General features: G+C 62.0%; 50 protein-coding genes and 2 riboswitches (2 of these 52 only partly in view). Of the genes, 25 read left to right on the forward strand and 25 right to left on the reverse strand.

Features of this window, described 5'->3' with window-relative positions; translation table 11 throughout:
* On the forward strand, positions 1–14 hold the final stretch of the coding sequence (locus tag G7025_RS05425) for an NADPH-dependent FMN reductase (protein ID WP_181077202.1). Its footprint begins 544 nt before the window's first position; 14 of the gene's 558 nt are visible here — the last part of the coding sequence; its start codon lies beyond the left edge, outside the window; its stop codon occupies positions 12–14.
* A 54-nt stretch (positions 15–68) separates the two neighbouring features.
* Here the strand turns inward: G7025_RS05425 and poxB are convergent, their stop codons facing one another.
* Both poxB and G7025_RS05435 read right to left on the reverse strand, forming a co-directional pair.
* Positions 69–1,793 (reverse strand): ubiquinone-dependent pyruvate dehydrogenase, encoded by a 1,725-nt coding sequence (gene poxB, locus G7025_RS05430; RefSeq protein ID WP_181077204.1) that lies wholly within the window; start codon positions 1,791–1,793, stop codon positions 69–71.
* A gap of 77 nt (positions 1,794–1,870) precedes the next feature.
* Complete coding sequence (locus tag G7025_RS05435) at positions 1,871–3,103, reverse strand: NADH:flavin oxidoreductase/NADH oxidase family protein (protein WP_181077206.1); 1,233 nt, start codon at positions 3,101–3,103, stop codon at positions 1,871–1,873.
* A 71-nt stretch (positions 3,104–3,174) separates the two neighbouring features.
* Between G7025_RS05435 and G7025_RS05440 the strand changes: the two genes are divergently transcribed.
* Positions 3,175–3,579, forward strand: a complete 405-nt coding sequence (locus G7025_RS05440) for a MerR family transcriptional regulator (RefSeq protein ID WP_181077208.1) — start codon at positions 3,175–3,177, stop codon at positions 3,577–3,579.
* 40 nt (positions 3,580–3,619) lie between these two features.
* Here G7025_RS05440 and G7025_RS05445 read toward each other — a convergent pair whose 3' ends face one another.
* The 4 genes from G7025_RS05445 to metH form a co-directional block, all read right to left on the reverse strand.
* Positions 3,620–4,114 (reverse strand): DUF934 domain-containing protein, encoded by a 495-nt coding sequence (locus tag G7025_RS05445; RefSeq protein ID WP_103734335.1) that lies wholly within the window; start codon positions 4,112–4,114, stop codon positions 3,620–3,622.
* Positions 4,098–5,756 (reverse strand): nitrite/sulfite reductase, encoded by a 1,659-nt coding sequence (locus G7025_RS05450; protein WP_181077210.1) that lies wholly within the window; start codon positions 5,754–5,756, stop codon positions 4,098–4,100. The genes G7025_RS05445 and G7025_RS05450 overlap by 17 nt, the downstream gene beginning before the upstream one ends.
* A 394-nt stretch (positions 5,757–6,150) precedes the next feature.
* Positions 6,151–6,360, reverse strand: coding sequence for a DUF2970 domain-containing protein (locus G7025_RS05455; protein WP_219855180.1), 210 nt, complete (start codon positions 6,358–6,360; stop codon positions 6,151–6,153).
* Between the two features lie 71 nt (positions 6,361–6,431).
* On the reverse strand, positions 6,432–10,142 hold the full coding sequence (metH, locus tag G7025_RS05460; protein WP_181077214.1) for a methionine synthase: 3,711 nt from the start codon (positions 10,140–10,142) through the stop codon (positions 6,432–6,434).
* A gap of 164 nt (positions 10,143–10,306) precedes the next feature.
* Here metH and G7025_RS05465 point away from each other — a divergent pair, with 164 nt between their 5' ends.
* Positions 10,307–12,601 (forward strand): fatty acid cis/trans isomerase, encoded by a 2,295-nt coding sequence (locus G7025_RS05465; protein ID WP_181077217.1) that lies wholly within the window; start codon positions 10,307–10,309, stop codon positions 12,599–12,601.
* 94 nt (positions 12,602–12,695) lie between these two features.
* On the forward strand, positions 12,696–13,280 hold the full coding sequence (nfuA, locus tag G7025_RS05470; protein WP_034097045.1) for a Fe-S biogenesis protein NfuA: 585 nt from the start codon (positions 12,696–12,698) through the stop codon (positions 13,278–13,280).
* A 343-nt stretch (positions 13,281–13,623) separates the two neighbouring features.
* On the opposite strand, the gene cobM is transcribed toward nfuA, so the two are convergent.
* The 4 genes from cobM to G7025_RS05490 form a co-directional block, all read right to left on the reverse strand.
* Positions 13,624–14,370 (reverse strand): precorrin-4 C(11)-methyltransferase, encoded by a 747-nt coding sequence (cobM, locus tag G7025_RS05475; RefSeq protein ID WP_181077218.1) that lies wholly within the window; start codon positions 14,368–14,370, stop codon positions 13,624–13,626.
* Positions 14,371–14,440: 70 nt separating this feature from the next.
* Entirely contained in the window at positions 14,441–14,833 is a 393-nt protein-coding gene (locus G7025_RS05480; protein ID WP_181077220.1) for a cobalamin biosynthesis protein, read from the reverse strand.
* Positions 14,830–15,522, reverse strand: a complete 693-nt coding sequence (locus G7025_RS05485; protein ID WP_181077222.1) for a CbtA family protein — start codon at positions 15,520–15,522, stop codon at positions 14,830–14,832. The genes G7025_RS05480 and G7025_RS05485 overlap by 4 nt, the downstream gene beginning before the upstream one ends.
* Before the next feature lie 11 nt (positions 15,523–15,533).
* Positions 15,534–15,722, reverse strand: coding sequence for a CbtB domain-containing protein (locus G7025_RS05490; RefSeq protein WP_181077224.1), 189 nt, complete (start codon positions 15,720–15,722; stop codon positions 15,534–15,536).
* Positions 15,723–15,820: 98 nt separating this feature from the next.
* Positions 15,821–16,037, reverse strand: a riboswitch (cobalamin riboswitch).
* Positions 16,038–16,079: 42 nt separating this feature from the next.
* Positions 16,080–16,278, forward strand: a riboswitch (cobalamin riboswitch).
* Positions 16,279–16,369: 91 nt separating this feature from the next.
* Between G7025_RS05490 and cobW the strand changes: the two genes are divergently transcribed.
* From cobW to G7025_RS05510, 4 genes are read left to right on the forward strand one after another with little or no spacing between them, the layout of a single operon-like run.
* Positions 16,370–17,431 (forward strand): cobalamin biosynthesis protein CobW, encoded by a 1,062-nt coding sequence (gene cobW / locus G7025_RS05495; protein ID WP_181077225.1) that lies wholly within the window; start codon positions 16,370–16,372, stop codon positions 17,429–17,431.
* A 3-nt stretch (positions 17,432–17,434) separates the two neighbouring features.
* Positions 17,435–21,199, forward strand: a complete 3,765-nt coding sequence (cobN, locus tag G7025_RS05500; protein ID WP_181077226.1) for a cobaltochelatase subunit CobN — start codon at positions 17,435–17,437, stop codon at positions 21,197–21,199.
* Entirely contained in the window at positions 21,196–22,194 is a 999-nt protein-coding gene (locus tag G7025_RS05505) for an ATP-binding protein (RefSeq protein ID WP_181077227.1), read from the forward strand. The genes cobN and G7025_RS05505 overlap by 4 nt, the downstream gene beginning before the upstream one ends.
* A 53-nt stretch (positions 22,195–22,247) precedes the next feature.
* Positions 22,248–22,850 carry a vWA domain-containing protein gene (locus G7025_RS05510; protein ID WP_219855185.1) on the forward strand — a complete coding sequence of 201 codons (603 nt, stop codon included), beginning with the start codon at positions 22,248–22,250 and terminating at the stop codon, positions 22,848–22,850.
* A gap of 126 nt (positions 22,851–22,976) precedes the next feature.
* Here the strand turns inward: G7025_RS05510 and G7025_RS05515 are convergent, their stop codons facing one another.
* Positions 22,977–23,924 carry a DUF1853 family protein gene (locus G7025_RS05515; protein ID WP_181077229.1) on the reverse strand — a complete coding sequence of 316 codons (948 nt, stop codon included), beginning with the start codon at positions 23,922–23,924 and terminating at the stop codon, positions 22,977–22,979.
* Between the two features lie 146 nt (positions 23,925–24,070).
* Between G7025_RS05515 and G7025_RS05520 the strand changes: the two genes are divergently transcribed.
* The 10 genes from G7025_RS05520 to G7025_RS05565 all read left to right on the forward strand — a co-directional run bounded on the left by G7025_RS05520 (position 24,071) and on the right by G7025_RS05565 (position 33,616).
* Positions 24,071–24,961, forward strand: a complete 891-nt coding sequence (locus tag G7025_RS05520) for an NAD(+) kinase (RefSeq protein WP_003217892.1) — start codon at positions 24,071–24,073, stop codon at positions 24,959–24,961.
* Positions 24,958–25,932 (forward strand): metallophosphoesterase, encoded by a 975-nt coding sequence (locus G7025_RS05525; protein WP_375139323.1) that lies wholly within the window; start codon positions 24,958–24,960, stop codon positions 25,930–25,932. Before G7025_RS05520 ends, G7025_RS05525 begins: the two co-directional genes overlap by 4 nt.
* Entirely contained in the window at positions 25,929–26,801 is an 873-nt protein-coding gene (locus G7025_RS05530) for a rhomboid family intramembrane serine protease (RefSeq protein ID WP_181077231.1), read from the forward strand. Before G7025_RS05525 ends, G7025_RS05530 begins: the two co-directional genes overlap by 4 nt.
* Before the next feature lie 13 nt (positions 26,802–26,814).
* On the forward strand, positions 26,815–27,075 hold the full coding sequence (locus G7025_RS05535) for a YeaC family protein (RefSeq protein WP_034097057.1): 261 nt from the start codon (positions 26,815–26,817) through the stop codon (positions 27,073–27,075).
* A complete protein-coding gene (locus G7025_RS05540) occupies positions 27,072–27,902 on the forward strand; it encodes a DUF2797 domain-containing protein (RefSeq protein ID WP_181077353.1) in 831 nt (276 codons plus the stop codon). Before G7025_RS05535 ends, G7025_RS05540 begins: the two co-directional genes overlap by 4 nt.
* A 13-nt stretch (positions 27,903–27,915) precedes the next feature.
* The gene (gene pepN, locus G7025_RS05545; protein ID WP_181077232.1) at positions 27,916–30,573 is read left to right on the forward strand and encodes an aminopeptidase N; all 2,658 of its coding nucleotides are present in this window, start codon (positions 27,916–27,918) and stop codon (positions 30,571–30,573) included.
* Between the two features lie 152 nt (positions 30,574–30,725).
* Positions 30,726–31,442 carry a helix-turn-helix transcriptional regulator gene (locus tag G7025_RS05550; protein WP_181077233.1) on the forward strand — a complete coding sequence of 239 codons (717 nt, stop codon included), beginning with the start codon at positions 30,726–30,728 and terminating at the stop codon, positions 31,440–31,442.
* Between the two features lie 51 nt (positions 31,443–31,493).
* On the forward strand, positions 31,494–31,829 hold the full coding sequence (locus G7025_RS05555; RefSeq protein WP_181077234.1) for a nuclear transport factor 2 family protein: 336 nt from the start codon (positions 31,494–31,496) through the stop codon (positions 31,827–31,829).
* A gap of 15 nt (positions 31,830–31,844) precedes the next feature.
* A complete protein-coding gene (gene zapE, locus G7025_RS05560; protein ID WP_181077235.1) occupies positions 31,845–32,948 on the forward strand; it encodes a cell division protein ZapE in 1,104 nt (367 codons plus the stop codon).
* Positions 32,949–33,121: 173 nt separating this feature from the next.
* Positions 33,122–33,616, forward strand: coding sequence for a GNAT family N-acetyltransferase (locus G7025_RS05565; protein ID WP_181077236.1), 495 nt, complete (start codon positions 33,122–33,124; stop codon positions 33,614–33,616).
* Positions 33,617–33,714: 98 nt separating this feature from the next.
* Here G7025_RS05565 and G7025_RS05570 read toward each other — a convergent pair whose 3' ends face one another.
* From G7025_RS05570 to G7025_RS05585, 4 genes are all read right to left on the reverse strand, one after another.
* Positions 33,715–33,936 (reverse strand): hypothetical protein, encoded by a 222-nt coding sequence (locus G7025_RS05570; RefSeq protein ID WP_181077237.1) that lies wholly within the window; start codon positions 33,934–33,936, stop codon positions 33,715–33,717.
* 141 nt (positions 33,937–34,077) lie between these two features.
* The gene (locus G7025_RS05575; RefSeq protein WP_181077238.1) at positions 34,078–36,306 is read right to left on the reverse strand and encodes a TonB-dependent siderophore receptor; all 2,229 of its coding nucleotides are present in this window, start codon (positions 36,304–36,306) and stop codon (positions 34,078–34,080) included.
* Positions 36,307–36,420: 114 nt separating this feature from the next.
* Entirely contained in the window at positions 36,421–38,178 is a 1,758-nt protein-coding gene (locus tag G7025_RS05580) for a phosphoethanolamine transferase CptA (protein ID WP_181077239.1), read from the reverse strand.
* A 164-nt stretch (positions 38,179–38,342) separates the two neighbouring features.
* The gene (locus G7025_RS05585) at positions 38,343–38,522 is read right to left on the reverse strand and encodes a DUF6026 family protein (protein WP_258197640.1); all 180 of its coding nucleotides are present in this window, start codon (positions 38,520–38,522) and stop codon (positions 38,343–38,345) included.
* A 271-nt stretch (positions 38,523–38,793) separates the two neighbouring features.
* On the opposite strand from G7025_RS05585, the gene gnd reads away from it, so the two are divergent.
* The 3 genes from gnd to G7025_RS05600 are packed head-to-tail and all read left to right on the forward strand — an operon-like array spanning position 38,794 to position 42,127.
* Complete coding sequence (gnd, locus tag G7025_RS05590; protein WP_181077242.1) at positions 38,794–39,777, forward strand: phosphogluconate dehydrogenase (NAD(+)-dependent, decarboxylating); 984 nt, start codon at positions 38,794–38,796, stop codon at positions 39,775–39,777.
* Complete coding sequence (gene zwf, locus G7025_RS05595; RefSeq protein ID WP_181077244.1) at positions 39,774–41,297, forward strand: glucose-6-phosphate dehydrogenase; 1,524 nt, start codon at positions 39,774–39,776, stop codon at positions 41,295–41,297. Before gnd ends, zwf begins: the two co-directional genes overlap by 4 nt.
* Complete coding sequence (locus tag G7025_RS05600) at positions 41,294–42,127, forward strand: HAD family hydrolase (RefSeq protein ID WP_181077246.1); 834 nt, start codon at positions 41,294–41,296, stop codon at positions 42,125–42,127. Before zwf ends, G7025_RS05600 begins: the two co-directional genes overlap by 4 nt.
* A 57-nt stretch (positions 42,128–42,184) precedes the next feature.
* Here the strand turns inward: G7025_RS05600 and G7025_RS05605 are convergent, their stop codons facing one another.
* Positions 42,185–42,445 carry a hypothetical protein gene (locus G7025_RS05605; RefSeq protein WP_181077248.1) on the reverse strand — a complete coding sequence of 87 codons (261 nt, stop codon included), beginning with the start codon at positions 42,443–42,445 and terminating at the stop codon, positions 42,185–42,187.
* 343 nt (positions 42,446–42,788) lie between these two features.
* Between G7025_RS05605 and G7025_RS05610 the strand changes: the two genes are divergently transcribed.
* Complete coding sequence (locus G7025_RS05610; protein WP_181077250.1) at positions 42,789–44,111, forward strand: sigma-54 dependent transcriptional regulator; 1,323 nt, start codon at positions 42,789–42,791, stop codon at positions 44,109–44,111.
* 73 nt (positions 44,112–44,184) lie between these two features.
* Here G7025_RS05610 and G7025_RS05615 read toward each other — a convergent pair whose 3' ends face one another.
* The 7 genes from G7025_RS05615 to G7025_RS05645 form a co-directional block, all read right to left on the reverse strand.
* Complete coding sequence (locus G7025_RS05615; RefSeq protein ID WP_181077252.1) at positions 44,185–45,489, reverse strand: hypothetical protein; 1,305 nt, start codon at positions 45,487–45,489, stop codon at positions 44,185–44,187.
* A gap of 49 nt (positions 45,490–45,538) precedes the next feature.
* Positions 45,539–46,285, reverse strand: a complete 747-nt coding sequence (locus G7025_RS05620; RefSeq protein ID WP_181077254.1) for a hypothetical protein — start codon at positions 46,283–46,285, stop codon at positions 45,539–45,541.
* A 41-nt stretch (positions 46,286–46,326) separates the two neighbouring features.
* On the reverse strand, positions 46,327–47,007 hold the full coding sequence (locus tag G7025_RS05625) for a C39 family peptidase (protein WP_181077256.1): 681 nt from the start codon (positions 47,005–47,007) through the stop codon (positions 46,327–46,329).
* 60 nt (positions 47,008–47,067) lie between these two features.
* Positions 47,068–47,817, reverse strand: coding sequence for a hypothetical protein (locus tag G7025_RS05630; RefSeq protein ID WP_181077258.1), 750 nt, complete (start codon positions 47,815–47,817; stop codon positions 47,068–47,070).
* A gap of 67 nt (positions 47,818–47,884) precedes the next feature.
* Complete coding sequence (locus G7025_RS05635) at positions 47,885–48,433, reverse strand: adhesin (RefSeq protein WP_181077260.1); 549 nt, start codon at positions 48,431–48,433, stop codon at positions 47,885–47,887.
* Positions 48,433–48,882: a hypothetical protein gene (locus tag G7025_RS05640; protein WP_181077262.1), complete on the reverse strand. Its 450-nt coding sequence runs from the start codon at positions 48,880–48,882 to the stop codon at positions 48,433–48,435. The genes G7025_RS05635 and G7025_RS05640 overlap by 1 nt, the downstream gene beginning before the upstream one ends.
* 328 nt (positions 48,883–49,210) lie before the next feature.
* A complete protein-coding gene (locus G7025_RS05645; RefSeq protein ID WP_181077264.1) occupies positions 49,211–50,206 on the reverse strand; it encodes a FecR family protein in 996 nt (331 codons plus the stop codon).
* A gap of 152 nt (positions 50,207–50,358) precedes the next feature.
* Here G7025_RS05645 and G7025_RS05650 point away from each other — a divergent pair, with 152 nt between their 5' ends.
* Positions 50,359–50,628, forward strand: coding sequence for a PepSY domain-containing protein (locus G7025_RS05650; RefSeq protein WP_181077266.1), 270 nt, complete (start codon positions 50,359–50,361; stop codon positions 50,626–50,628).
* A 20-nt stretch (positions 50,629–50,648) separates the two neighbouring features.
* On the opposite strand, the gene G7025_RS05655 is transcribed toward G7025_RS05650, so the two are convergent.
* A complete protein-coding gene (locus G7025_RS05655; protein WP_181077267.1) occupies positions 50,649–55,802 on the reverse strand; it encodes a dermonecrotic toxin domain-containing protein in 5,154 nt (1,717 codons plus the stop codon).
* 169 nt (positions 55,803–55,971) lie between these two features.
* Between G7025_RS05655 and G7025_RS05660 the strand changes: the two genes are divergently transcribed.
* Positions 55,972–57,006, forward strand: coding sequence for an Ldh family oxidoreductase (locus tag G7025_RS05660; RefSeq protein WP_181077269.1), 1,035 nt, complete (start codon positions 55,972–55,974; stop codon positions 57,004–57,006).
* Between the two features lie 42 nt (positions 57,007–57,048).
* On the opposite strand, the gene G7025_RS05665 is transcribed toward G7025_RS05660, so the two are convergent.
* Positions 57,049–57,369: a DUF883 family protein gene (locus G7025_RS05665; protein WP_181077271.1), complete on the reverse strand. Its 321-nt coding sequence runs from the start codon at positions 57,367–57,369 to the stop codon at positions 57,049–57,051.
* 163 nt (positions 57,370–57,532) lie between these two features.
* On the opposite strand from G7025_RS05665, the gene G7025_RS05670 reads away from it, so the two are divergent.
* Positions 57,533–57,671, forward strand: the 5' portion of a protein-coding gene (locus tag G7025_RS05670; RefSeq protein ID WP_003190904.1) for a hypothetical protein. The gene runs 116 nt beyond the window's last position; only the first 139 of its 255 coding nucleotides appear in the window; it begins with the start codon at positions 57,533–57,535; the stop codon falls past the right edge of the window.

Below are 57,671 nucleotides of genomic sequence, written 5' to 3' on the forward strand. Positions count from 1 at the left end.
AACAGAGCGCCTGAATCGGTCCTCGTTATCCAATGTGGGAGGGGCAAGCCCTCTCCCACAGTATTGGCTCAGCGCAACCAGTTAGTCCTCGCCAACTCGATCACCTCATCGCCACGGCCACTCATCACCGCCTTGAGCATGTACAGGCTGAACCCTTTGGCCTGCTCCAGCTTGATGCTTGGCGGCATCACCAGTTCCTGGGTCGCGGTGACCACATCCACCAGCACCGGGCCATCATGGGCCAGGGCGCGGCGCAAGGCCGGCTCCAGGTCTTCGGATTGCTCCACGCGAATGCCGAGAATGCCCATGGCATTGGACATGGCGGCGAAATCCGGGTTTTTCAGTTCGGTGCCGGCCTCCAGGTAACCGGCCGCCTTCATCTCCATGGCGACAAACCCCAGCGACGCGTTATCGAACACGATGACTTTGACCGGCAGGTTCAATTGCGCCAGTGAGATGAAATCCCCCATCAGCATGGCAAAGCCACCGTCGCCGGACATCGAGATCACCTGGCGCCCAGGGAACGCTGCCTGTGCGCCGATCGCCTGCGGCATCGCATTGGCCATAGAGCCATGGTTGAACGAGCCGATCAGGCGGCGCTTGCCATTCATCTTCAAGTAGCGCGCGGCCCACACGGTGGGCGAACCGACGTCGGCGGTGAAGATCGCATCCTCGTCCGCCAGCTCGCTGAGCAGGCGTGCGACGTACTGCGGGTGAATCGGCCGATTGGCTTTCGACGGCTGTGCGAGGTCGTCCAGGCCCTGGCGGGCTTTTTCATAGTGCTTGAGCGACGTATCGAGAAAGCTGCGGTCGGTCTTGCGGGTCAGGCGCGGCAGCAGAGCGTCCAGGGTTTCACTGACGTCGGCGGCGATGCCCAGGTCAAGGGTGGCGCGTCGGCCGAGTGCCTGGGGGTCGCGATCGATCTGGATGATTGTGGCGTCGGTGGGGTAAAACTGGCGATACGGGAAGTCGGTGCCGAGCATGATCAGCGTGTCGCAGTCGAGCATGGCGTGGTAACCGGAGCTGAAGCCGATCAGGCCGGTCATGCCCACGTCGAACGGATTGTCCCACTCCACATGCTCTTTGCCGCGCAACGCGTGCACCACGGGCGCGCCGAGGGTGTCAGCCAGGGCGACGACTTGGTCATGAGCACCGGCGCAGCCGCTGCCGCACAGCAGGGTGACTTTCTGGCTGCTTTGCAGGATCTCGACCAAGCGTTGCAGGTCCTGCTCCGCCGGTAAGGTGCGCGGCGCGTGCAGGGCGGGCCAGGGTTTAAGCTTGTCTTCGACTTCCAGCAGCGACACATCACCCGGAATCACCACCACGGCCACGCCGCGATTGAGAATCGCCGAGCGCATGGCGCGGTGCAGCACCTGGGGCATTTGCGCAGGGTTGCTGACCAGTTCGATAAAGTGGCTGCATTCCTTGAACAACTCCTGGGGATGGGTTTCCTGGAAGTAATTCAGGCCGATCTCGGACGACGGAATCTGCGCGGCAATCGCCAGTACCGGCACATGGTTGCGATGGCAGTCGAACAAGCCATTGATCAAGTGCAGGTTGCCCGGCCCGCAACTGCCGGCGCACACGGTCAGCTCACCGGTGGCGGCCGCTTCGGCACCGGCGGCGAAGGCGGCCACTTCTTCGTGGCGCACGTGCATCCACTCAATGCTGTCCATGCTGCGCAGCGCGTCGGTCAGCCCGTTGAGGCTGTCACCGGTCAAACCCCAGATGCGCTTGATGCCCGCCTGTTCCAGGGTGCTCGCCAATTGCTGGGCCAGGTTGATTTTCGCCATGAAGAACTCCAATCGTCAGTGAGGTTAAAAGCTGCTGATCAATAGGGGACAGTTCGATCACGGCGAATGCTCCGCCTTTAATGTGAAGATTGCGTCATGCTGGCGCGGTACTGGCGGGTACGCCGAGCGATAAACCACTGATCGCGCACCAGCGCCATGCACGGCGCAACCTTGGGCCTGGGCAGGCGACCACGGCTCAGGCGGCGCATCTGGTCGCGTACCACGGCCAGGGTGGCGAGGGCGGCAAGCGGCTTGCGCCGCCATTGGATCGGTTTGAGTTGCGGGTTGGGGTCGCGGCCTTCGCGCCAGTGCTTGAGCAATTGCGGTTCCAGGGTCAGCGCGGTGGCGATGCCGGCCATGGCGATGCCGCTGTCCAGCACTTGCTGCACGATGGGCAGGCGACGAATACCGCCCGTCACCATCAACGGCATGGTGGCGATGCTTGCCAGCTCCTTGGCAAATTCCAGAAAGTACGCTTCGCGCGCCAGGGTCCGCCCGTCCCGCGCGTCGCCCTGCATGGCGGGTGCTTCATAGCTGCCGCCGGACAATTCGAGCAGATCGATGGGCAGCGGGTTGAGCATCTCGACCACGGCGCGTGCGTCCGCTGCATCGAAGCCGCCGCGCTGGAAGTCCGCCGAGTTGAGCTTGACTGCTACGCAGAACGACGGGCTGACACTGGCGCGCACGGCGTGGATCACTTCCAGCAGCAGGCGTGCGCGGTTTTCCAGGGAGCCGCCCCAGCGGTCGGTGCGGTGGTTGCTCAATGGCGAGAGAAACTGGCTGATCAAGTAGCCATGCGCGCCGTGGATCTGTACGCCGCTGAACCCGGCCTTTTCGGCCAGGCGCGCGCTGGTGGCGAAGCGTTGGATCACGTCCTGGATATCGTCCTCGGTCATGGCCCGAGGGGTGGCGAACATCTTTGAGAAACTGCCAAGGTCCAGCGCGATGGCCGACGGCGCCAGGGCTTGCTGGCCGAGGTTGGCCATGGTCTGGCGGCCTGGATGGCTGAGTTGAACCCAGAAATGCACACCTTTGGCCCGTGCGACCTCGGCCCATTCGCGGAAGCTGTCCAGGTGCTCTTCGTTTTCCAGCGCGACGCCGCCGGGGCCGGTCATGGCGCGGCGGTCGATCATTACGTTGCCGGTCAGCAACAGGCCCGGCTCGCCGTCAGCCCAGGCCTTGTACAGTTGCTTGAGTGCGTGGGAGGGCGCTTGGTTGAGGTCGGCCATGTTTTCTTCCATCGCGGCTTTGGCAATGCGGTTGGCGATGATCTGGCCATTGGGCAGTTGCAAGGGTTCGAACGGTGACATGGGTTGACTCCTGAGCGGGGGAGGCCTCAGGCTAAGCTTAAAGTTAACTTTAATGTCAAGCAGGTATCGCAATGAATATCGGAGAGCTGGCAAAACAGAGTGGACTGGCCGCCTCGCGCATTCGTTTTTACGAGGCCGAAGGACTGATCAGCCAGGTGGGGCGTCAAGCCAATGGCTATCGGCGCTATGCACCGGAAGCGTTGCAGACCTTGCAGTTGATACAGAGCGCGCAACAGGCGGGGTTTACCTTGCAGGAACTCAAGGCGCTCATGCCGGCGCCGGGGGAGCACAAGCGCGAGGAGTTGATTGAGGCGCTGCAGCGCAAGGTGCAGCAGATCGAAGAAATGCAGGCGCATTTGGCGCACAGCAAAGCGCAGTTGCTGGGCGTGATCGAGGCGGTACGGGCACAGCCGGAAGGCGTGCCGTGCTCGATGGGGCAGAAGCAGGTGCTGGCGTCGATCAAACTCAACCGATAAAAAAGCCCTGGCATGCCAAGGCTTTTTCACGTGCGCCAACTCAGCGGCGACGGAACAGCGGAAGCGGCTCGTCAGTGGCGGCCTGGTAGGTCACCGAGAAATCCTTCAGGCTTTCCAGCGCTTCGTACGGGTCTTTGTCGGCGCGCAAGGCGAACGCATCGAAGCCGCAGCGGTGCAGGTAGAACAACTGGTCGCGCAATACGTCGCCGATCGCCCGCAGTTCGCCCTTGTAACCGTAGCGATCACGCAGCAGGCGGGCGTTGGAGTAGTTGCGCCCGTCGGTGAAGGCCGGGAAATTCAGGGCGATGACCTGGAAGTGCTCCACGTCCGCGCCGATTTCTTCGGCTTCTTCATCGGCGTCCAGCCACACACCCAGGCCGCCGTCGCGGGCCTTGAGGGCATGGCCGTGTTCGCGCCACAGCGCCAGCGGCACGATCAGGTCGTCGCAGTTGGAAATGCCGTCGAAGCTCGCGTCCTTGGGCAGCAGGTGCCAGGTTTCGTCGACGACTTCGTTGTTCTTAATGATTCGCTGCATAGACGCGCTCCTTGAACAGGTCGATGCCGATGCGCTGGTAGGTGTCGATGAAACGCTCATCTTCGGTGCGCTGTTCGATGTACACATCGATCAGTTTACCGATCACGTCAGGCATGGCTTCCTGGGCGAAGGACGGGCCGAGGATCTTGCCCAGGCTCGCATCGCGGCTGGCGCTGCCACCCAGGGACACTTGGTAGAATTCTTCGCCTTTTTTGTCCACGCCCAGAATGCCGATATGGCCGACGTGGTGGTGGCCGCAGGCGTTCATGCACCCGGAGATGTTCAGGTCCAGCTCACCGATGTCGAACAGGTAGTCCAGGTCGTCGAAACGGCGCTGGATTGATTCGGCGATCGGGATCGACTTGGCGTTGGCCAGGGAGCAGAAGTCGCCGCCCGGGCAGCAGATGATGTCGGTCAACAGGCCGATGTTCGGCGTGGCGAAACCGTTCTCGCGCAGCTCTCCCCAGAGGGTGAACAGTTGGCTCTGCTCCACGTCCGCCAGGATGATGTTCTGTTCGTGGGACGTGCGCAGCTGGCCGAAGCTGTAGCGCTCGGCCAGGTCGGCAACCGCGTCCAGCTGTTTATCGGTGATGTCGCCCGGGGCGACGCCGGTGGGCTTGAGCGACAGGGTCACGGCCACATACCCCGGCTTCTTGTGCGCCAGGGTGTTGCGCGTACGCCAACGGGCGAAGCCTGGGTGTTGTTGGTCGAGGGCGGCGAGTTCGGCGTCCTGATTGCTCAGGGCCTTGTACTCGGGGTCGACGAAATGCTTGGCGACGCGATGCACTTCGGCGTCGGTCAGGGTGGTCTGGCCACCGCGCAGGTGTTCCATCTCGGCCTCGACCTTCTGGGCGAACACCTCAGGGGTCAGCGCCTTGACCAGGATCTTGATCCGGGCTTTGTACTTGTTGTCGCGACGGCCGTAGCGGTTGTAGACCCGCAGGATAGCGTCGAGGTAGCTCAACAGATCCCGCCACGGCAGGAACTCGTTGATAAACGCGCCGACCACCGGGGTACGGCCCAGGCCGCCACCGACCAGGACACGGAAGCCCAGCTCGCCTGCGGCGTTGTACACCGGCTCCAGGCCGATATCGTGAACTTCGATAGCGGCGCGGTCCGAGGTCGAGCCATTGACGGCGATCTTGAACTTGCGCGGCAGGTAGGCGAATTCGGGGTGAAAGGTGGTCCACTGGCGAATGATTTCACACCAGGGGCGCGGGTCGATCAGCTCATCGGCGGCTACCCCGGCGAATTGGTCGGTGGTTACGTTGCGCAGGCAGTTGCCGCTGGTCTGGATCGCGTGCATCTGCACGGTGGCCAGTTCAGCCAGAATGTCCGGCACATCTTCAAGCGCCGGCCAGTTGAACTGCACGTTCTGACGGGTGCTGATGTGGGCATAGCCTTTGTCGTAGTCGCGGGCAATCCTGGCCATCATGCGTGTCTGGCGCGACGTCAGCTGGCCGTAAGGCACGGCCACGCGCAGCATCGGCGCAAAGCGCTGAACATACAGGCCATTTTGCAGGCGCAGAGGGCGGAACTCTTCTTCGCTCAGTTCACCTGCCAGATAGCGTCGGGTCTGATCACGGAACTGCTTGACGCGGTCCTCGATGATGCGCTGATCGTATTCGTCGTATACGTACATATAGGTCCTGTTCTCGGCAAATCTGCGCGCACGGCCGCGCACTCCCAACGGAGCCGGCGCACGATACCAGTTTGCGTTTATGCGCAAAAGTGATGTTTGAGTATATGCAAATAACCAAAATGTCTAATGCGAAGGATTCTCTCGATACCCTTATTTGTCATGCGGGCAATCATCGACTTTACTGTCATCGAGTCTTAGTGCGATCACCTATAAAACCGACAAGAGGCGATGCGATGAGCAATCCTACAAAAGCCCGTAAACCCGACAGTACCGTGGATGCATGGGCCATTCTGTTCCTGATTATCCTGGTCGTGGGCACCGCCGTTTTCTGGGTCAGCCATCAGTAACAGGCCGGTGTCGAGCGGATCGGCAACCTGGTGGACGCGTTGCTGCGTTAAACGCCGGCCACGTGCAGCACCAGCTTGACGATGCCGAACAGGGTCAGTGCAAACACCAGCGTAAACAGGATGCCCAGGACCACAAAATGGCTGGGCTTGCCGTGAGTGAAGTCACGGGCTCGATTCTTGCCGCTTTGCACGCCGAAGGCGGCGGCCACCACGCTGTGCAGCATCTGCCAGAAGGTCGGCGGTTTGTGCTCGTCCATAGGTCCCTCCACACTCGGTGTATGAGGGACAGCATAGACAATCCGTCACGTGCCGGCGCGACGCCCAGGGATCAGTTGTCGTAGCCCAGGTTCGGCGCCAGCCAGCGTTCGGTCACGGCCAGGTCCTGGCCTTTGCGCGCGGCGTAGCGGGTGACCTGATCCTTGTCGATCTTGCCCACGGCAAAGTATTGCGCCTGTGGGTGGGCGAAGTACCAGCCGCTGACCGCCGCCGCCGGGAACATGGCGTAGTGCTCGGTAAGGAACACGCCGCTGCGCCCGGCCTGCATTTCGCGGGCTTGGGGGTCGAGCAGTTGGAACAGTTGCGCCTTCTCGGTGTGATCCGGGCACGCCGGGTAGCCGGGGGCAGGGCGGATGCCGCTGTACTGCTCCTTGATCAGCGCTTCGTTATCCAGCTGTTCGTCCTTGGCGTAACCCCAATGTTCCTTGCGCACCTGCTGGTGCAGCCACTCGGCGCACGCTTCGGCCAGGCGGTCGGCCAGGGCCTTGACCATGATCGAGTTGTAGTCGTCGCCCGCGTCCTGGTACGCCTTGGCCACTTCTTCGGCGCCGATGCCGGCGGTGGTGATAAAACCGCCGATGTAGTCGGTGACGCCACTGCTCTTGGGCGCGACGAAGTCGGCCAGGGAGAAGTTCGGCTTGCCATCGGTCTTGATGATCTGCTGGCGCAGGTGATGCAGCTTGGCAAGCGTCTGGCCATCGTCGCCGTAGACTTCCAGGTCATCCTCGTCGACCTGGTTGGCCGGCCAGAAACCGAACACTGCACGAGCGCTGATGAGTTTTTCGTCGATCAGCTTGTCGAGCATGGCCAGGGCATCGGCGTACAGCGCGGTCGCCGCTTCGCCCACCACCTCATCGGTGAGAATGCGCGGGAATTTTCCGGCCAGGTCCCAGGAAATAAAGAACGGCGTCCAGTCGATGTATTCGGCCAGCACCCTCAGGTCGATATTGTCCAGCACCTTGGCGCCGGTGAAGGTCGGCGTTACCGGGGTGTAGCCGGCCCAGTCGAACTGCGGCTTCTTGGCGATGGCCGCCGCGTAGCTCAGGCGCTCGGTGCGCGCGCTGCGGTTGGAGGTGCGTTCGCGCACTTCGATGTAGTCCTGGCGAGTCTTCTCGACAAAGCCGGCTTTCAATTCCTTGGACAGCAGTTGCGTGGCCACGCCCACTGCGCGCGAGGCGTCGGTCACGTAGATCACCGCATCGTTGCTGTATTTGGGCTCGATCTTCACCGCCGTATGCGCCTTGGAGGTGGTGGCGCCACCAATCATCAGCGGCAGGTGGAAGTCCTGGCGCTGCATCTCGCGCGCCACGTGCACCATCTCGTCCAGGGACGGCGTGATCAGGCCGGACAGCCCGATGATGTCGCACTTCTGCTCCTTGGCCACCTGCAGGATTTTCTCCGCCGGTACCATCACGCCGAGGTCGACGATGTCATAACCGTTGCACCCCAGCACCACGCCCACGATGTTCTTGCCGATATCGTGCACATCGCCCTTCACCGTAGCCATCAGGATCTTGCCTTTGGCTTCCGGCTTGTCGCCTTTTTCCAGCTCGATGAACGGGATCAAGTGGGCCACGGCCTGTTTCATCACGCGGGCGGATTTCACCACCTGGGGCAGGAACATTTTGCCGGCGCCGAACAGGTCGCCAACGATGTTCATCCCCGACATCAGCGGGCCTTCGATCACTTCGATCGGGCGCGCGAATGACTGTCGCGACTCCTCGGTGTCTTCGACGATATGGGTGGTGATGCCCTTGACCAGCGCATGCTCCAGACGCTTGTTGACGTCCCAGCCGCGCCACTCTTCGGTTTCGGCTTCCTTGACGCTGCCGTCGCCCTTGAACTTGTCGGCGATGGCGAGCAGGGCGTCGGTGCCCTCCGGCGTGCGGTTGAGCACCACGTCTTCCACGGCATCACGCAGCTCGGCCGGTATCTGGTCGTAGATCTCCAACTGGCCGGCGTTGACGATACCCATGGTCAGTCCCGCACGGATCGCGTGCAGCAGGAACACCGAATGGATCGCTTCGCGCACCGGGTTGTTGCCACGGAACGAGAACGATACGTTGGACACGCCGCCGGATGTCAGCGCATAGGGCAGCTCATCGCGGATATACGCGCAGGCATTAATAAAGTCGACCGCGTAGTTGTTGTGTTCCTCGATGCCGGTGGCGACCGCGAAGATGTTCGGGTCGAAGATGATGTCCTCCGGCGGAAAACCCACTTCATTGACCAGAATGTCGTAGGAGCGTTTGCAGATTTCTTTCTTGCGCGCTTCGGTGTCGGCCTGGCCGGCTTCGTCGAACGCCATTACCACCACCGCCGCGCCGTAGCGTTTGCACAGCCTGGCGTGGTGAATGAACTGCTCGACGCCTTCCTTCATGCTGATGGAGTTGACGATGCCCTTGCCCTGGATGCACTTGAGCCCGGCCTCGATCACCTCCCACTTGGAGGAGTCGATCATGATCGGTACGCGGGAGATGTCCGGCTCGCCGGCAATCAGATTGAGGAAGGTCACCATGGCCTTCTTCGAATCGAGCATGCCCTCGTCCATGTTGATGTCGATCACCTGGGCGCCGGCTTCTACCTGCTGCAGGGCGACTTCCAGGGCTTCGGTGTAGTTATCCTCGCGGATCAGCCGGGCAAACTTGGCGGAACCGGTGATGTTGGTGCGTTCGCCGACGTTGACGAACAACGAGCTGCGGTCGATGGTGAACGGCTCCAGCCCGGACAGGCGGCAGGCCTTGGGAATGTCCGGGATCACGCGCGGCGCGTAACCGGCCACGGCCTTGGCGATGGCCTCGATATGCCCCGGCGTGGTGCCGCAGCAACCGCCGACGATATTGAGAAAGCCGCTCTGGGCGAATTCTTCGATGACCTTGGCGGTTTGTGCGGGCAACTCGTCGTATTCGCCGAATTCGTTAGGCAGGCCGGCGTTGGGGTGCGCCGACACATGGGTATTGGCCTTGTTGGACAGCTCTTCCAGGTACGGGCGCAGTTCGCTGGCGCCAAGGGCGCAGTTCAGGCCCACGGAAATCGGCTTGGCATGGGCCACCGAGTTCCAGAACGCTTCGGTCGTCTGGCCCGACAGGGTGCGGCCGGAGGCGTCGGTGATGGTGCCGGAGATCATGATCGGCAGCTCAAGGTTCAGCTCCTCGAACACGCCTTGCACGGCGAAGATCGCGGCTTTGGCGTTGAGGGTGTCGAAAATGGTTTCGATCAGGATCAGGTCGGCGCCGCCTTCGATCAGGCCCTTGGTGGCCTCGGTGTAGTTTTCCACCAGTTCATCGAAGGTCACGTTGCGATAGCCGGGGTTATTGACGTCGGGCGACAGCGAGCACGTGCGGCTGGTAGGGCCGAGGACGCCGGCGACGAAACGCGGCTTGGCCGGGTTTTCGGCGGTCTTGGCGTCGGCAATCCTGCGCGCCAGGCGCGCGCCTTCGACGTTCAGTTCATAGGCCAGTTCTTCCATGCCGTAGTCGGCCATGGAAATGCGCGTGGCGTTGAAGGTGTTGGTTTCGAGGATGTCGGCACCGGCATCCAGATAAGCCTTTTCGATCCCGCCGATCACGTCCGGACGGGTGATCACCAGCAGGTCGTTGTTGCCCTTGACGTCGCTGGGCCAGTCGGCAAAGCGTTTGCCCCGGTAGTCGTGTTCTTCCAGTTTATAGCTCTGAATCATCGTGCCCATGCCACCGTCGAGGATCAGGATGCGTTCCTTGAGGGCGTGGTGAAGGGCTTGCAGACGCGCGCTACGATCGGACATGGGACTACTCTGGTCAGGCATTACGGAGGGTAGGGATCATAGCAAACCTGTGCCGATTTTGAGCATGCCTGGATTTGCATGAATATCGTTCATGTTGCCCCGCTGCATGGCCCGGTAGAATCACCGCCAATTTTTCTGCGCACCCCTTGATTCGGGACCGATCCATGTCACTTCGTTTACTCGTCGGGGCCGTGCTGGCCTTGCTCGCCAGCACTGTCCAGGCGCAGGGTCCCGTACCGGCGATCTCCTACACCCGCGATATCCAGCCGATTTTCACCGAGAAGTGCGTGGCCTGCCATGCGTGTTACGACTCCGCCTGCCAGTTGAACCTGGGCAGCGGCGAAGGCGCGGCACGGGGTGCGAGCAAAGTACCGGTCTACGATGGCGAACGCAGCCAGGCAACCAAACCGACGCGTCTGTTCTACGACGCCTTCGGTAAAGCCGCCTGGCAACGCGAGGGGTTCAGCTCGGTACTGGATGCCCAGGGCAGCCAGGCTGCCTTGATGGCGCGCATGCTGGAACTGGGTCATCGCCGTAGTCCGCTGACGCCCAACGGCAAACTGCCGGACGACATAGTGCTGGGCCTCAATCGCGAAAACATGTGCCCCTTGCCGGGGGAGTTCGACGCCTATGCCGGCGCGCATCCCAACGAAGGCATGCCGCTGGCGGTCACCGGGCTGACCGACGCGCAATACCAGACACTGCAACGCTGGCTGGCGTCCGGGGCCAGCATCGATGAGCAAGGCGTGGCGCCAAGCGCCAGCGAAGCCGCGCAGGTGTTGCAATGGGAAAACCTGCTTAACGCCCCAGGCGCTCGCGAGAGCCTGGTGGCGCGCTGGTTGTTCGAGCACCTGTTTATTGCCCATTTGTATTTCGACGGTGGCGAGTCGGGGCACTTTTTCCAATGGGTGCGCTCGCGTACCCCCAGCGGCCAGCCGATTGACCTGATCAACACCCGTCGCCCCAACGATGATCCGGGCACGCGGATCTACTACCGTCTCTGGCCTGTGCAGGGCGTGATCGTGCACAAGACCCACATCACTTACCCACTCAGCGCAGCCAAAATGGCGCGAATCAAAGCGCTGTTTTACGGCAGCGATTGGCAAGTCAGTGCGCTGCCGGGCTACGGACCCGGTCGCCGCGCCAACCCGTTCGAAACGTTCGAGGCGATCCCGGCCAAGGCGCGTTACCAGTTCATGCTGGATAACGCCGAGTACTTCGTGCGCACGTTTATTCGCGGGCCGGTATGCCGTGGGCAGATCGCCACGGACGTGATCCGCGACAACTTCTGGGCGTTGTTCCAGGACCCGGACCATGACCTGTACGTCACCGATGCACGTTATCGCGGCCAGGCCACGCCGTTGCTGGCCATGCCGGGGCAGAACGATGACGTCGGCAGTGTGCTCAGCCTGTGGCTCAAGTACCGCGACAAGCGCAATCAATACGAAGCGCTGCGCCGCGACAGCTACGCAGACCTGCCGGCGCCCAGCTGGTCGACCCTGTGGGCCGGCAATGACAATGCGTTGTTGAGCATCTTTCGTCACTTCGACAGTGCCTCGGTCAATAAAGGCCTGATTGGAGAGGTGCCGCAGACAATGTGGCTGTTCGATTACCCGTTGCTGGAGCGCACCTATTACCAGCTGGTGGTCAATTTCGATGTATTCGGCAACGTATCGCACCAGGCCCAGACCCGTCTGTACTTCGACCTGATCCGCAATGGCGCCGAGCAGAACTTCCTGCGTCTGATGCCGGCCGACGCCCGTGAGGACTACCTCGACGATTGGTACCAGAACAGCGGCAAGCTCAAACTGTGGCTGGACTACGAAGCGATCGACGACGACACACCCACCGGCCTGCACCTGGGTAAAAAAGATCCGAAGCGCGATTTCGCCCAACAACTGCTCGCCCGCTACGGCGACTTGAACGCCAGCCCCGACCCGATCAACCGGTGTGCCGGTGCCTATTGCTCGCGTGAAGGCATTGACCCGGCGCTGCAGGACGTCGATCAGGCCCTCAGCCGTCTCGCCTCACGCCCGGCGGCAGGGCTCAAGGTGATCAATCAATTGCCTGAAGCCACGATGCTGCGCGTCGAAACCCCGGGCGGCAAACGTGAGGTCTACAGCCTGTTGCGCAACCGTGCGCACAGTAACGTGGCGTTCCTGTTGGGCGAGGCGTATCGCTATCAACCAGGGCTGGACACGCTGACGGTCTACCCTGGGGTGCTGAGCAGCTACCCGAACTTCATATTCAATCTCCCCGCCGGGGAGGTGCCGGAGTTCGTCTCCCGCATGGAGCAGGCCCAGGATGCCGAAAGCTTCGAGAAAATTGTCGATCGCTGGGGCGTGCGTCGCAGCCATCCGCAGTTCTGGAAGTACTTCCACGACCTGTCGCGCTACCTGCACGAGACCACCCCATTGGAAGAGGGCGTGCTGGACATGAACCGTTATCAAAACCTCTGACGTGTGCGGTTGGGCTTTTCCGACAAAAACACTAGGACTTTGTAACTCTGTAATGATTTGGCGTAAACTGCCGGCAAGCCTGTGAGGAGTTTCCATGACTGCCATAACCATTACCGACGCCGCCCACGATTATCTGGCCGACCTGCTGTCCAAGCAGAACACCCCGGGTATCGGCATCCGCGTCTTTATCACCCAGCCCGGCACCCAATACGCCGAGACCTGCATTGCCTACTGCAAGCCTGGCGAAGAGAAACCTGAAGACACCGCCCTGGGGCTCAAAAGCTTCACTGCGTATATCGATAGCTTCAGCGAAGCGTTTCTCGACGATGCAGTGGTTGATTACGCCACCGACCGCATGGGCGGCCAGCTGACCATCAAGGCGCCGAACGCCAAGGTGCCGAACGTCAACGCCGACAGCCCGGTCAACGAGCGCATCAACTATTACCTGCAAACCGAAATCAACCCAGGGCTGGCGAGCCACGGCGGCCAGGTCAGCCTGATCGACGTAGTCGAGGATGGCATCGCCGTGTTGAAGTTCGGCGGCGGCTGCCAGGGCTGCGGCCAGGCCGACGTGACCTTGAAGGAAGGCATCGAGCGCACCTTGCTTGAGCGCATTCCGGAGCTCAAGGGCGTACGTGACGTGACTGACCACACGCAGAAAGAAAACGCCTACTACTGAGTAAGGTGTTCACTGCAAACAAAAAAACGGCGCCCCGTGAGCGCCGTTTTTTTATGGTTTAAATTCAGGTGGTTACGCTATATATCTCATAAGTTGGATCAGGTAGTGCGAAGGCTTGCCTGGGATTCTGGCGAGTCAGCGTCGATATTCGTTTACTGAAGGTCCTTATCGGGGGCGAGCCCCCTCCCACATGAAGCAACCTCACAGCGACCAGTGAACGCGGTCAACTGTGGGAGGGGGCTTGCCCCCGATAGCGCCGGATCAGCAACCAAGCCGCCCACTGATACACCCCTATAAAAATAAATTAAATCAAAAGCTTATATCTAATTTATAAGGTTATTTATCAAGGTCGATAAAGGTGTGCATGCCCCGCCCGATACAACGAAGATTCACTGAAACCGTCACTGGCCAGCACCCGGCCCACCACAATCAACGCCGTGCGCCGAAAACCTTTGGCGGCGACTTTCTCGGTGATATCCCCCAGCGTGCCCACCGCCCAATCCTGATCCGGCCAGGTCGCGCGATGCACCACGGCGATCGGGCAATCCGCGCCGTAATGCGGCAGCAGTTCGGCGACGATCTTTTCCAGATGGTTGACCCCCAGATGAATCGCCATGGTAGTGCCATGTTGCGCCAGGCTGGCGAACTCCTCGCCGGCAGGCATGCGGGTCTTGTCGGCATAGCGCGTCAGAATCACGCTCTGGGCGATATCCGGCAGGGTCAGTTCGGCTTCCAGCAAGGCCGCGCAAGCGGCAACGGCGGTGACACCGGGGACGATCTGGAACGGGATGCCCAGCTCACGCAAGCAGCGAATCTGCTCGCCAATTGCCCCATACAGGCTAGGGTCGCCGGAATGTACCCGCGCCACATCGAAGCCTTTGGCGTGGGCGGTCTTGATCAGTTCGATGATCTGTTCCAAGTGCAGCTCAGCGCTGTTGACCACCTGTGAGGCCTGATGCCCCTCCAGCACCGCGGCCGGCACCAGCGAGCCGGCATAGATGATCACCGGGCAGCTGCGGATCAATCGCTGGCCCTTGACGGTGATCAATTCCGGATCGCCGGGGCCGGCGCCGATAAAGTAGACGGTCATGGAGCGTTCCTGTGAAAAAACGGGCGAGCATGAAGATTACTCATGATCGGGGAGGGCGATTATCGGGTTTTTAACCCGTGCAGGCCAATGCCACGGTGGCGTGGGCATTTTTGCGGCGGGTGATCAGCAGCCTGGCAGGGGCGCCGCTGATCTGTTCGGCCGCCGCCAGCGCGGCGCTCTCGGCAATGCCGTAACAGCCGGTATGGGCAAAAGCCACAAGAGATTTGTGGCTCAGGCGCCCTTCATACGCCGCCAGATGCCGGGCGTTAAAGTCCAACAAGGGCAGGTTCAAGGCTGCGGCCAACGCCAGCAGCCCTGGTTCGGCCTGTTTCAGATCGATACTCGCCAGTGCAGCGAGCTGGCGGCGCTCGACGCCTGCTTCGACCAATGCCGCATCCAGCAACGCCAACAGAGTGTGCACCTCGCAACCTCGCTGGCAGCCCAGGCCGGCGACGAGGGTCATGCCGCGTAATGACTGTCGCCATGGCGACGGAACCACCACGCGCTGATCAGGCCCAGGGCCAGCCAGAACACCATGTTGGTCAGCTGCGAGGCGATCTTGAACTGCGCTTCCAGCGCCTGCGGCGCCAGCATCGAATGCACGGCCGGCTGTGGCGCGCCAATCACATGGGGCACCGCCAGGATCGCCACGCCCAGGACTTTGAGCAGCACATTGCGACCGAACACCAGCAAGGCGATGCCGACCGCAGTGGACGCGGCGGTGCCGATCCACCAGGTCTGGCGCAGCGCCAGGTCAGCCGCTGCGGTGCCCGGCAGTTCCGGCGGCAGGCCCAAGGTCGGCGCCAGCACGAAGGTTGCGTAACCGGCCAGGCCCCACAGCAGGCCCTGGGCGGTGCGTGTCGGGGCACGCAGGGTGTAGAGACCGGCCAGCATCAAGGCAAAACCGACGGCCACCACCAAGTTGCCGGCGGTGGTCGACAGCACGCGCTGCCAGCCGTCTTCCGGCTCCCAGGCTTCGGCGTCGTGGGTGTGCGTGGCGGTGCCGGCGGCGTGTTCATGGGCTGCCGGTGCCTGCTCGAAAGTCTCGGCCTGCAAAATCAGCGGTGCCACCCAGAAGCTTTGCAGCAGGGTCAGCAGCAAGGCGGCCAGCAGGCCGGTGAACCCCGCGGTTTGCGCAATACGCTTGATCATCTCGGCAGGCCTCAGTGGCACGGGAACGCGGCGCTGTGGCGGGTATCGTGGGCGGCGTTGTGCACCGCCTCGATGTGCGAGAAACCGGCGAAATACACCAGGCATGCACCAAGGATCGACGCACCGATGGCGGCGGTCAGGCGTTGGCTCAGGGTAGTGGTGCCGCTGACGGCGGGCGAGGTGCTGCTGATGATCGACATGGCGCGTCCCTTTCAAGTGTCTGGGGTGGAGACGTGCGCATGAAAACCCCGCGAGCCGGGCTCGCAAGGTTTAAACAGCGCCCGCCCACCGCGGGTTTGTTATCTGATTTTTTCGGGCCGGTCTCCGGGCTTGCGAGGGGGCTCTGCCAGGAACCCTTAAAGCGTCGCCTTCCCATGCTCAAGCACAGTGGCCGTGACGCTTCGCTCGCTTACCGTTGCGGGGGCAGCACCGGACTTTTCACGCAGGCATCAACCTGGCGAATCACCGGTTTCCCGTTTCACCCTGTGAAGGGCACCCGAAACAAGATGTGTAGGAGAGCATGGGTGGCGGACGGTAGTCAAATGCGACCAGCCCCTGTAGCCTTGCACCCTCGAGGTTCTTCGGCCCAGGCCGAAGCTAAGAAGGGAACGCGGTCAAAGCCGCGGCTGCCCCCGCAACTGTGAAGGGTTCAGTTGACTGCCATGCCACTGCCATCAGGCGGGAAGGCGCAGTCGGCGCCGGTCGCAAGACCTGCACGCCCCAAGCCAGGAGACCTGCCTCGGCACCGATTTTCAATTCAACCGGGCGGGGTGATCCGGTGACGAAATCTGCTGCTGCGCGCCTGCGCAGGGCCATCGTCCCGTCTGCCCGCCCCCAAGGGCATCCGATGAAAACACTGGCCAAACTCCCCGTCACCATCGTTACCGGCTTTCTCGGCTCGGGCAAAACGACCTTGCTGCGCCATATGCTCGACAACGCCCAGGGCCGTCGCATTGCGGTGATCGTCAATGAGTTCGGCGAGCTGGGCATCGACGGCGAGATCCTCAAACAGTGCTCCATCGGTTGCACCGAAGAAGAAGCCAACGGCCGCGTGTACGAGCTGGCCAACGGCTGCCTGTGCTGCACGGTGCAGGAAGAATTCTTCCCGGTGATGCGCGAACTGGTTGCCCGTCGCGGCGACCTCGACCATATCCTGATCGAAACCTCGGGCCTGGCCCTGCCAAAACCCTTGGTCCAGGCCTTCCAGTGGCCGGAAATCCGCAGCGCCTGCACGGTGGATGCGGTCATCACCGTGGTCGACAGCCCGGCCGTGGCCGCCGGCACTTTTGCCGCGTTCCCGGATCAGGTCGACGCCCAGCGCAAGCTCGACCCGAACCTGGACCACGAATCGCCGCTGCACGAACTGTTCGCCGACCAACTGGCCAGCGCCGACCTGGTGATCCTCAATAAATGTGACCTGATCAGTCCCGATGACCTGGCCCGTGTGCGCCTGGAAGTCGCCGAAGAACTGCCGCCGGCGGTGAAGATTGTCGAAGCCAGCAGCGGTCGCCTGCCTTTGGAGGTGCTGATCGGTCTTGGCGCAGGCTCCGAGGATCACATCGACGCCCGTCACAGCCATCACGATCACCACCACGACGGTGAAGACGATCATGATCACGACGCGTTCGACTCCATCTCCATCGATCTGCCCCAGGCCGACGAAGCGCTGCTGCTCGATGCCTTGACGCAACTGGTGGTGCAACACGGCATCCTGCGCGTCAAAGGCTTTGCCTCCATTCCCAACAAACCGATGCGCCTGTTGATCCAAGGCGTGGGTACGCGTTTCGACAAGCATTTCGATCGCGCCTGGACAGCCGACGAACCGCGCATCACGCGCCTGGTGCTGATCGGTCAGGACCTGGACGCGGCGGGCCTTGAAGCGCACCTGCGCGCCGCGCTCAGCGTTTAACCCATGCACCTGCTCAGGACTCAGCCCGGTGGTTTCGTCGCGGACGACAATATCGCCGACCTTGGCCAAACGCCCGCCGAGCTGGTGGTCCTGTGCAGCGGCGATTCCAGCCTGGCGCTGCTGGCCGAAGCGGCCCGGCAGCTGCCCGACGATTACCCGAGCCTGCGCCTGGCTAACCCCATGCAGGTGCAGAACCATGCCTCGGTGGACCTGTATGTCGACGAGGTGCTGCGCCACGCCAAGGTGATTCTGATTTCGCTGCACGGCGGTATCGGTTATTGGCGCTACGGCGTCGAGCGCCTGGTGGAGCTGGCCGAGCGCGGCGTGAGGTTGATCCTGGTGCCGGGGGATGATCGCCCGGACCCGGAGCTCAGCGGCCTGAGCACGGTTAACGCCGAACAGCGCGACCGCTTGTGGCAGTTCCTGCGCCAGGGTGGGTTGGGCAATGCGCTGGATTTCTATCGCTGCCTGGCCAGTGCTTACCTGGGCCGCGATTATGCCTGGGCCGAGCCGCACACCTTGCCGCGCACGGCGATTTATCACCCGCGCCACGCCAGCCCGCGGTTGAGCGATTGGCAAGCGGATTGGCGCGCCGAGTGGCCGGTGGCGGCGGTGCTGTTCTATCGCTCGCATTTGCAGGCGGCCAATACCGGCTTTATCGATGTGTTCTGCCAGCGCCTGCAGGCGGCGGGGCTGAACCCGTTGCCAATGGCGGTGGCGAGTTTGAAAGAGCCGGGCTGCCTGGCGGTGGTCGAGGACTTGCTGGATGAAGTCGGCGCGGCGGTGATCCTCAATACCACCGGTTTCGCCCAATCCAGCCCGGAAGCGCCGCATCTGCGCCCGTTTCGCCGCAATATCCCAGTGATCCAGGCCATCTGCGCCCAGGACAACCAGCCCGGCTGGGAGGCCAGCGAGCAAGGCCTGGGCCCGCGGGACCTGGCCATGCACATTGCCTTGCCGGAACTGGACGGGCGCATCATCAGCCGGCCGATCAGCTTCAAGGATCTGGCCTGGCGCAGCGAGCGCAGCCAGTCCGACGTGGTGTGCTACCGCGCCGCGCCCGAGCGCATGGATTTCGTCGCCGAACTGGCACGGCGCTGGGTCGAACTGGCGCGGGTGCCGAATGCGGACAAACGCATCGCCCTGGTGCTGGCCAACTACCCGACCCGCGACGGTCGCATCGGCAACGGCGTCGGGCTGGACACTCCGGCGGCGGCGCTGAATATCCTGCGGGCGCTGCACGCCGAGGGCTATCCGCTGCCGGATGCGCTTCCCGACAGCGGCACCGCGCTGATTCACGAGCTGCTCGGCGGCGTCACCAATGACCTCGACAGCCTGGACCTGCGCCCTTGCCATCAGAGCCTGGGCCTGGACGAGTACCAGGCGATGTTCCTGCGCCTGCCCGAGGCCAACCGCCAGGCCGTATTGCAGCGCTGGGGTGCGCCGCAGCAAGACCCGATGTGCCGCGATGGCCGCCTGATGATCGCGGGCCTGCGCCTGGGCCTGACCTTTGTCGGCATCCAGCCGGCGCGCGGTTACCAGGTGGACGCAAGCGCTGTGTACCACGACCCGGACCTGGTGCCGCCCCATGGCTACCTGGCGTTCTATTTCTGGTTGCGCCACACCTACGGTGCCCACGGCGTGATCCACGTCGGTAAGCACGGCAACCTGGAATGGCTGCCGGGCAAGGGGGTGGGGCTCTCGGAACACTGCTGGCCGGATGCACTGCTCGGCCCGCTGCCGAACATCTACCCGTTTATCGTCAACGATCCGGGCGAGGGCGCCCAGGCAAAGCGTCGTACCCAGGCGGTGATTATCGACCACCTGATGCCACCGCTGACCCGCGCCGAAACCTACGGCCCGCTGCGCGACCTGGAGCTGCTGGCGGACGAGTATTACGATGCGCAACTGCTCGACCCGCGCCGCGCCCGCGAGTTGCAGAAAGACATTCTCAAGCTGGTGCGCGAAACCCGCATCGACCAGGAACTGCAATTGGATGGCGACGCCGATGCCGCGATTTGGCTGCCGCGCCTGGACACTTACCTGTGCGACCTCAAGGAGTCGCAGATCCGCGACGGCTTGCACATCTTTGGCGAATCGCCCCAGGGCCGTCTGCGCATCGATACCTTACTCGCCTTGCTGCGCATCCCGCGCGGCGATGGCCGTGGCGCGCAATCGAGCCTGCTGCGCGTACTGGCCAAGGCATTCGCGCTGGGCTTCGACCCACTGGACTGCGCCCTGGCCGAACCGTGGACCGGTCGGCGTCCCGAGCTGTTGCAAGGCATTGATGCGCAGCCGTGGCGCACCGCTGGCGATACCCGCGAGCGCCTGGAGCTGTATGCGGCGCGGCTGATCGAACAGGCTCTGCAAGGGCCCCTGGAGGTACTGCAGGCACCGGGCTGGGAAGAGGTGAACGCGGTGATCGAGCACTTGCGCAGCATCGTCGCGCCACGCCTGGACGCCTGCGGCCCGGCGGAAATGCGCGGCTTGCTGGATGCGCTGAGCGGCCGTTTCGTGCCGGCCGGGCCCAGCGGCGCGCCGAGTCGCGGGCGCCTGGATGTGTTGCCCACCGGGCGCAATTTCTTCAGCGTGGACGTGCGCAATCTGCCCACCACCACGGCCTGGCGCATCGGCTTCCAGTCGGCCAACCTGATTCTGGAGCGGCATTTGCAGGATCACGGCGACCACCTGCGCCAACTCGGTCTGTCGGTGTGGGGCACCGCGACCATGCGCACCGGCGGTGACGATATCGCCCAGGCCATGGCGCTGATGGGCGTGCGGCCGGTCTGGGCCACCGGCAGCCAGCGGGTGGACGACTTCGAGATCCTGCCGATCAGCCTGCTCGACCGCCCGCGCGTCGACGTGACCTTGCGCGTGTCGGGGTTCTTCCGCGATGCCTTCGCCAACCTGATCCGCCTGTTCGACGCGGCGGTGCAGGCCGTTGCGGCCCTGGACGAACCGGACGATCTGAACCCACTCGCCGCCAAGGTGCGCAGCGAGCGCGAGGCGTTGCGCCAATCCGGGCTGGACGCCGAAGCGGCAGCGAAACAGGCCGGCTGGCGGATCTTCGGCGCCAAGCCGGGGGCCTACGGCGCCGGTGTGCAGGGCGCGATCGACGGGCGCCTGTGGCAAAGCCGCGCGGACCTTGCCGAGGTCTATCTGAACTGGGGTGGCTACGCGTATGGCGGGTCCGACGAGGGCACCGTGGCCCGTGAGCAGTTTGCCCAGCGCCTGAGCCAGGTGCAGGCGGTGCTGCAAAACCAGGACAATCGCGAACACGACCTGCTCGACTCCAATGACTATTACCAGTTCCAGGGCGGCATGCTCGCCGCCGTGGAAACCCTGAGCGGCGACAAAGCCGCCAGCTACCATGGCGACCACAGCCAGCCGGACCTGCCGAAGATCCGCACCCTGAAGGAAGAGCTGAACCGGGTGATCCGCGCCCGCGCCGCCAACCCCAAGTGGATCGATGGGGTGAAGCGCCACGGCTATAAAGGCGCGTTCGAGATGGCGGCCACCGTGGACAACCTGTTCGCCTTCGACGCCACCACCGCGCTGATCGACGATCATCAATACGCCTTGCTCGCCGATGCCTACCTGCTCGACCCCGACACCCGGGCGTTCGTGCAGCAGCACAACCCCGCCGCATTGCGCGACATGACCGAGCGCATGCTCGAAGCCCAGCAGCGCGGCCTGTGGCAGGCGCCGGGTGCCTACCGTGAAGCCTTGGAAAACCTGTTGCTGGATATAGAAGAAGACAGCCAATGACCGATATTCCCCATTTTCCACTGTCCGCCGTGGTCGGCGCCGATGACCTGAAACTGGCGCTGTGCCTGGCGGCCATCGACCCCAGGATCGGCGGCGTACTGATCGAAGGCCCGCGTGGCATGGCCAAGTCCACCCTGGCCCGTGGCCTGGCCGATCTGCTGGCCAGCGGTCAATTCGTGACATTGCCGCTGGGGGCCACCGAGGAGCGCCTGGTGGGCACCCTGGACCTGGACGCCGCGCTGGGCGAGGGCCGTGCGCAGTTTTCCCCGGGCGTGCTGGCCAAGGCCGATGGCGGCGTGCTGTATGTCGATGAAGTCAACTTGCTGCCCGATCACTTGGTTGACCTCCTGCTGGACGTGGCCGCCAGCGGCACCAACGTGATTGAGCGCGACGGCATTTCCCACCGCCATTCGGCGCGGTTCGTGCTGATCGGCACCATGAACCCGGAGGAGGGCGAGTTGCGCCCTCAACTGCTGGATCGCTTCGGCTTCAATGTGGCGTTGAGCGGGCAGACCCTGCCTGCCGAGCGCGGGCAGATCATCCGGCACCGTCTGGATTTCGACAACGACCCCGCCGTCTTCTGCGCCGAGTGGGCCGAACAGCAGACGGCGTTGCGCGAGCGCTGCGCTCAGGCGCGCGCGCGGCTGGACAGTATCGAGCTGGATGACCGCGCCCTGGCGCAGATTGCCGAGCGCTGCTTTGTCGCGGGGGTCGACGGCTTGCGCGCTGACCTGGTCTGGCTGCGCGGCGCCCGGGCGCACGCAGCGTGGCGGGGCGCGGATGAGATCGCCGAGGAAGATATCGAAGCCGTCGCGGAATTTGCCTTGCGCCACCGTCGCCAGGCGCCGTCCGCACCGACCAGCCCGCCTAATCAGGGGCAGTCGCCGACACCCTCGGACACCTCGCCCGCCCAAGGTCAGTGGGGCGATATGCCCGCACCGGCGCTGCCCACCGGCGCTCGCCGAGACGTGCCCGCCTGGCCAAAAAAGCCCTAGGCATCCGCCCCCGACCTGACGCGGGGACGGATGCCCGCCCCAAGGCAGGGCGACTGGACAACGGCAGGCAGGGTAAGGCGCGCAGCGCGCGGCAGGGCGCAATCAACTGGCCCGGAACCTTACTCGGCGGCCGGCCGCATTCCCGTGAAGACCTGCGCTACCATCTGCGCAGCCGTTCGGCCCATGAGTTGTGGCTGGTGATTGTCGATGCGTCGGCGTCTACCCGGCGACATCGTGCGTTAACCGACGCGAAGGGCTTGCTCGCCCAGCTGTTTGACGACGCCTACCGGCAACGCGCGCGCATGGCGTTGTTGACCGCCAGTGGTCAGGTGCCGAAATGGCAGGTTCAGGGGTTGAAAGCTGCGAAAGGCCTGACCGGCTGGCTGGATCAGCTGGGCGCCGGCGGTGGAACGCCGTTGCTGGCGGCGCTGACCGAGGCGCAGCATTGGTTGATGGCGCGACGCAAGCAGTATCCGGCTGAGCAGCAGCGTGTGTTGGTGATTACGGATGGGCGGCTCAAGGACATCGGCGGGTTGCCGTTATTGGCGTGTGCGGGGTTGCTGGTGGATATCGAGCGCGGGCCGATCAGGCTGGGGCGGGCCCGGGAGTTGGCGGCTGGGTTGCAGTTGGATTATCGGCATATCGATAAGTTGTAGTGCCGGTGTCGCCGCTATCGGGGGCGAGCCCCCTCCCACACTCGACAGCATTCCAAAGGGTGTACTCGGTCAAATGTGGGAGGGGGCTTGCCCCCGATGAGGCACTCACCTACACCACCCCCTCCATCAACCAGCCCCCGGCACATTCGGCCAAAGGTCCGCCACCAGAAACAAGCGCTCGGCTTCCTCCCAACCTTCACCGTTCTGCACCATGCGCACCAGCAGCTGCGCGGGCGCCATCGGATCAAGGTCGGCCAGCCAGGCCTGCATCTGTTCCTCGCTCCACACCTCGTCCGCCGGGTAGTGCGCCGGCGCCAGCCAAGCATGGCGGGGCAGGGGTTGCCAGCGTCCGGGCGCGCTGACCGCGACAAAATCCCGCCAATCGCGCTGATGCAACCAACGCCCGCGCAGGTGCTGAGGGTGAGCGCCAGCCGGTGGTTCGGCCAGGCCGGGCCAGGGATAGAGCAAATACCCGCCCAGCCACAAATGCGCATCGAACGCCTGAATACCCAGCGCCGCCAAGGCTTCACGGCTTTCCGGGCGTGCCGAAATCGGCAGTTGGTGCTGGGCCAGGTGCGCCAGTTTGCGGTCCAGCCGGTCGTGACAGCCGGGGCCCAGCCACTGCGCACTGTCCTGGCCGTTGCCATCCTGCGGGCCGAGGTAGAGTTTGATCGCCAGTTCCAAGTGATGCACGCCGTTGCGGTCGCGCAGCAGCATGTCCAGCTCGCCGAGGGTATGCCCGGCGCGGCGGATCGGCAGGTTGGCAGCCAGCAGTTCCACGCCCGGCGCATGCTGCACGGCGAATTGCCACAAACGCTCGTAGTACAGCCCCAGGCGTCGGGTGCGTGACAGGCTCAACCAGTGCCGCAGGGCGCCGCTGTCCTGGTCGAGGCTGTGCAGCCAGTGTTCGAGCCGATCCGGCGCTTGCACCCAGTCACTGCCCGCCAGCGGGTGGCGCTGCGGCCAGGGCGCGCGCGCCAGCATCGGCGGAGCGAGGATCACCCACGCCAGGTCGCGCACCTCGGGGTGGCGCAGCAGGCGGGGCAGGTTGAGCAGATCGGGGAACACAGTCATGGTCCGAGCATAGCCTTTTCACTGCGTTGAAGGGGGCTGAGAACCGTTGTCATCAAGGCTTCGTGGCGACAAAGGATTTTGCCTGGCGCGACCTTTCGCCCATAATCGTTTCTTTTTTGCCACACCCCAACGCCCGCAGGAGCCCCATGGAGCAATTTCGCAATATCGGCATTATCGGTCGCCTGGGCAGTACCCAGGTGCTGGACACCGTCCGCCGGCTTAAGAAGTTTCTGCTCGAGCGCCACCTGCATGTGATCCTCGAAGACACCATCGCCGAAATCCTTCCCGGCCACGGCCTGCAGACTTCGTCACGCAAGATGCTCGGCGAAGTCTGTGACATGGTGATCGTGGTCGGCGGCGACGGTAGCCTGCTCGGCGCGGCCCGGGCGCTGGCGCGGCATAACGTGCCGGTGCTGGGGATCAACCGGGGCAGCCTGGGGTTTCTCACCGATATCCGCCCCGATGAGCTGGAAGTCGAAGTGGCCAAGGTACTCGACGGCCACTACCTGGTGGAAAACCGCTTCCTGCTGCAAGCCGAAGTGCGTCGCCACGGAGAAGCCATCGGCCAGGGCGACGCGCTGAATGATGTGGTGCTGCACCCTGGTAAATCCACGCGCATGATCGAGTTCGAGCTGTATATCGATGGTCAGTTCGTGTGCAGCCAGAAGGCCGATGGCCTGATTGTCGCCACGCCCACCGGCTCCACCGCCTATGCACTGTCCGCCGGCGGCCCGATCATGCACCCCAAGCTCGATGCCATTGTGATCGTGCCGATGTATCCCCATATGTTGTCCAGCCGACCGATTGTGGTCGATGGCAACAGTGAGCTGAAAATCGTGGTGTCCAAAGACATGCAGATCTACCCGCAAGTCTCCTGCGACGGGCAGAACCATTTCACCTGCGCCCCCGGTGACACCATCACCGTGAGCAAAAAGGCACAGAAGTTGCGCCTGATCCACCCGCTGGATCACAACTACTACGAAGTGTGCCGTACCAAGTTGGGCTGGGGCAGCCGCTTGGGGGGTGGAGGCGACTGATGCTCGATCCCGCGCGTAGCTACGACCTGATTGGAGACGTGCACGGATGCGCTCATACCCTTGAGCACTTGCTCGACCAGTTGGGGTACCACAAGCAGGCCGGCACCTGGCGACATCCGTCGCGCATGGCGGTGTTCCTCGGCGATATCATCGACCGTGGCCCACGCATCCGCGAAGCGTTGCATATCGTCCACGACATGGCCGAGGCCGGCCAGGCGCTGTGCATCATGGGCAACCACGAGTTCAACGCCCTGGGCTGGACCACGCCGGCGCCGCCGGGCAGTGGCAAGCAGTTCGTGCGCGAGCACACCCCACGGCACGCGCGGCTGATCCAGGAAACCCTGACCCAGTTCGAGCAGCATCCGGCCGACTGGCAGGACTTCATCGGCTGGTTCTACGACATGCCGTTGTTCGTCGATGCCGGGCGTTTTCGCGTGGTGCATGCCTGCTGGGATCAGAGTTTCATCGAACCTTTGCGTGCCACGTTCCCGGATGGCTGCATCGATCCGCACTTCCTGCAGGCCGCCGCCGTCCCCGGCAGCTTTGCCTGCAATGCCTTCGACCGCCTGCTGCGCGGCACCGATATGCGCCTGCCCGGCGGTCTGACGCTGACCGGCGGCGACGGCCTGACGCGTTCGTTCTTTCGCACCAAGTTCTGGGAAGACGATCCCAAGACCTACGGCGACATCGTGTTCCAGCCCGACGCGCTGCCCGAGCCGGTGGCGCGCACGCCGTTGTCGCCCCATGAAAAAAATTCCCTGCTGCGCTATGGCGTCGACGAGCCGTTGCTGTTTGTCGGCCACTACTGGCGCAGCGGCAAGCCGGCGCCGATTCGCCCCAACCTGGCCTGCCTGGACTACAGCGCAGTGCTGTACGGCAAGTTGGTGGCCTATCGACTGGACCAGGAAACACGCCTGGATCCGAGCAAGTTCGTATGGGTCGATGTTGAGCGGCCGCAGGTGATGAAATGAGCAGCGTGGCGGTATTGCGCTTGCCCCTGAGCGTCGACCTCGGCGGTTTCGTCAAGCTGCTGCAACGCATGCAGGTGCCCCATCGCGTCAGCGAAGAGGCCGGCGAGCAGGTCTTGTGGGTGCCGGAAAGCATCAGCGACGATGTGCGCGTGTTGTATCAACGTTTCCCGGCGGGCGACCCGGACCGGCAACTGGACATTCCCGAGCAGGCGCCCGTGGCGCGCCCTGGCTTTGCCCAGCAAGTGCGACGCAGTCCGGTGACCGCGCTGGTGCTGCTGGCCAGCCTGGTGGTGGGGGCGTTGACCCTGCTGGGCGACAACCTGCAGGCGATGAGCTGGCTGAGCTTCCTGCCATTTCGGGTGCTGGGCGAATATATCCAGTTCACCCCGCTCGCCGACAGCCTGGCGTCGGGGCAGTGGTGGCGGCTGGTCACGCCGATGCTGCTGCACTTCGGCATCCTGCACCTGGCCATGAACGGCATGTGGTACTGGGAACTCGGTCGGCGCATCGAAGCGCGCCAGGGCAGTATCAACCTGCTCGGCCTGACCCTGTTATTCAGCCTGGTCTCCAACTACGCGCAATACGCCTACGGCGGGCCCGGCCTGTTTGGCGGGTTGTCCGGCGTGTTGTATGGCCTGCTGGGGCATTGCTGGATCTATCAGCTGTTGTCGCCCAACCCGACCTATCGTCTGCCCCGTGGGGTGCTGGCGATGATGCTGATATGGCTGGTGCTGTGCCTGTCGGGGCTGGTATCGATGATCGGCTTCGGTGAAATCGCCAACGCGGCCCATGTGGGCGGGCTTGTGGTCGGCTGCTTTACCGGCTTGCTGGGCGGGCTCTACAGCCGCCGTAAAACGCCTCTTAATTAAAGGAAGAGCCTTCATGTCCTCTTTTGCTGAAATGATCGAAAACATCACCCCGGACATCTACCAGAGCCTCAAGCTCGCCGTGGAGATCGGCAAGTGGTCCGACGGCCGCAAGCTCACCGCCGAGCAGCGCGAGTTGTCGTTGCAGGCAATGATCGCCTGGGAAATCCAGAACCTGCCGGAAGACCAGCGCACCGGTTACATGGGGCCGCAGGAATGCCAGTCGAAGTCCACCACCGTGCCGAACATCCTGTTCAAGTCGGACGCGATCCATTGATTGAAATTGGGCGCGGTGCAGTCAGTAAAATGTCGGCGAAACTCGGTGAACCGACCGTTCAATATGCGTTTCGCCTGGGCGATACCGAGGTGCCGGTCAACCCGTTGATCGGCACCCACGTGCGCCTGGAATACCTCGGTGCCATTCATTGCAGCCATTGCGGACGCAGGACCAAGACCAGTTTCAGCCAGGGCTATTGCTACCCGTGCATGACCAAACTGGCCCAGTGCGACCTGTGCATCATGAGCCCCGAGCGCTGCCATTACGACGCCGGCACCTGCCGCGATCCGGGCTGGGGCGAGCAGTTCTGCATGACCGACCACGTGGTGTACCTGGCCAATTCCTCCGGGATCAAGGTCGGCATCACCCGCGCCACCCAGTTGCCGACGCGTTGGCTGGATCAGGGCGCCAGCCAAGCGTTACCGATCATGCGCGTGGCCACGCGCCAGCAGTCCGGTTTTGTCGAAGACTTGTTTCGCAGCCAGGTGGCCGATAAGACCAATTGGCGGGCATTGCTCAAGGGCGACGCCGCCAGCGTGAACCTCAAGCAAGTGCGTGACGATCTATTCGCCACCTGCGCCGAGGGCCTGCTGGGTTTGCAGGAACGCTTTGGCCTGCAGGCCATCCAAACCATTGCCGACGTCGAACCGATCGAAATTCGCTATCCGGTCGAGCAGTACCCGGCCAAGATCGTCAGCTTCAACCTGGACAAGAACCCGATTGCCGAAGGCACGCTGTTGGGGATCAAAGGCCAATACCTGATCTTCGACACCGGCGTTATCAATATTCGCAAGTACACGGCCTACCAGCTCGCCGTGCATCAGTAGAAGGATGCTCACCATGCGCACCGAACAACCGAAGATGATTTACCTGAAGGACTATCAGGCGCCGGACTACCTGATCGACGAGACGCACCTGACCTTCGAGTTGTTCGAGGACCACAGTCTGGTCCACGCGCAGCTGGTGATGCGCCGCAACCCCGAGCGTGGCGCCGGCCTGCCGCCGCTGGTGCTGGATGGCCAGCAACTGGAGCTGCTGAGCGTCAATCTGGGTGACAAGGAACTGACCGAGGCCGACTATCAGCTGACGGACAGCCACTTGACCCTGCAGCCGACCCGTGAAACGTTCACCGTCGACACCAGCGTGCGCATCCACCCGGAAACCAACACCGCGCTGGAAGGCCTGTACAAATCCGGCGGTATGTTCTGCACCCAGTGCGAAGCCGAGGGCTTTCGCAAGATCACCTACTACCTTGACCGCCCGGATGTGATGAGCAGGTTCACCACCACGGTCATCGCTGAGCAGCACAGCTACCCGGTGCTGCTCTCCAACGGCAACCCGATCGCCAGCGGCCCTGGTGAAGACGGCCGCCACTGGGCGACCTGGGAAGACCCGTTCAAGAAGCCCGCGTATCTTTTCGCCCTGGTGGCCGGTGACCTGTGGTGCGTCGAAGACAGCTTCACCACCATGACCGGGCGGGAAGTGGCGCTGCGCATCTATGTCGAGCCGGAAAACATCGACAAGTGCCAACACGCCATGACCAGCCTGAAAAAATCCATGCGCTGGGACGAAGAAACCTACGGCCGCGAGTACGACCTCGACATCTTCATGATCGTGGCGGTCAACGATTTCAACATGGGCGCCATGGAGAACAAAGGCCTCAATATCTTCAATTCCAGCGCCGTGCTGGCCCGCGCCGAAACCGCCACCGACGCCGCGCACCAGCGGGTCGAGGCGATTGTCGCCCACGAGTACTTTCACAACTGGTCGGGCAACCGCGTGACCTGCCGCGACTGGTTCCAGCTGTCGCTCAAGGAAGGCTTTACCGTGTTCCGTGACTCGGGCTTTTCCGCCGATATGAACTCGGCGACGGTCAAGCGTATCCAGGACGTGGCCTACCTGCGTACCCATCAGTTCGCCGAAGACGCCGGCCCCATGGCTCACGCGGTGCGCCCGGACAGCTTTATCGAGATCTCCAACTTCTACACCTTGACCGTGTACGAAAAGGGCTCGGAAGTGGTCGGCATGATCCACACCTTGCTCGGCGCCGAAGGTTTCCGTAAGGGCAGCGACCTGTACTTCGAACGTCATGACGGCCAGGCCGTGACCTGCGACGATTTCATCAAGGCCATGGAAGACGCCAATAACGTGGACCTCAGCCAGTTCAAGCGCTGGTACAGCCAGGCCGGCACGCCGCGTCTGGCGGTGAGTGAGTCCTACGATGCCGCCGCCAAAACCTACAGCCTGACCTTCCGCCAGAGCTGCCCAACCACCCCGGACAAGATGGAAAAGCTGCCATTCGTAATCCCGGTGGCGTTGGGCCTGCTGGACGGCAACGGCGCCGACCTCCCGCTGCGCCTGGCAGGTGAGGCCGCCGCCGCCGGCACCTCTCGCGTGCTGTCGGTGACGCAGGCCGAACAGACCTTCACCTTCGTCGATATCGCCGAGCAGCCATTGCCGTCGCTGCTGCGTGGTTTCTCGGCACCGGTGAAGCTGAGCTTCCCCTACAGCCGCGATCAGCTGATGTTCCTGATGCAGCACGACAGCGACGGCTTCAACCGTTGGGATGCCGGCCAGCAACTCTCGGTGCAGGTATTGCAGGAACTGATCGGGCAGCATCAGGCCGGTCAGCCGCTGCAGTTGGATCAGCGTCTGATCGACGCGCTGCGCACGGTGCTGATGGACGAAACTCTGGACCAGGCCATGGTCGCAGAAATGCTCTCGTTGCCTAGCGAAGCCTACCTCACGGAGATCAGTGAAGTGGCCGATGTGGAAGCCATTCACGCGGCCCGCGAATTTGCACGCAAGCAACTGGCCGATCATGTGTTCGAAACCCTGTGGCTGCGTTACCAGGCCAATCGCGAACTGTCGCGGCAAACGCCTTATGTGGCGTCGGCCGAGCACTTTGCACGACGCGCCTTGCAGAACATCGCGTTGTCCTACCTGATGCTCAGTGGCAAATCCGAAGTGCTGGCGGCCACCCTGGAGCAGTTCGAGGCGTGTGACAACATGACCGAACGCCTGACAGCGCTGGCAGTGCTGGTCAATTCTCCGTTCGAGGCGGAAAAAGCCCAGGCGCTGGCGGTGTTCGCCGAGAACTTCAAGGACAACCCGCTGGTCATGGACCAGTGGTTCAGCGTGCAGGCGGGCAGCACCCAGCCAGGCGGGCTGGCCCGGGTCAAAGCGTTGATGGAACACCCGGCGTTCACTCTCAAGAACCCGAACAAGGTGCGGGCGCTGATCGGCGCCTTTGCCGGGCAGAACCTGGTCAACTTCCACGCGGCGGACGGTTCGGGTTATCGCTTCCTGGCGGACCTGGTGATCCAGTTGAACGGCCTTAACCCGCAGATCGCCTCGCGCCAACTGGCGCCACTGACTCGCTGGCGTAAATACGACAGCGCGCGCCAGGCGCTGATGAAGGCCGAACTGGAGCGCATCCTTGCGTCCGGCGGTCTGTCCAGCGACGTGTTCGAGGTGGTCAGCAAGAGTCTGGCGTAAGGGCGGGGTGCGTTGCCGCTTCGCGCCGGGCTGCGAAGCAGCCCTATCAAAAACACCCACCGACCCAGAAAAACCGCAGCCATTTGCTCCTGACATGTTCTGTCAGGAGTAAATGCTAAGCTGCGGCTTCCTTCCCCGCCTGAGTCATCAACGTGTCGCGCACCACTCGTTTATTGACCTTATTGCAGGCCCTGCGTGGCCGAAAGCGCCCGGTGACGGCTGCCGTGCTGGCTGCGCAGCTGGAGGTGTCCGAGCGCACGTTGTACCGCGACATCGCTGAGTTGACCGCGCTGGGTGCCCCCATCTTCGGCGAAGCCGGGGTAGGGTATGTGTTGCGCAGCGGCCTGTTCCTCCCGCCACTGATGCTCAATGCCGAGGAAACCGAGGCGATCGTATTGGGGTTACGTTATGTGGATCAGCGCGGCGACGACGTGCTCAGCCGCGCCGCCGCCAACGCACTGGCGAAGATCGCCGATGTGCTGGACCCGGCCGCCCAGGAAGCCTTACGCAACCCGACCGTATTGCCGGGACCGCCGGGTTTCGGCTATCCGGAAAACCGTGTGCCGTTGAATGTGTTTCGCGAAGCGATACGCGGCCAGGCCAAGTTGCACATTGATTATGCGGACGCCAGCCAAACCCAAAGCCACCGCCTGATCTGGCCACTGGCCCTGGGCTTTCTGAATGAGGTACGGGTGATTGTCGCGTGGTGTGAACTGCGCGGCGCCTATCGCACCTTTCGCACTGACCGCGTGGCCAGCGCCGAGGCCCGTGGCGAACGCTATCCAGGGCGTCGCAGCGACTGGCTGCGGGCCTGGCGCAAGCAGATGGAAAGTAATGAGAGCGGCCAGTTCACTCCTGACAAAAACTGACACAACCGCGGCTTAACATGGCCTGCAAAATTGACCAAAAGGAGTTGTGCCATGTCCCTTCCCGAGTTGGCCCCGGCCATCGCCGCCTATCTTGAGGCCGCCAATACCCGCGACACCTCGACCGTTGCCCAATGGTTTGCCGAAGATGCCAATGTGTTCGATGACGGCGGGCACCTTGTCGGCACGGCTGCCATTGCGCGCTGGATGCAAGACACGGCGCACCGCTATCAGCCAAGGGTCGAGGTGCTCAATGTGCAACATCGCACCGGCAAGATACTGGTGCGCAACGTGGTGTCGGGTAATTTCCCAGGCAGCCCGTTGGAGCTGCGCTACACCTTTCGCCTGAACGAGCAGGGTAAGATTTCACGCCTGGACATTTCCGTGTAGGTCATACTGGCGGGCATGACTTTCGACTCGCCGCTCGCGGCCTACCACCACGCCATCCACCAACAGGGTTTTGTTACCGACGTCGCTCAGCGCCGCGCGGTCGAGGCCCTGCAAGCGTGTCATCAGGCTCTGCATCAGGGCCGCTCATCCCTCAGCGGCGTTTACCTGTGGGGGCCGGTGGGGCGTGGTAAAACCTGGTTGATGGACCAGTTCCATCAAAGCCTGCGCGTACCCGCGCGCCGCCAGCACTTTCATCATTTCATGGGGTGGGTGCACCAGCGTTTGTTCCAGTTGAGCGGTACGCCGGATCCGCTGCAGGCATTGGCGCGGGAGTTGAGCCACGAAGTGCGGGTGCTGTGCTTCGATGAGTTGTTCGTCAGTGACATCGGCGACGCGATAATCCTCGGCCGGTTGTTTCAGGTCATGTTTGAGCAGGGCGTGGTCATGGTCTGCACCTCCAACCAGCCACCCGATCAGTTGTATGCCGATGGCTTCAACCGTGAACGCCTGCTGCCGGGCATTGCGGCGCTCAAGCGGCATATGCAGGTGGTGGCGGTGGACGGCAGTGAGGATCACCGTTTGCACCCCGGCGTTGCCCAGCAGCGCTATTGGGTCAACCAGCCCGAGGTACTCGCCGAGGTATTCGAACGATTGGCCGAAGGGCAGGCGCTGACTCGCGGGCCGCTCGATGTGGGGCATCGCAGTATCGCCACCGTACAGGCCAGCGAGCATGTGCTCTGGTGCCGCTATGTCGACCTGTGCGAGCAACCCTTGGCGGCGATGGATTTTATGCTGTTGTGCGATCGCTTCGAGGCGATTCTGCTCGGCGAGGTGCCTGAGTTGAGTGCGCAACGACGGCCGGGACGGATTGCCCGTGGTACCGAGGACGCGGCCCAGCGCGTTCTGGCCGGTGACCGCGAACTGCCTGCTTTGTCGGTGCACGACGACAGCGTGCGCCGCTTTATCGCCTTGGTGGACGAATGTTATGACCGCAAGGTGCCGTTGTACCTCGAGGCCCGAGTACCGCTGGAGCGCCTGTATACCGAGGGCTACCTGGAGTTTCCGTTCCGTCGCACCCTGAGCCGTTTACAGGAAATGCAGCTGCGGCGTTTCGGCTGATATCCGTAGGACCCGTCCGTGACGACCCGCCATCGACGGCTTTATGCCCATGAAGCCTTCGCGCTTTCACGCAGGTATTTGTAGTTAATCTCCTTCATCTCCCGCCGACTCCATGCTTACAATCGTGCCCTCAAAGGGAGCTGATTCCCTAGTTGTTGCTATCGAGGACGGAAATGGACACCCCTGACATCCTGGTGCTGCAAGCCAGCTATACCAACGCCGTGCATGCCGAGGCGATTGCCCTGGTACTTAACCATTACGCCGAAGGCCCCATGGGTGGCGGGCACAGCCTGCCACGCGATCTGTTGGAGCAGCTGCCGGCGGAGCTGGCCAAACGGCCGCATGCGTTCAGTGTGCTGGCGTTTGTCGGCGGTGAGCCTGCGGGGCTGGTCAATTGTTTTGAAGGTTTTTCCACCTTCGTATGCCGGCCGTTGGTCAATGTCCATGACGTGGTGGTGATGGAGGGTTTTCGAGGGCTGGGATTGAGTCAGAAAATGCTGCAGAAGGTCGAGGAAATCGCCAGGCAGCGCGGGTGCTGCAAAATCACCCTGGAAGTTCTTGAAGGTAACGACGTGGCGCAATCGGCTTACCGCAAGTTCGGCTTTGAGGCAGGCATGTTCGACCCGGCCCATGGCCGCATGCTGTTCTGGAATAAATCGCTTAATTAAATTCCGGCAAAAAAAAGGCGCCAATGCATGGCGCCAAAGTTCACTGTTGCCAAAGGAGCGTAATGGCAGAGCGTGTTGCGGATTAACTAAGGATTAAATCAACTCTTGGGTTGTTGCTCGGTGGTGGATTGTTCCACCGTTGCTTTTTTGAAGTCTTTGCCATCGGCGGACGCGGTTTGTTGGGTAGCGCCGTGAGCCTGCTGCTGAATGAAGGTGAAGTTGTCATAGAACGCCTTGGAACGCTCGGAGCCGCCTTCTGCGAAGGCGGCGGCGGAGGTCAGCGTCATCAGGCCGGCAAATATCAGGGTGGAGCATTTCATCGTGGTTTTCCCATTAACAGTAATCGGTATCCGGTCATGTCATGATCAGATTCATGGGGCGACTATGCCGGTAACTTATTAAGTGGGAATTAACGTAGAGCGGGCCGGAAGTTAATCTTCCCTTAACTTAGGCTTCCTGGTTTAAAGCGTCCAATCCAATGCCAGCGTGACCGCGCGCGGATCTCCCCAATAAACACCGTTATAGAAGCCGACACGCTCGTAATATTTTTTATCAAATAGATTGTTGATATTCAGCGAAGCCGAAAGATGGTCGTCGACCTGGTAGCGCGACATCAGGTTGACCACTGTGTAAGCCTGCTGGGTCATTTTGGCGCGGGTGGTGATCAGCTTTCCGTCGGCATCGCGTTCGCCCGTTGGCCGGTTGCCGAAATCATAGAAATCGCTTTGCCAATTCACTGCTCCACCGACGGTGAGTTGACGCCACGCGCCGGGTAACCGGTAGGCGCTGGAGAGCTTCAGCAGGTTCAGCGGCTGCCCGGTATTGTTGCGTTTGCTCGCGCCGTTCACCGAGTGGGTGTAGGTGTACCCGGCTGTAAGGTTCCAGTCCGGCATGATTTCACCGGCCACCTCCAGTTCGAAGCCGTTGACTTTGTTGCCCTTGCCGCCGGACGTGTAGTACTCCTCGCCGGTGACCGGGTTCGTTGCCACCGAATAGTCGCGTTCGGCAACGTTATCCTGGGTGCTCCAGAAATACGCAGCCGCCAGGTTCACGCGCTCGTTGAGCAGGCTGCCCTTGAGGCCGACTTCATAGTTACTGCCCACCACCGGTTCCAGGTACTTCTTGTTGGCATCGCGCAGGCTCTGGGGCTTGAAGATATCGGTGTAGCTCGCGTACACCGTGTACTGCGGCGTGAGGTCATAGAGCAGCCCGGCGTAGGGCGTCCACATATCGTTGTGGGTCTGGCGTGTCTTGTCGTTGGCCGTCAGCTGATCGTTGGCATCGTAGGTCGGCAACGCGCTTTCCAGCTCCCAACTGCCGTAGCGGCTGCCCAGCACAGCGTGCAGGCGGTCGGTGAGGCTCAGGCGTGTGGCCAGGTAGCCGGCTTTTTGCTTCTTGCTGCTGTGTTCGCCCTTGAGGTCGGTGACGGTGTCGCTGAACTTGGGAATGCCACCCATGTATTTCCAATCGTCGATGGTGTAGTAACTCGCGTCCAGGCTGCTGCGCATAAATGGCGAAACGTCCCGTTGCGCCGCCTCGCCGTAGCCCATCATCAGCGCATGTTCGCGCCCCAGCAACGCATAACTGCCGGCCAGATTGAGGTCAACGGCTTCCATTCTCGAGGTGCCGCGCATATGGCTGGCCCAGGCGGTCATGCCGCTGCGGTCGTCGTTGGGAAAACCGGCGCCGCCGTAGTAGACCTTGCCATCCGTGTCGCTTTGTCGGTGGGTGTAGGCAGCCTTCAGGTGCCAGTCACCCGCCAGGCGATGATCCAGGGTCGCGAAAGTGGTTTTGTCGGTCAGTGGCCAGGAGCTCCAATGCGCCGCCATGTTGGTCGAGCGCGGCAGCCTGGCCTTGTCGCCCCGGCTGTTCCAGTAGGGCACGGTGCCCCAGGAGGTGCCTTGCACCTGTTTGTCCTGGTAATCAAACCCCACGGCCAATACGGTATCGTCCGACAGGTCACCCTCCAGAACGCCGTAGCCGACCGAGCGCTGCAGCGCATAGTTGTCCCGGAACGACTGACTGTCGCGGTAGGCCAGCACCGTGCGCCCGCGCAGCCGGCCGTCGAATGCCAGCGGGCCGCCGACGTCCAGGTAACTGTAGTAATTGTCATGACTGGCACCGCTGACGCCGGTTTTCGCCTGCCAATCGGCTGTAGGGCGCTTGCGCACCATGTTCACGGTGGCCGAAGGATCGCCGGCTCCGGTGGTCAGGCCCGTCGCACCGCGCACCACTTCGATACGGTCGTAGATGATGGTGTCGGCGTCGGACTTCATGAAGCCGAACGTATTGAGCATCCCGTCGATCTGGAAATTGTTGATGCCGTAGCCACGGGAAGAATACGACACGCGATCGGAGTCGTTGTGCTGCACGTTGATCCCGGTGGTCTGACGCAGCACATCGGTCAGGGTATTGAGGTTGAAGTCGTCCATCTGCTGGCGGGTGATCACCGAGATCGACTGTGGGGTTTCCTTGACGGACAGGTTCAAGCGCGTGGCGGTGCTCATGGAGCCCGTGGTGTACGCCCCGGTGTGCTCGGTGGTGGCGCCCAGGCCGTCGGCGCTGATGCGGGTGGCGGTCAGCTGCAGTGGCGCGTGGCTGTCATCGGTTTCGGCGAACGACCCGGGGCTCAGCGTTACGCTGAAGAGGCCGAGCGTGAGGGACATGGAACGGGTGAGGGGCGCGATCATCGCGGCAGTCTCCTTGTCGTCTTTGCGGCCTCTTCGGTAGGGAAAGGCCATTGCTCAAAGACGAAAGGAGCTGTCGAACTTTAGGTCTAAACGAGAATGATTGTTATCTTTTTGTTACGGTGCTGTCTTTTCCTGGAGCACTACATCCGTGGCCACCGGCTTTTTCGGCTTGATCAGGCTGAAGTCGATCAACGGCTTCTGCTGGCGCTGATACGGGTCGCCAATCAGCAGTGGACGTGGGGTGAAGCTGTCGCTCACCAGGCTCTTGCTGCGGTCCAGTTCTTTGGCGCTCAACCCGGCCAGGTCGGCCCAGGTGTGGATCAGCTGTGAGCTGCTGTAGGGCCGCTGCAGGTCGCCGGCAAAATCCCAGGTATGGCTTTCGCGCCATTTCGGCGACGCGTAGGCCATGAATGGAATGGTGTACATCGGCGCGGTGGGCTTGCCCTCGTTACGGCCCAACGTGCTGTGGCCCGCCGAGTCGAACACGTCTTCGCCGTGGTCCGACAGGTACAGCAGGAAGCCATTGGGGTCGGTCTTGGCGTAGTCCTTGATCAGGCTGGACACCACGAAGTCGTTGTACAGCACCGCATTGTCGTAGCTGTTGTAGGTCGGCAACTGGTCGTCGCTGACGCCGGCGGGCACGCCTTGGCGGTCGGTGAACTTGTCGAAGCTCGGCGGGTAGCGGTACTGGTAGCTCATGTGCGTGCCCAGCAGGTGCACCACAATGAACTTGCGTTCGGCCGGATCGGCCAGTGCCTTGGAAAACGGCGCCAGGACGTCACCGTCATACTGGCGGGCGTTCTGGTTGCGATTGTTGTTGAGGTACACCTGCTCGTCGGCCTGTTCGGAAAAGGTCGTCAGCATGGTGTTGCGCTTGGTCATGGTCTGCTGGTTGGTGATCCAATAGGTCTTGTAGCCCGCCTGTTTCATCACGCTGACGATCGACGGGGTCTTGAGGTACAGGTCGGGGTTCTCTTCGTCGGCGAAGGTCAGCACCTGCTGCAGCGCCTCAATGGTGTAGGGGCGGGGGGTGATGACGTTGTCGAATACGGCCAATTGGTCGCGCAGTTTGTCCAGTTCCGGCGTAGTAGCGCGCGGGTAGCCGTAAAGGCTCATGCGCTGGCGGTTGGTCGATTCGCCGATCACCAGTACCAGGGTCGACGGCTGGCCGGCGCCGGCATCCTTGAGGTTGGTCAGGGGCGGGATCTGGCTGGCGCTGTGGAGCATGCCCTGCATGTTGTCCAACTGCTCGGTGTAGCGGCGGTAGGCGACGATCATCTGCCAGGGCACGGCGGGCTCGATACGGGTCTCGAAGCGGTCGATGCCCTCTGCCAGCGTCTCGCTGCGGGCGATCTGCTTGACCAGCGGGTAGCCGATAACGGCCACCAGAATCGCGGTCGCCGCCACCAGCGCCTGGGCACGGGGCAGGTAGACCGGGCGAATCCGGCTCCAGAGGAAGATCGCCACGGCGGTGTGGGCGATAAAGGCCAGCACGATCCACCAGGCGAAGTATTGGGTCAGGTATTCACCGGCTTCGGAGATGTTCGACTCGAACATGATGAAGATGACGCTCTGGGAAAATTCCTGCTGGTAGACAAAGAAATATCCCAGGCTGGCCATGGAGCAGGCCCACAGCACCACGCCGATCACGGCGGCCATTACCCGGGTCTGGCGTGGAAACACCAGCACGGGCGCGAGCCACAGTGCACTCATGAAGAAGGCTTGACGAAAACCGCTGAAACCGGAGGTGCCGCTGAGTTGTATCAGCAGTTGGGTAATACCGGAGAAGTACCAGAAAAACACAAACAGCCAGCCAAGACCGGCCCAATCGAAACCTTTCGCAGACTTTGTGCTGCGTTTGAACATTGCCATCCGGCGCTCCAACCCAAGAATTTTCCAGTCGACGCGCAGGGCTGCACGCACAACGCAGGCCACTTTCGGTATCCGGTGGCCTTTGGGGGCGGGAGTATCGGGAACGACGTGTGAAAACTTTGTGAGATTTTTGTAGCCTTTATCTTACAAAGCAATGACCGGTCTCAGCAGAGTGCGGGCTGTGCGCCGGCTTGCTGATCCAGTTGGGCTTGAATGATGTGGGAGCGCAGGCGCATGACTTCCTGCTGCAACTGCTCGCGCTCGTCCTGCAACTGGCGCAATTCATCGCGACGAATAGTGACGTAGAGGGTCTGTGGAGGACGGGTCATCTGTACAGTGCTCATTGCTTACCTCGCAAATAGCCGGTGTGTCGCGGTGTGCCAGAACGCTTGAGTCGAGGTTCTCGGCATCAGTCGGAAGCAATTCTGAATTCTTTTTCACATCAATGGAACTTTTTTATTTTTGGTGGTCGTGTGACTTTTACCGGGGTGATGGTGAAACGATGGCATCTTTTTTAGCATGAAACTACAGGGATCCGCTCTGGACTAACCCTCATTAGCCTCATTGCGCTATAAACTATGTCACACATTTTTTAGCAGTTAGGAGCATCAGCACATGCAACTGGGGATTATCGGACTAGGCCGCATGGGCGGGAATATTGCACGGCGCCTGATGCTCAATGGGCATACCACCGTTGTTTACGACCGTAACGAAGCCTTTGTCAAAGGCTTGAGCGAAGAGGGCGCCACCGGCGTTGCCGACCTGAAGGCCCTGGTGGCCGGGTTGCAGAAACCGCGTGCTGTCTGGGTGATGTTGCCGGCAGGCGACCCCACCGAAAACACCATCAATGAACTCAGTGAGCTGCTGGAAGACGGTGACGTGATCATCGACGGCGGCAACACCAACTATAAGGATGACGTACGTCGCGCCAAGGCGCTGTCGGAAAAAGGCCTGCACTATGTTGACGTGGGCACGTCCGGCGGTGTCTGGGGCCTGGAACGCGGTTATTGCATGATGATCGGTGGCGACACCGAAACCGTGCAGCGCCTCGACCCGATTTTCGCCAGCCTGGCGCCGGGCCTGGGCAATATCCCGCGCACCAGGGACCGTTCCGCCGCCGCTGATCCGCGTGCCGAGCACGGCTACATCCATGCAGGCCCGGCCGGCTCCGGGCATTTCGTCAAGATGATCCATAACGGTATCGAATACGGGATGATGCAGGCGTTCGCCGAGGGCTTCGACATTCTCAAGACCAAGAACTCGGAAAACCTGCCGCAGGACCAGCGCTTCGACCTGAATGTTGCCGATATCGCCGAAGTCTGGCGCCGTGGCAGCGTGGTGTCTTCGTGGCTGCTGGACCTGACCGCCGATGCACTGGCCACCGACCCGAAACTCGACGGTTATTCCGGCTCCGTGGCCGACAGTGGCGAAGGCCGCTGGACCATCGAGGCCGCCATGGAACAGGCCGTGCCGGTGCCGGTGCTGTCCACCTCGCTGTTCGCCCGTTTCCGCTCGCGCCAGCAGAGCACCTACGGTGACAAGATGCTGTCGGCGATGCGCTTCGGCTTCGGTGGTCACGTGGAGACTTCCAAAAAATGACGGCTAACGGCAAAAAACTGAAGGCCGAACCCGCTCCACCCACCACCTTGTTTCTGTTTGGCGCCCATGGCGACCTGGTCAAGCGTCTGCTCATGCCGGCGCTGTACAACCTCAGTCGCGATGGCCTGCTGGGCGACGGCTTGTGCATCGTCGGCGTTGATCACAACGCCATCAGCGATGTGGACTTCGCCAAGAAACTCGAAGACTTCATCCGCACCGAGGCGGCGAGCAAGGTCAAGGGCAATGTCGACAATGCCCTCGACCCGCAGCTGTGGGCGCAGTTGGCCAAGGGTATCAGCTACGTTGAGGGCGACTTTCTCGACGACAGTACCTACGCCGATATCGGCAGGAAAATCGCCGAGAGCGGTACCGGCAACGCGGTGTTCTACCTGGCCACCGCGCCGCGTTTCTTCAGTGAAGTGGTGCAGCGTCTGGGCAGCGCCGGGCTGTTGAGTGAAACCGACGACAGTTTCCGGCGCGTGGTGATCGAAAAACCCTTCGGGTCCGACCTGGCCACCGCCGAAGCGTTGAACGCCAGCCTGCTCAAGGTCATGAGCGAGAAGCAGATATATCGCATCGATCATTACCTGGGCAAGGAGACGGTGCAGAATATTCTGATCAGCCGTTTCTCCAACGTGCTGTTCGAGGCGTTCTGGAACAACCACTACATCGATCACGTGCAAATCACCGCCGCCGAAACCGTCGGCGTGGAGACACGGGGCAACTTCTTCGAAAAAACCGGCACCTTGCGCGACATGGTGCCCAACCACCTGTTCCAGCTGTTGGCGATGGTGGCGATGGAACCGCCGGCGGCGTTCGGTGCCGACGCGGTGCGCGGGGAAAAGGCCAAAGTTATCGGTGCCGTGCGCCCCTGGTCGCTGGAAGACGCGCGCGCCAACTCCGTACGCGGGCAGTACACCGCCGGCGAAATCGGCGGCAAGGCATTGCCGGGGTATCGCGAAGAGGCCAATGTCGCACCAGACAGCAGCACCGAGACGTTCGTGGCGCTCAAGGTCATGATCGACAACTGGCGCTGGGTCGGCGTGCCGTTCTACCTGCGCACCGGCAAACGCATGAGCGTGCGCGATACCGAAATCGTGATCTGCTTCAAGCCGGCGCCCTACGCACAGTTTCGCGACACCGAGGTGGACGAAGTCAAGCCCACCTACCTGAAAATCCAGATCCAGCCCAATGAAGGCATGTGGTTCGACCTGTTGGCGAAAAAGCCCGGGCCGACCCTGGATATGGCCAACATTCAGCTGGGCTTTGCCTACAAGGACTTCTTCGAAATGCAGCCGTCGACCGGGTACGAAACCCTGATCTACGACTGCATGACGGGCGATCAGACCTTGTTCCAGCGTGCCGACAATATCGAGAACGGCTGGCGCGCGGTGCAGCCGTTCCTCGACGCATGGAAGGAAGACGATGGTATCCAGACCTACAAGGCCGGCGAAGATGGCCCGGCGGCGGCCGACACGCTGCTGGCCCGTGATGGCCGCACCTGGCACACACTCGGATGAGTGATGCCGCGATCCATCCCATCCGTTTTATCCTCAGCGACGTGGATGGCACGTTGCTGCATCCCGACCATCGTCTCAGCCAGCGTACAGTCGATGCGGTGCGTGCGCTGCGCGAGGCCGGCGTACTGTTCAGCCTGGCCAGCGGGCGCCCGCCCAAGGCCATGCGGCACCTGATCGAGACGTTCGGTATCGACGTTCCGGTGGCGGGTTTCAATGGCGGCACCTTGGTGCACCCGGACGGCAGCATCCTGGTGGCTCACCATTTGCCGGCGGAGGCGGCGCTGATCGCCCTGGCGCTGTTTTCGGCCGAGCCGGACGTGGAAGTGTGGATGTTTGCCGATGGCGATTGGCTGCGCCGTGGCGAGCCGGGCCCGATGGAACCGCGCGAAACCGCTGGGCTGGGCTATGGCCCGCAGGTCGTGGAAAGCTTTGAGCCGTACCTGGACCGTGTCGACAAGATCGTTGCCGCCAGCCTCAATACGCAGTTATTGGTGGAGCTGGAAGCGCGATTGCATCCCAAGGTCGAGGGGCTGGCCCAGGTATCGCGCTCACAGCCGGTGTATCTGGACGTGACGGCCATGCTGGCGAACAAGGGCGAGGCCTTGAAAACCTTGGCCGAACACCTGGGTGTGCCGCTGGAGCAGACGGCGGCAATTGGCGACGGCGGGAATGACCCGGCGATGTTTCACGTCGCCGGTTTGTCGATTGCCATGGGGCAGGCGGAAGAAACCGTCAAGCGCCAGGCCAATGTGGTAACCGGCAGTAATAGCCAAGAGGGCGCCGCAGAAGCATTCGAGCGATTTATCCTGCAAACGCACCCGCGGCCTTAAGTTCAACGGCGCAACTTGCGAGCATTGTTTGCAATGCTCGCAAGTGGGTGTCTGTTATTACTTTGGCATTGCCCAGGATTGCAAGCGGTAGCCGTTTTTATCCAACTCGGCACGAGCCTGCAACAGCAGGTTTTCCAATTGTGCAGGATCGGTATAGGCACTCGACGAAAGTTGCTTGCGGCCGATGCGGGTATTAGTGCGGTCGACGACGCTTAGGCTGAGGGCGCCGTTGCCATCGTGCCAGGCCACGCACTGAAAGGGCTGGAAGGCACGGTCTGCGATCAAAAGAGCTTCGTTGATGCGGAGCGGGGCGTTCATTGGGGTCTCTCTCTAAATGCCCGATCAGGTAGTGCCGTCGGTTGGGCGAGCCAGGCGGCGAGTTACTTGTACTGATGCACGATGGCGGGGTGCGGGTCACATGCTAGAGCAACAATTTTCAACTTTCTGTGATTGAGGTCATGTAAGCGGCTGTTTTAAAAGCGCATTGATTGTGTGCGCCGGTTTCAACTTTTTGTTTGTCGAAGCCAGAGGATGGCTTTTTGCCCCGACTTATAGCAAAACGATACAAGGCTCGCGTCAAGATCTTGCTAGGGTTAGCAGCAGTCGTTACAAACTGTTGTTTCTAAATAACTTTAACGATTTTTGACGCCAAGGATCAGTCATGGGTGTGCCTGCCGTTCAACGCCGTTTGCTCGTGGTCGACCCGTGCGATGACTGTCATGGGCTGCTGCCCGGTTTGCGCACGGCGGGGTGGGAGGTGGACAGCTGTGCGCTGGAAGGGGTAGGTGATCGCTCCTGCGATGTCGGCTTGCTGCGCTTGCAGCCTGAACACCTGAAGCGTCCTGAAGCGGTCAAGGAGCTGATCGGCCGCAGCGGCACTGAATGGATTGCCGTGCTCAGCCAGGATGTATTGCGTTTGCAGAACGTCGGCGATTTTGTCTGTGAGTGGTTTTTCGACTTCCATACCTTGCCCTTCGACGTCTCCCGCGTACAGGTCACCCTGGGGCGCGCGTTCGGTATGGCGCGCCTGCGCGGTAAAGGTCATACGCCGGTGGATGAGGGGCATGAACTGCTCGGAGACAGCCGACCCATTCGTGAGCTGCGCAAACTGTTATCCAAACTCGCGCCCACCGAGTCGCCCGTATTGATACGTGGCGACAGCGGCACCGGCAAAGAGTTAGTGGCCAAGACCCTGCATCGCCAGTCTCAGCGTCATGCCAGGCCGTTCGTGGCGATCAACTGCGGTGCGATTGCGGAACACCTGATTCAATCCGAACTGTTCGGCCACGAAAAAGGCGCGTTCACCGGCGCCCACCAGCGCAAGATCGGGCGTATCGAGGCGGCCAACGGCGGCACATTGTTCCTCGATGAAATCGGCGACTTGCCGATGGAACTGCAAGCCAACCTGCTGCGTTTTCTGCAGGAGAAGCATATCGAGCGCGTCGGCGGCAACCAGCCGATTCCGGTGGACGTGCGTGTGCTGGCCGCGACCCACGTCGATCTTGAGGCCGCCGTGACCAAGGGTGCGTTCCGCGAAGACTTGTACTACCGCCTCAATGTGCTGCAGGTGGTAACCGCGCCGTTGCGTGAGCGCCACGGTGACGTGGCGATGCTGGCCAACCATTTTTCGCGTTTCTACAGCCAGGAAACCGGGCGGCGCCCGCGCAGTTTCAGCGAAGACGCCTTGGCGGCAATGGGGCAGCACCCTTGGCCGGGCAACGTGCGCGAGCTGGCCAACCGGGTACGTCGCGGGCTGGTACTCGCCGAAGGCCGGCAGATCGAAGCCGTTGATCTGGGTTTGCAGGGCGAGCAGGCAATCGCGCCACCCTTGGCTACACTCGAAGACTACAAGCACCGCGCCGAACGCCAGGCGTTGTGCGATGTGCTCAACCGTCACAGCGACAACCTGAGTGTCGCTGCCCGTGTGCTCGGTGTGTCCCGGCCCACGTTTTACCGGTTGCTGCACAAACACCAGATCCGCTAGGGCGGGTAAACCGAAAAGCCCCGCAACGACCCTTATCGTTGCGGGGCTTTTCCTTGTGTGCCGAACGCTGTGGTTAGAAGTAGTACGGGAATTTCAGGCTGAAGGTGAAATCCGGCGCATCGTCGGTCATGCCGATCGCCAGGTTCGGCACGATCGTCAGGTTATCCGACGCCGCAATCGTCATGCCTACGTTGAAATACCCGGCATTGGCATCGCTGGACACCACCGACTGCCAGTCGCCGCCGTTGGGCTTAAGCCGGCTTTTGCGCTGCACCAGATCGGACACCGAGAACGACATACTCATTTTCTCGTTCAGCGCGAACGCCACGCCCACGCCGACCTGGAAACTGTCGCCCAGGCTGACTTTGCCGCCGACCTTCTGGTTGACGTCGCTGCTGATGTCGTCGAACGAGTCTTCGAAGTTATGGGTGTAGGACAGCGAGCCGAACAGCACGGCCGGGTCGAACGTCTTGACCAGGGAGATCCCCGGTGTAATCGACCACACCCCGTTGCCGGTGGGCAGGCTTTCGGGCACGAACAGGTTGTCGTTGCCGGCTGTTTGGATGAGCTTGATGCCAAACGGTTCTTTGCCCGTCGGCGCCTTGACGCGCAATGACACCACCGCATCCGGCAGGGTCGGGGTTTCGTCGAGGAACTTGTAGGCGACGCCGAAATTCACGTCGCCGATGGTCGGGTCACGGGTCACCGACGCTTCGGATGTCGCCGTGCCGTTATTGCCGGCGCCTGCCGACTGGTACGTCGAGTCGCGGTACACCACCGGCACGTTCACGTCGAACTGCCAACGGTTGTCGACGTTGTAGCGCCCGGTCAGGTCCAGGGTCCAGTTGTCCGACTTGATCCGATCAAGGTTGATATTGCCGAGGAAGATCGAGTCCAGCGCCAGAAAGCCATTGAGGGTCAACTGGCGCGCGTCGTAGCGCGCGTAGGTGACGCCGGTTTCAAAGCTGAACTTGCCATTGCCGAAAAAGCCGCTGGCTTCGTTATACAGGTTGCTGACGCTTTGCGCAGGCGCCGAATCGTCCTTCAGGGACTGCCCATACGAACTGCCTCCACCCGCACCGCCTGAAGCCGCCGCGGCACCCGTACCGGTACCGGCCACGTTGGTGCCGCCTTTCTGGAAGTCGGCAGGGGATTTGGCCAGGCGTTTGGGGGCCGGCGTCGCCGGTTGATCCTCGACCTGACGCACGCGCTGTTCGAGCACGGCCAAGGCCTTTTGCTGCACTTCGTAACGTTGCTTGAGCTCCAGGAGTTCCTGTTTGAGGGTTTCGATATCGGCATCCGGCGCGGCATACAACACGGATGCGGGTAAGAGCGTACTTAGACAGACTACCGCGCGGAGCGATAACGATCGATGCATGAAATAAGCCGTCCTTTTCCAATGCGTAAGTGTCGAGGCTCAGCGTAGTTCAATAACCAAGGGTGCGTAGGCCCTTGAGTTGGTCCAGGTTGCAGTTCAACGCAGGGTTGTTCAGCCCGTTATTGCCCATCACCACGTTGAGCTGGGTCATGTTGCTGACGAAGTTGGTGTTGCCGGTCAAAACCGTGCCTTGCAGCACCGTGCCGCCGCCGATCTGCTGCAGGCTGTTGCCCTGGTTATGATTGGCCTGGATCGCCATTTGCAGGCCGCCGTTGTTGGCCGACACGCTCACCTTGCCGGCCGCGCTGTCACCGCTCACGGTGCCGCCGGCCACCAGCACTTGCCCGGACTGCACCAGATTGGCTGGCGCGAGGCCGTCCTGGCTGACGGTGATGCCGACGTTGTTGTTGGCGGTGTTGCCGTCGCCGGCCGCCCGCACGCTTTGCGTCACGCCCTGGCCACTGCCCAGGCCGGCGCCGCCGACCACATTGCCGGTGCCGGCGGACGGGGTGGTGCCGCTGCCGGTCGAGCCGGTGGTTTGCACATAGAACTGCGGGGTAAGGGTGGTTTTGTCGACCTGCATGCTGGCCTTGCCGGTGATGCTGTCACCCACGGCATTGGTCCACGTGCTGCTCATCACAATGCCAAAACTGATAATTCGTCCCGGCATCACGTAGCGGCCTCGCAGGTCGGCCATTTCCGAATCCTTCAGTTCAATCGGCTTGAACCCCGATGAAGCGTAAGCAGGCATTGAGGCTGCCAGGCACAAGGCCGTCAGCCAGCGGGACGTGTTCATCGCTTGCTCCTGGAGCGTCCTGGCTCCTTATTGCGCTTCTTTTAAAAGAAGTCGCTCTGGATAAAACCGAAATCCATCAATTCAGCGTCGCCCACGGGCCGGAACTCGTTCAAACGGTTCCTGGCGGTCAGTGGCGCAGGTGGGTCGAGCAGCACATTGGCCTTGTCGTAACCCTCACCCAGCACGGCGAATACGATGCCATTCCAGCCTTTGACGAAGTCGTCATGGGCGTAGCGTTTATGCCCCAGCACCGGATCGCCGATGTAGACCCAGTCCTTGTCGGCCCGCTGCAGCACCACGAAGTGCTTGTAGCCGCGGATCTCCAGCAGCACGACCACCGGGATCTTCACGGTCAACAGGGTGTCCGGCGAGATTTTGTAGCCCCGCGCCCGCATGCCGATGCTTTCGAGGTAGCGCTTCATGTCGAGCATGGAAAAACCCTGGGTGCGTACCAGGTTCTGGTCGGCGTTGACCAGCATGCCCTTGATGACGTGGTCTTCATCGACGTCCAGCCAATAACCCTGGCGCAGGATGGTGGCGAGTGCCGCGGCACCGCAGCTGAAATCGGTTTTCTGTTCCACCAGGTTGGCGAAGCGGCGCTCACGAATGCTTTCGACCTTCTTGTAGATCACTGCACCGCCAGGCATGGCGGAAATCGCCATGGTGCCTGCCCAGGTCGGGCCGGTGAGGAGCATCAGCAGGGAAAGGGTCGCGAGGCGCATGATCGAAGGCCGGGTGGACACTGGAATAGGAAAGGGCCTTGTCGCCAAGGCCCCGTTGGATCAGAAGCGCACGCCGCTGGCGCAGACGGTGCAACCTTGACCGATTGCCAGGCTGTTGCTGCCCTGGTTGCCCGAGCCCGATTGCAGGTTCACACCGACGTTGCCGGAGTTGCGGTTGACCGAGTTGTCGAGGCTTGCGTTGTTGGACACATATTGCGCGTTGCCGCCATGGCCATAACCATAGCCGTGGCTGGTCGCGGCCGCGTTGAGATAGCTGTTGCCGAGCGAGTTCTGCTCGGTGTTGGCGGCGGCCGCGATGTTTTTGCCATCGGCGGTGACGATCGCCAGGTTGTTTTTACCCTGGTTGCCCTGGCCGGCCTGGCCGTTGTAACCCACGTTGCCGGAGTTACCGTTGACCGAGTTATCCAGCGAGGCGTTGTTCTGCGTGCCTTTGTTGGTGAAGCCGTTGCCCAGGCTGTTCTGGTTCACGTCGACCAGGCCGAATACCGTGGCGGCGTCGCCTTTGGCGCTGGAGATCGCCGCCGAGTTGTCGGCCTGGTTGCCGCTGCCGGCCTGCACGTTGACACCGGTGTTACCGCTGTTGCCATTGACCGAGTTATCGGCCGAAGCATTGTTGTCGGTCTTGGTGTCGTCGAAGCGGTTGGCTGCGCTGTTTTGTACATCGGTCACCACCGCGGCGATGGTGCCGGTGGGTTGAGGCGCAGGGTGCCAGCCACCTGCTTGAGCGGCGGCAGCCATGAGTGCGGCGAGAGCGAAAACCAGGGGTTTGAGAGCCATTTGAGGTTTCATGGTGTTTCTCCTTGCTTCTAATGTGTGGTTTAAGTGTTGGTACGGTCCAGCCGGTACTACCAAGCGTTCACTTGATAGTGATGCCCAGGGTGTTAGCCACTCGGTTCCCCACCCCGGCACTCTGGTTCACCTGAATCACTCCTCGGCTGCCTGTGAAGGCCTGATCGCTGGTAACGACCAGGCGGCTGCCAGTGGTGGAGGTGAGACCTGAGTCGGTCAACTGCGTCGTGTTCTGTTGCAACAGGACGCTGTCATCGATGCTCTGCGGGCCAGGATTGACGCTGATCCGCACGGCGTTGATGGTCTGGTTATTGGCGCCGGCCGTCTGGTTGATACCCAGCATGCCGTTGCCATTGGTAAAAGCGCTGCCCTGGATCGCTGCCTTGGCGTTCAGGGCAGGATCGACCTGGCCGTCCATTCTCTGGATATTGACGGTGGTCGCCTGGCCGCCGAGCGTGATCGCGCGGGTATTGGCCATTTGCTGCTGGTTGCCCGCGGCCTGATTGATCGAGAAGTTGCCGCGATAATCCTGGCCACTGTTGTCGATCACCGCGTTGTTATCGGCCAGGGCCGAGGCGCTGCTCAAGAGGGCGAAGATCAGCCAGGCACGGTTCATTACTTGCCCCCCATCATGCTGCCGATGTTGTTCAGGGGCGCCATGCCGCGCTGGATCGAATCGCTGATCTGCCCACCCATGCTGCTGCCGCTGCCGTGGCTGGCGGAGGAACCCGCGCCGAGGGTCGACATGCTGTTCTGGGTGGCGTGCGGGCCGGTCAGCACGCCGCTGTTTTGATTGACCTGGGCGAAACTGGCACCGCTGCTCACGCCGCCGATATCAAGGTCGCTGAGTTCGCCGGTGGCGTTGATCACTTCGCGACTGGGATTGGCGTTGGCCGTGGTGGGGTAGGGGTCTTTACCGAAAGGGGCACGACCGTACATGTGCGCCTGTACGTTGCGGCTTGTCACGATCACGCCATCACCGGCAAAGGTCGACGCACTGATGCCGAGGCTGAGCACACAGCTGGTCAGCAGTACCTTTATCGAGCGTTGTGTGAGTGTGTTCACGGCGGCATATCCTTATTCTCGGCACTGACCCTGAACAGTGCTGTGGGGAATAGAGCAGATGCCGTGCCGCTTTTTAAATTGTTTTGATATTCAATGGCTTGTGACGATCGAGCGGCGCGTCGACGATGTCGGTGTCTCAGCGCTGAAACACCTGCCGTTCAAGCGCGTGTAGCCCGCTGTCCCACAAACGATTCACCCCTGTGTATCACGGGTGTAACACCGTGCATGACAAAAGCATGAACCCACGGTGTACACGGGCTTCAGCTCAGGCAGGTGTTTCAAAAATGGACACTGCGGGCGCGAACGGGCCCGCACGGATCGGCCGCGCTCAGCCTTTCGGGGTTTTACGCGGGATGGAGTTGAGTACGGGGTTGCCGTCCTGGTTCTGGGTCAGGTAGACCGGCAGCACCTTGGGCAGGGAGGGGATGAGGTTATTGACCTCGCTGAGGTTGTAAATGCCACCGATCCGAATCGCGCCGGTTCCGGCATCGGCCAGCATCACCGGTTTGCTCAGGTAGCGGTTGATCAGCGGCAGCGCATCGGCCAGCGCCAGGTTGTCGAGGATCAGCTTGCCCTGGCGCCAGGCCAGGGCGCTGTCATTCGGGCTGAACGGCCTCACGCGCGGCGTGGCATCGCCCGGTTGATAGCTGGCCTGCATGCCGGGGGTCAGTGGCACGCTGCCGTGTATGGCATCGCTGGCGATCTGCACCGAGCCTGCGAGCAGCATCACGCGGACCTGATCGCCATATTTCCACACATTGAACTGGGTGCCCGTCACGCGCACCTGGCCCTCGCCGGCGCGCACTACAAACGGGTGGGCGCTGTCGTGGCTGACGTTGAAAAACGCCTCGCCTTTTTTCAGCGTGACCCGGCGTTGATCCTTGTAGTTGCTATAGACCAGTTCGGTGCCCAGGTTCAGCTCTACCTGGCTGCCATCGCTCAAGGTCACCTGACGCAAGCCCTGGGTCGCCTCGAAACGTTCATAGGAATTGGGCAGCCACCCGGCCTGCCACCCGGTAAACGCGGCCAGCGGCAAGGCCGCCAGGCATAGCGCTGCCGCCACGGCATAACGACGTACGCGACTGCGCGGTTTGAACGCCAATACCGGCGCGGCGGGTGCGGTGCGCGGCAAGTGATCGGCGACGTCCCAGATTTCCAGCATCGCGGCGTATTCAAAGGCGTGCAAGGGATGGGCGTCATGCCATTGTTGAAAAGCCTGACGTTCAGCCGGTGTGCAATCGCTGGCATGCAGGCGCATGCACCACTGCGCGGCGGCATCGGTGATGGTGTCGTATTCGGCTTCTGAAACAGACTTTTCGGTCATTAACGCATCCTGATTTCCCACATTCTAACCCCCACAGGTAGATGGCGAGAACAGCCATCATGGCGATTGCACATCAATTGGAACTTATTCTTGTTTGGCGCTACCTAAAAATTCAGGACACGCGTCCGCATTTCCCACAAAGGAGTAACGCTATGTTGAAGAAAACCTTCGTCGCCCTGTGTGCAACCTCCGCGCTGCTCGGTGCCGGCGCCGCCCTGGCCGATAAGCCAGGCGCAGGCTGGATCACCATCGACAAGGCTATTGAAGTGGCCAAGACCAAGGCCGGTTATGTCGAGGTCTACGCGGCGGAAGCCGACGACAACGGTTACTGGGAAGTCAAAGGTCGCAAGTCCGACGGTTCCGTGTATGAAGCGCGTATCGATGGCGCCTCGGGTAACGTGCTGCGTGACCAGAAAGACTGATTTACCCGCCGGGAGCCGGTTCAGGCTCCCGCATCCAGCGCCCGGCCGATTTCGCTGATCAGGAAGGTCAACGAATCCGCATTGGCCAGAATCGTATCGATACGCTTGTCTTCATTAGTCATGAACACCTCGCGTGCTTCAGCCAGGGTCCGCGCCCCCGTGGTACTCAACACCTTTTTTCTTTGTAACGAGGTTCCCTGAAGGCTGCTGAAATCCTCATAACGGCCGCCCAGGTCGTCCAACGCTTTGAACAGCATATCGGTGGGCGTCATAAGGGAAAGGGCGTTGGCACGCAGGTCGGATAATTCTGTTTTCAACGATTGCCCGCCTTGGAGGTTGCCATCAATCAAGTCGACAAACGGACGCATGCTGTCCAGATAAGCCAAGTCCTCGGTGGACGACCTGATATGAGTGATTTCATGAATTAACGTGGACGCGCGTGCATGGGCCGACAGATTGAATGGTGTCGTCATATAAGGTTGGTAGTAGCCCATTTGGGTATCGAAGAAGCGCTCCACCAAATAAATTTTATGGTCTCTGTCGTCCGGCAGCGTGAAAGCGAACGATGTGTGCGGGTTTTGGCGATGGCTGCCGCTGACAAACCGCATGGAATTCGGACTGGTCAAGGTGTGATTGGTCAATTCGTCCAGCACATCGTCAATCCGCTTCTCTATGCGCTGCAATTGACTGAGGGTCAGGTGGGCGACACCGAACAGTTCGGTAAAGAACTGCCCAGCCCGACTTGTGGGGTCACGTCGCTGGGCGAAGTGCTGAATGTTGCGCTTGCAGTTCACCGCGTAATAGGTCGCGACATTCAGCGCTTCGTCGATGCACTGTGCCTTCCAGCTTGACAGTGCCCTGATCGCGGGCATGCCGACCGCTTCGATATTGATGCCCTCTCGCTCTGACAGGTACGCGCGCGCCTGGCTTGCATAGCGGCTCAACGTCTTGCCGTAGCGCGGGTTGAGGAGACCCAGGTCCAACACCCACTCGCCCCGTGGGGTGAGTCGCACATAAGGGCCCAGGTGGTCGTCGCTGCTTAAGCGCCAGTATTCGCCTGCGCGTTTTACCGAGTAGACCTTGCCCGCCACCGGTACGTAATCGCGGGCGCCGATCTTGTCCCTGTAGACCTGAGTCAGCGCGCTCTGCGTGAGTGTGTCCAAGGCAACATCATGGTTTTCGAAGACATGCAGATGCGTGCGCTCGGGCGCGGTCATGTCCAGGGCTGCAAACGTCGTGGCGGCCGGCGGTGCGTCTTGCAGCCATTGCTCCAGCGGGACTGGATGTGTGGCCGGTGGCGGTTCGGGAAACAGTTTGTCCAGCGACTTGCGCAGCGACGCCAGTTCGGCCACGCCGCCGGCAAACGTCTTGAGCGCATGTTGCCAGCGGTGCTGTTGCAGGTCTTCGGCGGACGTCTTGAACAGCGTGTAACTGCGCCATACCGTCAGCGGATAGGTCAGTTTTCCCGCCATAAAGCGCACGCCCGCAGGAATCCCCTTGGTCAGCAGACTGGTTACCGCATCCCAGTGATCCTTGCCCTGCGGCGAGAACTGACTGCCGAGCATCCGCAGCAGCATCTCGCTGTTGTCCTTGAACATCGTTTCAAGCACGTTGCCGGCGATGGCAGTAGAGCCGAAGCGAATCTCCGAAGGACCTTGAGTCCACTGTTGACTGAGCAAGTTGCGATACGTGGCTTGATGCGCCGGTTCCAATTGGCCGATCACCCATTGCTGCAGTGTGCCGGGGGCGGCGAACGCCTGGAGCAGTGCCGTCTCGTTGGCAAACTCCTTCAGCAGGTGATCAGGGCTGTAGGGTGCATACAGCACCAGCGGCCCGGTAGCCTCGGGTTTCGGGCCGATCAGGTAGCAGCCCAATGCCCGCACGCGCGAGGCGCCCTGTGTGGCGATCAGTTCGAGGGGGCGAACCAGCGCCGTCACGCCATGCACGGTGGCGCGAGCCAGGGCGTCGGGCATATCGAAGATTTGTCGGATAAACCCCCAGGCCGATGCAGACAAGCGTTCATCCAGGGTTTGCTCATGGGCGTATTGCAACACTTGCCAGGGCAACTGCCGGCAGAACAGTTGGCGCCGTGTACGCGCTTGCTCGCCAGGGCCCTTGAGGTGGGTGTTCAGCCATTGTCCATAGAAGCTTTCCACGTCCACCTGGCGGATCAGTTGCTCAATGGCGGAGCCGTCCAGCGTCGCTGGCAGCGGGTCGCCGGTGCGTGAACGGGGGCGGATATCGTCGGCGCGCAACGTCGGCAAGTGCCGCATCGCAAAGTCCGTGAGCGTCTGGGTGTTGCCGGCCAACTCGACCCGTCCGGGAATCAGCACATTGTTCGGGTTCAGCGCTTGCCGGGGAAAACGTGCGTCGAGCAATTCCGAAAGGCGGTCGAATACATGTTCGCGCAGGGGCGTAACGCTATGCAGATAATCACGCTCGTCCGGGGCACTGATGCGGTACTGCTCCACCAGCTCGGCGTGCAGAATCTGCTCGGCGGGTGCCGCCATGCCCAGCCGGACCGGGAGTGCCTGCTGGTTGATCAGCGCCCGCGCCATCGCGATGGCCCTGGGTAAGTTGGACGGCGGTGCGCGCCGGATCAGGGCGTCCACGCACTCCTGAAAACGCGTGGGGCTCAATCGCAGCGAGAGCAGGTGGTCTATTTCGTCGCGGGTGGCGTCGCTGTAGCTGTGTTGCCGATCGTGCAGCAAGTGCTCGTCAATCCGTTGCAGTGGCCCCAGCTGCCAGGAACGGTGGGGCACGCGCTGGGATATCGGCAGGTTTTCCAGCAGGTGCAGGCGCTGCCGGGGATCTTGCAGGCGCAGGGTCAGGATGTCCCGCAGGCGGGTGATGGATGCAAAGGTTTCGTAGCCGCGCGCGGGGGTCCATAGCACCGCCGTGCCCGAATGGTCCGGGTCCAGGCCGCCGCGCTCGGTCAGCACAAAACAGTTGGCCAGGCCCTGTAGGTCGGCCCCGTTGTCTGGGTGCAGGGTAAGGCTGAACGCATCCGGTATGAACCCGTCCAGGCCATGCCGGGTGAGCCGGCTCATGCCGTCAGGCTGAAGCGAACTGTGCAACAGCACCAGCGCGCGCGGCGGCAGGTTTTTCGCTACGCCCCGCAGTTGCACTTCGCCGTCCAGGCCTTGCAACAGGCCATGACTCAGGTGGGCCAGGTTATTTTTCACTAACATCCCAGGCAAGGCTCCCAGCGTCTGTTGCGCAAAAGTGCCAAGTGCCCGGTCGATAAGCGCATCCACTTCCACTGTCGTCAGGTTGTGCAATTGGAAGGCAGCGCCCTGGTGACGCGGGCCGTATACACCGGTGTGCGTCGACGCGCCCACGGGCCCGGCCTGTCGCACCAGGCGTGCGATAAAGTGCTCGACCAGGCTCGATGACGCCTGGGGCAGGCGCTCTTCGCGTTCCTCCGCTGCGGAGGCGTACGTGTTGATGTACACCTCGCAAGCCTTGAGGCTAAGCAGCCCTTTGCGCAGCTCGGCCTCCAATGCTTGGGTCGCCAGGTCGCGCAGGGTCGGGTGGCTGGCCTGTTCCTCCACCAGCGCCGCCTCGACGGCCTGCAACCGCTGCAGCTGCAGCTTGGCTTTTTCAGCCTGGACCGTCGTCGGGCGCCCGTTGCCCTGGGTGATGGGATGCACCGACCAGCGCCCGCCCGCGTCCTGCTCCAACAGTTGGCTGTCGAGCATGGTGCGTACGTCCAGGGCGCTGTCGAGCAATGCCGCCAGGTTGACGCTGCCGGAGTTGCACCGATACAACCCCAGCGCGTATTCCAGGTTGTCGGCCTGCTTGGCCACGATATCTTCGACCATGGCTTGGAACACGTTGCCAAGGATGGGTTGCCCGCTGACATGCACTTGATCCATAGCGATAAACAGGCTGCGCTCATCCAGGGACAGGAAGTTGAGCAACTCATCTTCATGCCCCGTGGCCTTGAGCATCGACACGAGGGTGTCCTTGAGGTCATTGAGGTCGCCAAGCACCTGCAGGCCCCGGGACTGGGTGTACAGGTAGGCATGCGCATTGCTGATCATCAGGGTGCCGGCCAGGTCGACGAAGTGCTGGAAGGGGGCGTGGATGCGTACCTTTTCGATGCTCAAATCGCCGGAGGCGGCCTGCTGTGCAAGGGCCATGCTGCGCAGTTTCTGCATCTCGTCACTGCTCAGGATCATGCCCTGATGCTTGAACAGCAGGTCGGCGCGGAATTTCTGGCTCATCACCCGTGCACAAAAATGCAGACGGGACTGACCGCCACCGTTGAAGTCTTCGTGCCAGAAGGTCTGCAACAGATGGTTGAGCAATTTTGAAAGGATGCCGCTGGTGTGTTCGATTACGTTGTCCCAGCGTTGCTGATCCTGGGCACGCTGTGCGTCGGTCAAGGCGCGAAAGTCGCGGCCTGGGTTGGTATAGGTGTGGGTTTGGTCGGCGGGCCAGGCGTGCCGGGCGTAAAAGCGCAACAGCGCCTCGCGCAGTGGCACCGAGTCGACCCAGCGGCTGTCTTCTTCCGGCGACGCACGGCTGAAGAAATCCACCCGTGTGTCACGTTGTTCCACATCAGGGAAGTACGGGCGGGCCATGATACCGAGCAGTTTGTCGAGCATGTCAGGCAAGTCTGGCAGCTTGCGCAGCTCACCCAGCATGGCGATCACATTGTGCACCTGCGCGGCGTGGATGGCTTGCTGCTGATCCGGCATCACGGCGCCCGGGATCACGGCGGTTGTCAGCGTCAGGCGTGTGGAGGTCGAGAGTGCCTCCTGATCGCCCAGGGACACGAATTGCAGCAGGTCAGTGCGCTGCTCCGGTTGGCGCAGGCGCGCTGTCACGTCAGCGAGCAGCGCGGCATGGTTGTCGAACACTTCCAGGCCGCCATAGGGGGTGTAGAGCACCGCCTTGTCAGCGTCGGGCGTCGGGCTCATCACGAACGCGCCGGCCAGCGGCAGGGCGGGTTGGCCCGCAGGAGTGATCAGCAACCGTTCTACGCGCATGGGGAAACCGTGGATCCTGGCGTCCATGCGCGCGTCATGACTGGCGTAGTACAGCGTGTGCAGCCAATCCAGATCCTTGAGCGTCAACCCCAGCGCACGCTCCCTTGGCGTAGGTTCCCTGCGTTTGACCGGACCCAGGAATTCATCGAAAAAATACGGCGGTGTGACGTGCGCCATGGTGCGCTCTCCAGTAATGCGGCGGTAGGAGGCGCCACGGTATGCGGCGGCGCGGCGCGGCTGGCGGTAGATAACTGGGGGCGGCCGTTGACAGCGGGCACGGGGCGCGTTGTTTAATCGACGATCTGGATCCTTGTTGTCTCTTCCAATTATAAAATCGGAGCTACAGATGTCTGCCCAGTCCCCGACAGTTGACAATGCCAGCGCGCTTATCGGTTTCGACGAACTCGTGGGGCTGCTGCATGCGGTCTTCGTCAAGCACGGCACCTCGCCGCAGGTGGCGGCGACCCTGGCCCATAACTGCGCCAGCGCCGAGCGCGACGGTGCGCACAGCCATGGCATTTTCCGTATCCCCGGTTACCTCAGCACGCTCGCCAGCGGCTGGGTCGACGGCCAGGCGCTGCCGGTGGTGACCGATGTGGCGAGTGGCTTTGTCCGCGTGGATGCCGGCAATGGCTTTGCCCAACCGGCCCTGGCGGCGGCGCGCGATGTGCTGGTGACCAAGGCGCGCAGCGCGGGGATTGCGTTGCTGGCGATACATAATTCCCATCACTTCGCCGCGCTGTGGCCGGATGTCGAACCCTTCGCCGAAGAAGGGCTGGTGGCGCTGAGCGTGGTCAACAGCATGACCTGCGTGGTGCCCCATGGCGCCGACCGTCCGCTGTTCGGCACCAACCCCATTGCCTTCGCCGCACCGCGCGCGGATGGGCCACCGATTGTGTTCGACCTGGCAACCAGTGCGATTGCCCATGGCGATGTGCAGATCGCCGCGCGCAAGGGCGAGCGCCTGCCGCCGGGCATGGGCGTGGACAGCCTCGGTCAGCCCACCACCGATCCCAGGGCGGTGCTCGAGGGCGGCGCGCTGTTGCCGTTCGGCGGCCACAAGGGGTCGGCGTTGTCGATGATGGTCGAACTGCTGGCGGCGGCTCTGACCGGTGGGCACTTTTCGTTCGAATTCAATTGGGCTGACCATCCAGGCGCGCGCACGCCGTGGACCGGGCAGCTGCTGATCGTGATCGATCCAAGCAAGACCGCAGGGCAAAGCTTCGCCGAGCGCAGCCAGGAATTGGTGCGGCAGATGCATGCGGTGGGGCTACGGCGGTTGCCGGGGGATCGACGTCATCGCACACGGGCGAAGTCGCTGGAGGAGGGGATCGTGGTGGAATTGGATGCGTTGAATCAGTTGCGCGATTGGGCCAGTTGAAACCGCGTCACCGCCGACAGGCAGCGGCGACGCAGAAGCCGTTTAGTTGCGGCGCCCCAGCAACAGGCCAACCACCAGGCCGAAGCCTGCCGAGATAGCCACGGTCTGCCACGGGTGGCCACCGATGTAGGTCTCGGTCGCATCGACCACGGGTTTGCTGCGCTCGCGCACGCTGGTCACGGAGTCCATGGCTTGCTCGAGTTTGAGGGCGACCTGCTCGCGCAGAGTCTCGCCTTCTTCGCCAACGAGGCTGGCGCTGCTCTTGAGCAGCTTGTCGGACTCTTCGATCAGCGAAGCGAGTTCGCTGAAGGCTTGGTCCTTGATTTGATCGGCGGCGGTTTGGGCAGCGGTTTTGCGGGCCATGGGGTGACTCCTTGCAAGTGAATGTGGCAGTGAACAATGGAGTCCCCGACCGCCGCAAAAGTTGCAGTTTTTTTGCCGGTGGCGGGGACCGGGCGAAATCCGGATCTTGAAATAGCGACTGTCGGTGTAAGATGTCGCCTATTTGTGCAGCAGGTAATTCAACATGAGCTTCAATCTCGCCAACAAAACCCTCGCCGAGCGCGCCGAGCTGGAAGATGAAAAGTCGCGCCTCTATGACCTGTGGCAAACCAACCTGGGCAAGGCCAAGGGCGAAGCCGCGCGACTGTTCGGCGAGCGCGCCA

The sequence above is a fragment of the Pseudomonas lurida genome (assembly GCF_013522705.1).
GTDB classification, from domain to species: Bacteria; Pseudomonadota; Gammaproteobacteria; order Pseudomonadales; family Pseudomonadaceae; genus Aquipseudomonas; species Aquipseudomonas quebecensis.

Bases quoted from the DNA above. Each gene is read 5' to 3' on its own strand.
- G7025_RS05515 (WP_181077229.1), bottom strand. From the start codon at position 23,924: ATGACTGTGTTCCCCGATCTGCTCAACCTGCCCCGCCTGCTGCGCCAC.
- G7025_RS05630 (WP_181077258.1), bottom strand. From the start codon at position 47,817: ATGAAACCTCAAATGGCTCTCAAACCCCTGGTTTTCGCTCTCGCCGCA.
- G7025_RS05490 (WP_181077224.1), bottom strand. From the start codon at position 15,722: ATGTCGATCATCAGCAGCACCTCGCCCGCCGTCAGCGGCACCACTACC.
- nfuA (WP_034097045.1), top strand. From the start codon at position 12,696: ATGACTGCCATAACCATTACCGACGCCGCCCACGATTATCTGGCCGAC.
- G7025_RS05660 (WP_181077269.1), top strand. From the start codon at position 55,972: ATGTCTGCCCAGTCCCCGACAGTTGACAATGCCAGCGCGCTTATCGGT.
- G7025_RS05620 (WP_181077254.1), bottom strand. From the start codon at position 46,285: ATGAACACGTCCCGCTGGCTGACGGCCTTGTGCCTGGCAGCCTCAATG.
- G7025_RS05480 (WP_181077220.1), bottom strand. From the start codon at position 14,833: ATGACCCTCGTCGCCGGCCTGGGCTGCCAGCGAGGTTGCGAGGTGCAC.
- G7025_RS05600 (WP_181077246.1), top strand. From the start codon at position 41,294: ATGAGTGATGCCGCGATCCATCCCATCCGTTTTATCCTCAGCGACGTG.
- cobM (WP_181077218.1), bottom strand. From the start codon at position 14,370: ATGACCGTCTACTTTATCGGCGCCGGCCCCGGCGATCCGGAATTGATC.
- G7025_RS05520 (WP_003217892.1), top strand. From the start codon at position 24,071: ATGGAGCAATTTCGCAATATCGGCATTATCGGTCGCCTGGGCAGTACC.
- G7025_RS05585 (WP_258197640.1), bottom strand. From the start codon at position 38,522: ATGAGCACTGTACAGATGACCCGTCCTCCACAGACCCTCTACGTCACT.
- poxB (WP_181077204.1), bottom strand. From the start codon at position 1,793: ATGGCGAAAATCAACCTGGCCCAGCAATTGGCGAGCACCCTGGAACAG.
- G7025_RS05455 (WP_219855180.1), bottom strand. From the start codon at position 6,360: ATGGACGAGCACAAACCGCCGACCTTCTGGCAGATGCTGCACAGCGTG.
- cobN (WP_181077226.1), top strand. From the start codon at position 17,435: ATGCACCTGCTCAGGACTCAGCCCGGTGGTTTCGTCGCGGACGACAAT.
- zwf (WP_181077244.1), top strand. From the start codon at position 39,774: ATGACGGCTAACGGCAAAAAACTGAAGGCCGAACCCGCTCCACCCACC.
- G7025_RS05665 (WP_181077271.1), bottom strand. From the start codon at position 57,369: ATGGCCCGCAAAACCGCTGCCCAAACCGCCGCCGATCAAATCAAGGAC.
- G7025_RS05580 (WP_181077239.1), bottom strand. From the start codon at position 38,178: ATGGCAATGTTCAAACGCAGCACAAAGTCTGCGAAAGGTTTCGATTGG.
- G7025_RS05555 (WP_181077234.1), top strand. From the start codon at position 31,494: ATGTCCCTTCCCGAGTTGGCCCCGGCCATCGCCGCCTATCTTGAGGCC.
- G7025_RS05605 (WP_181077248.1), bottom strand. From the start codon at position 42,445: ATGAACGCCCCGCTCCGCATCAACGAAGCTCTTTTGATCGCAGACCGT.
- cobW (WP_181077225.1), top strand. From the start codon at position 16,370: ATGAAAACACTGGCCAAACTCCCCGTCACCATCGTTACCGGCTTTCTC.
- G7025_RS05615 (WP_181077252.1), bottom strand. From the start codon at position 45,489: ATGCATCGATCGTTATCGCTCCGCGCGGTAGTCTGTCTAAGTACGCTC.
- G7025_RS05625 (WP_181077256.1), bottom strand. From the start codon at position 47,007: ATGCGCCTCGCGACCCTTTCCCTGCTGATGCTCCTCACCGGCCCGACC.
- G7025_RS05645 (WP_181077264.1), bottom strand. From the start codon at position 50,206: ATGACCGAAAAGTCTGTTTCAGAAGCCGAATACGACACCATCACCGAT.
- G7025_RS05565 (WP_181077236.1), top strand. From the start codon at position 33,122: ATGGACACCCCTGACATCCTGGTGCTGCAAGCCAGCTATACCAACGCC.
- G7025_RS05650 (WP_181077266.1), top strand. From the start codon at position 50,359: ATGTTGAAGAAAACCTTCGTCGCCCTGTGTGCAACCTCCGCGCTGCTC.
- G7025_RS05440 (WP_181077208.1), top strand. From the start codon at position 3,175: ATGAATATCGGAGAGCTGGCAAAACAGAGTGGACTGGCCGCCTCGCGC.
- G7025_RS05535 (WP_034097057.1), top strand. From the start codon at position 26,815: ATGTCCTCTTTTGCTGAAATGATCGAAAACATCACCCCGGACATCTAC.
- G7025_RS05610 (WP_181077250.1), top strand. From the start codon at position 42,789: ATGGGTGTGCCTGCCGTTCAACGCCGTTTGCTCGTGGTCGACCCGTGC.
- G7025_RS05505 (WP_181077227.1), top strand. From the start codon at position 21,196: ATGACCGATATTCCCCATTTTCCACTGTCCGCCGTGGTCGGCGCCGAT.
- G7025_RS05435 (WP_181077206.1), bottom strand. From the start codon at position 3,103: ATGTCACCGTTCGAACCCTTGCAACTGCCCAATGGCCAGATCATCGCC.
- pepN (WP_181077232.1), top strand. From the start codon at position 27,916: ATGCGCACCGAACAACCGAAGATGATTTACCTGAAGGACTATCAGGCG.
- G7025_RS05655 (WP_181077267.1), bottom strand. From the start codon at position 55,802: ATGGCGCACGTCACACCGCCGTATTTTTTCGATGAATTCCTGGGTCCG.
- G7025_RS05635 (WP_181077260.1), bottom strand. From the start codon at position 48,433: ATGAACCGTGCCTGGCTGATCTTCGCCCTCTTGAGCAGCGCCTCGGCC.
- metH (WP_181077214.1), bottom strand. From the start codon at position 10,142: ATGTCCGATCGTAGCGCGCGTCTGCAAGCCCTTCACCACGCCCTCAAG.
- G7025_RS05450 (WP_181077210.1), bottom strand. From the start codon at position 5,756: ATGTACGTATACGACGAATACGATCAGCGCATCATCGAGGACCGCGTC.
- G7025_RS05465 (WP_181077217.1), top strand. From the start codon at position 10,307: ATGTCACTTCGTTTACTCGTCGGGGCCGTGCTGGCCTTGCTCGCCAGC.
- G7025_RS05575 (WP_181077238.1), bottom strand. From the start codon at position 36,306: ATGATCGCGCCCCTCACCCGTTCCATGTCCCTCACGCTCGGCCTCTTC.
- G7025_RS05445 (WP_103734335.1), bottom strand. From the start codon at position 4,114: ATGCAGCGAATCATTAAGAACAACGAAGTCGTCGACGAAACCTGGCAC.
- G7025_RS05570 (WP_181077237.1), bottom strand. From the start codon at position 33,936: ATGAAATGCTCCACCCTGATATTTGCCGGCCTGATGACGCTGACCTCC.
- G7025_RS05530 (WP_181077231.1), top strand. From the start codon at position 25,929: ATGAGCAGCGTGGCGGTATTGCGCTTGCCCCTGAGCGTCGACCTCGGC.
- G7025_RS05485 (WP_181077222.1), bottom strand. From the start codon at position 15,522: ATGATCAAGCGTATTGCGCAAACCGCGGGGTTCACCGGCCTGCTGGCC.
- gnd (WP_181077242.1), top strand. From the start codon at position 38,794: ATGCAACTGGGGATTATCGGACTAGGCCGCATGGGCGGGAATATTGCA.
- zapE (WP_181077235.1), top strand. From the start codon at position 31,845: ATGACTTTCGACTCGCCGCTCGCGGCCTACCACCACGCCATCCACCAA.